General features: G+C 60.3%; 53 protein-coding genes and 2 tRNA genes (2 of these 55 only partly in view). 31 read left to right on the forward strand and 24 right to left on the reverse strand.

Going from position 1 to position 56280, the window contains the following annotated elements; all coding sequences use genetic code 11:
* The 7 genes from I5L79_RS16615 to mutS all read right to left on the reverse strand — a co-directional run.
* Window positions 1-1492 carry the 5' portion of a GMC family oxidoreductase gene (locus I5L79_RS16615; protein WP_196956197.1) on the reverse strand. Its footprint begins 188 nt before the window's first position, so 1492 of the gene's 1680 nt are visible here — the first part of the coding sequence; the start codon lies at window positions 1490-1492; its stop codon lies beyond the left edge, outside the window.
* 28 nt (window positions 1493-1520) lie between these two features.
* Window positions 1521-2120: a gluconate 2-dehydrogenase subunit 3 family protein gene (locus I5L79_RS16620; protein ID WP_196956198.1), complete on the reverse strand. Its 600-nt coding sequence runs from the start codon at window positions 2118-2120 to the stop codon at window positions 1521-1523.
* Between the two features lie 134 nt (window positions 2121-2254).
* On the reverse strand, window positions 2255-3238 hold the full coding sequence (locus I5L79_RS16625; protein ID WP_196956199.1) for an SDR family oxidoreductase: 984 nt from the start codon (window positions 3236-3238) through the stop codon (window positions 2255-2257).
* A 321-nt stretch (window positions 3239-3559) separates the two neighbouring features.
* Complete coding sequence (locus tag I5L79_RS16630) at window positions 3560-4690, reverse strand: alkene reductase (RefSeq protein WP_196956200.1); 1131 nt, start codon at window positions 4688-4690, stop codon at window positions 3560-3562.
* 193 nt (window positions 4691-4883) lie between these two features.
* Window positions 4884-4966: transfer RNA gene (locus I5L79_RS16635), tRNA-Leu, on the reverse strand.
* A gap of 59 nt (window positions 4967-5025) precedes the next feature.
* Window positions 5026-5101, reverse strand: a tRNA-Gly gene (locus tag I5L79_RS16640).
* A gap of 237 nt (window positions 5102-5338) precedes the next feature.
* On the reverse strand, window positions 5339-8044 hold the full coding sequence (gene mutS / locus I5L79_RS16645) for a DNA mismatch repair protein MutS (RefSeq protein WP_231403171.1): 2706 nt from the start codon (window positions 8042-8044) through the stop codon (window positions 5339-5341).
* Window positions 8045-8268: 224 nt separating this feature from the next.
* On the opposite strand from mutS, the gene I5L79_RS16650 reads away from it, so the two are divergent.
* A complete protein-coding gene (locus I5L79_RS16650; protein ID WP_196956202.1) occupies window positions 8269-8814 on the forward strand; it encodes an RNA methyltransferase in 546 nt (181 codons plus the stop codon).
* Between the two features lie 71 nt (window positions 8815-8885).
* On the opposite strand, the gene I5L79_RS16655 is transcribed toward I5L79_RS16650, so the two are convergent.
* Complete coding sequence (locus tag I5L79_RS16655; RefSeq protein WP_196956203.1) at window positions 8886-11372, reverse strand: T9SS type A sorting domain-containing protein; 2487 nt, start codon at window positions 11370-11372, stop codon at window positions 8886-8888.
* Window positions 11373-11567: 195 nt separating this feature from the next.
* Here I5L79_RS16655 and I5L79_RS16660 point away from each other — a divergent pair, with 195 nt between their 5' ends.
* Together I5L79_RS16660 and I5L79_RS16665 are read left to right on the forward strand one after the other, a co-directional pair.
* Window positions 11568-14162, forward strand: coding sequence for a M36 family metallopeptidase (locus I5L79_RS16660; RefSeq protein WP_196956204.1), 2595 nt, complete (start codon window positions 11568-11570; stop codon window positions 14160-14162).
* Between the two features lie 66 nt (window positions 14163-14228).
* Window positions 14229-15017, forward strand: coding sequence for a J domain-containing protein (locus tag I5L79_RS16665; RefSeq protein WP_196956205.1), 789 nt, complete (start codon window positions 14229-14231; stop codon window positions 15015-15017).
* 56 nt (window positions 15018-15073) lie between these two features.
* Here I5L79_RS16665 and I5L79_RS16670 read toward each other — a convergent pair whose 3' ends face one another.
* Together I5L79_RS16670 and I5L79_RS16675 are read right to left on the reverse strand one after the other, a co-directional pair.
* Window positions 15074-15841 carry a TerC family protein gene (locus I5L79_RS16670; protein WP_196956206.1) on the reverse strand — a complete coding sequence of 256 codons (768 nt, stop codon included), beginning with the start codon at window positions 15839-15841 and terminating at the stop codon, window positions 15074-15076.
* Window positions 15842-15941: 100 nt separating this feature from the next.
* Window positions 15942-16433, reverse strand: coding sequence for a YajQ family cyclic di-GMP-binding protein (locus I5L79_RS16675; protein ID WP_196956207.1), 492 nt, complete (start codon window positions 16431-16433; stop codon window positions 15942-15944).
* Between the two features lie 125 nt (window positions 16434-16558).
* On the opposite strand from I5L79_RS16675, the gene I5L79_RS16680 reads away from it, so the two are divergent.
* The gene (locus I5L79_RS16680; protein ID WP_196956208.1) at window positions 16559-16996 is read left to right on the forward strand and encodes a GNAT family N-acetyltransferase; all 438 of its coding nucleotides are present in this window, start codon (window positions 16559-16561) and stop codon (window positions 16994-16996) included.
* Here I5L79_RS16680 and I5L79_RS16685 read toward each other — a convergent pair.
* Window positions 16993-17298, reverse strand: a complete 306-nt coding sequence (locus tag I5L79_RS16685) for a DUF962 domain-containing protein (protein ID WP_196956209.1) — start codon at window positions 17296-17298, stop codon at window positions 16993-16995. The genes I5L79_RS16680 and I5L79_RS16685 overlap by 4 nt on opposite strands.
* A 68-nt stretch (window positions 17299-17366) precedes the next feature.
* Between I5L79_RS16685 and I5L79_RS16690 the strand changes: the two genes are divergently transcribed.
* Window positions 17367-17831 carry a PaaI family thioesterase gene (locus tag I5L79_RS16690; protein ID WP_196956210.1) on the forward strand — a complete coding sequence of 155 codons (465 nt, stop codon included), beginning with the start codon at window positions 17367-17369 and terminating at the stop codon, window positions 17829-17831.
* Between the two features lie 87 nt (window positions 17832-17918).
* Here I5L79_RS16690 and I5L79_RS16695 read toward each other — a convergent pair whose 3' ends face one another.
* The 3 genes from I5L79_RS16695 to I5L79_RS16705 all read right to left on the reverse strand — a co-directional run bounded on the left by I5L79_RS16695 (window position 17919) and on the right by I5L79_RS16705 (window position 20351).
* The gene (locus tag I5L79_RS16695; RefSeq protein WP_196956211.1) at window positions 17919-18920 is read right to left on the reverse strand and encodes an NYN domain-containing protein; all 1002 of its coding nucleotides are present in this window, start codon (window positions 18918-18920) and stop codon (window positions 17919-17921) included.
* A 440-nt stretch (window positions 18921-19360) separates the two neighbouring features.
* Window positions 19361-20101, reverse strand: coding sequence for a metal-dependent hydrolase (locus I5L79_RS16700; protein ID WP_196956212.1), 741 nt, complete (start codon window positions 20099-20101; stop codon window positions 19361-19363).
* 49 nt (window positions 20102-20150) lie between these two features.
* Window positions 20151-20351: a hypothetical protein gene (locus I5L79_RS16705; RefSeq protein ID WP_196956213.1), complete on the reverse strand. Its 201-nt coding sequence runs from the start codon at window positions 20349-20351 to the stop codon at window positions 20151-20153.
* A gap of 208 nt (window positions 20352-20559) precedes the next feature.
* Between I5L79_RS16705 and mfd the strand changes: the two genes are divergently transcribed.
* Window positions 20560-24090 carry a transcription-repair coupling factor gene (gene mfd, locus I5L79_RS16710; RefSeq protein ID WP_196956214.1) on the forward strand — a complete coding sequence of 1177 codons (3531 nt, stop codon included), beginning with the start codon at window positions 20560-20562 and terminating at the stop codon, window positions 24088-24090.
* A 57-nt stretch (window positions 24091-24147) separates the two neighbouring features.
* Here mfd and I5L79_RS16715 read toward each other — a convergent pair whose 3' ends face one another.
* Together I5L79_RS16715 and I5L79_RS16720 are read right to left on the reverse strand one after the other, a co-directional pair.
* On the reverse strand, window positions 24148-24894 hold the full coding sequence (locus I5L79_RS16715; RefSeq protein WP_196956215.1) for an energy transducer TonB: 747 nt from the start codon (window positions 24892-24894) through the stop codon (window positions 24148-24150).
* A gap of 190 nt (window positions 24895-25084) precedes the next feature.
* Window positions 25085-25513 carry an energy transducer TonB gene (locus tag I5L79_RS16720; RefSeq protein WP_231403162.1) on the reverse strand — a complete coding sequence of 143 codons (429 nt, stop codon included), beginning with the start codon at window positions 25511-25513 and terminating at the stop codon, window positions 25085-25087.
* A gap of 129 nt (window positions 25514-25642) precedes the next feature.
* Here I5L79_RS16720 and I5L79_RS16725 point away from each other — a divergent pair, with 129 nt between their 5' ends.
* Entirely contained in the window at window positions 25643-26110 is a 468-nt protein-coding gene (locus I5L79_RS16725; protein ID WP_231403163.1) for a hypothetical protein, read from the forward strand.
* 98 nt (window positions 26111-26208) lie between these two features.
* Window positions 26209-26385, forward strand: a complete 177-nt coding sequence (locus tag I5L79_RS16730; protein ID WP_196956218.1) for a hypothetical protein — start codon at window positions 26209-26211, stop codon at window positions 26383-26385.
* A 100-nt stretch (window positions 26386-26485) separates the two neighbouring features.
* On the opposite strand, the gene I5L79_RS16735 is transcribed toward I5L79_RS16730, so the two are convergent.
* Window positions 26486-28570, reverse strand: a complete 2085-nt coding sequence (locus I5L79_RS16735; protein ID WP_231403164.1) for an NACHT domain-containing protein — start codon at window positions 28568-28570, stop codon at window positions 26486-26488.
* A gap of 402 nt (window positions 28571-28972) precedes the next feature.
* On the opposite strand from I5L79_RS16735, the gene I5L79_RS16740 reads away from it, so the two are divergent.
* The 4 genes from I5L79_RS16740 to I5L79_RS23365 all read left to right on the forward strand — a co-directional run bounded on the left by I5L79_RS16740 (window position 28973) and on the right by I5L79_RS23365 (window position 30913).
* Window positions 28973-29320, forward strand: a complete 348-nt coding sequence (locus tag I5L79_RS16740; protein WP_196956220.1) for a hypothetical protein — start codon at window positions 28973-28975, stop codon at window positions 29318-29320.
* Between the two features lie 13 nt (window positions 29321-29333).
* Window positions 29334-30020 (forward strand): hypothetical protein, encoded by a 687-nt coding sequence (locus I5L79_RS16745; protein WP_196956221.1) that lies wholly within the window; start codon window positions 29334-29336, stop codon window positions 30018-30020.
* 334 nt (window positions 30021-30354) lie between these two features.
* Window positions 30355-30645 carry a hypothetical protein gene (locus I5L79_RS23360; protein ID WP_231403165.1) on the forward strand — a complete coding sequence of 97 codons (291 nt, stop codon included), beginning with the start codon at window positions 30355-30357 and terminating at the stop codon, window positions 30643-30645.
* Window positions 30646-30733: 88 nt separating this feature from the next.
* Window positions 30734-30913 (forward strand): hypothetical protein, encoded by a 180-nt coding sequence (locus I5L79_RS23365; RefSeq protein WP_231403166.1) that lies wholly within the window; start codon window positions 30734-30736, stop codon window positions 30911-30913.
* 63 nt (window positions 30914-30976) lie between these two features.
* On the opposite strand, the gene I5L79_RS16755 is transcribed toward I5L79_RS23365, so the two are convergent.
* Window positions 30977-31657 carry a GAF domain-containing protein gene (locus I5L79_RS16755; protein ID WP_196956222.1) on the reverse strand — a complete coding sequence of 227 codons (681 nt, stop codon included), beginning with the start codon at window positions 31655-31657 and terminating at the stop codon, window positions 30977-30979.
* 178 nt (window positions 31658-31835) lie between these two features.
* On the opposite strand from I5L79_RS16755, the gene I5L79_RS16760 reads away from it, so the two are divergent.
* The 4 genes from I5L79_RS16760 to I5L79_RS16775 all read left to right on the forward strand — a co-directional run bounded on the left by I5L79_RS16760 (window position 31836) and on the right by I5L79_RS16775 (window position 35305).
* Entirely contained in the window at window positions 31836-33353 is a 1518-nt protein-coding gene (locus I5L79_RS16760) for a M61 metallopeptidase family protein (RefSeq protein WP_196956223.1), read from the forward strand.
* Between the two features lie 75 nt (window positions 33354-33428).
* On the forward strand, window positions 33429-33623 hold the full coding sequence (locus I5L79_RS16765) for a hypothetical protein (protein ID WP_196956224.1): 195 nt from the start codon (window positions 33429-33431) through the stop codon (window positions 33621-33623).
* A gap of 214 nt (window positions 33624-33837) precedes the next feature.
* Window positions 33838-34206, forward strand: coding sequence for a hypothetical protein (locus I5L79_RS16770; RefSeq protein WP_196956225.1), 369 nt, complete (start codon window positions 33838-33840; stop codon window positions 34204-34206).
* Window positions 34207-34588: 382 nt separating this feature from the next.
* A complete protein-coding gene (locus I5L79_RS16775; protein ID WP_196956226.1) occupies window positions 34589-35305 on the forward strand; it encodes a DUF6624 domain-containing protein in 717 nt (238 codons plus the stop codon).
* A gap of 6 nt (window positions 35306-35311) precedes the next feature.
* On the opposite strand, the gene I5L79_RS16780 is transcribed toward I5L79_RS16775, so the two are convergent.
* Window positions 35312-36292 (reverse strand): GlxA family transcriptional regulator, encoded by a 981-nt coding sequence (locus I5L79_RS16780; protein ID WP_196956227.1) that lies wholly within the window; start codon window positions 36290-36292, stop codon window positions 35312-35314.
* Window positions 36293-36479: 187 nt separating this feature from the next.
* Between I5L79_RS16780 and I5L79_RS16785 the strand changes: the two genes are divergently transcribed.
* From I5L79_RS16785 to I5L79_RS16795, 3 genes are read left to right on the forward strand one after another with little or no spacing between them, the layout of a single operon-like run.
* Window positions 36480-36899 carry a VOC family protein gene (locus tag I5L79_RS16785; protein WP_196956228.1) on the forward strand — a complete coding sequence of 140 codons (420 nt, stop codon included), beginning with the start codon at window positions 36480-36482 and terminating at the stop codon, window positions 36897-36899.
* A gap of 35 nt (window positions 36900-36934) precedes the next feature.
* Window positions 36935-37324, forward strand: a complete 390-nt coding sequence (locus tag I5L79_RS16790; protein WP_196956229.1) for a DoxX family protein — start codon at window positions 36935-36937, stop codon at window positions 37322-37324.
* Window positions 37325-37352: 28 nt separating this feature from the next.
* Window positions 37353-37898: a dihydrofolate reductase family protein gene (locus I5L79_RS16795; RefSeq protein WP_196956230.1), complete on the forward strand. Its 546-nt coding sequence runs from the start codon at window positions 37353-37355 to the stop codon at window positions 37896-37898.
* 120 nt (window positions 37899-38018) lie between these two features.
* On the opposite strand, the gene I5L79_RS16800 is transcribed toward I5L79_RS16795, so the two are convergent.
* The gene (locus I5L79_RS16800) at window positions 38019-38729 is read right to left on the reverse strand and encodes a DsbA family oxidoreductase (RefSeq protein ID WP_231403167.1); all 711 of its coding nucleotides are present in this window, start codon (window positions 38727-38729) and stop codon (window positions 38019-38021) included.
* A 147-nt stretch (window positions 38730-38876) separates the two neighbouring features.
* Between I5L79_RS16800 and I5L79_RS16805 the strand changes: the two genes are divergently transcribed.
* From I5L79_RS16805 to I5L79_RS16830, 6 genes are all read left to right on the forward strand, one after another.
* Window positions 38877-39431, forward strand: coding sequence for a hypothetical protein (locus I5L79_RS16805; protein WP_196956231.1), 555 nt, complete (start codon window positions 38877-38879; stop codon window positions 39429-39431).
* Window positions 39432-39443: 12 nt separating this feature from the next.
* Window positions 39444-39929: a YdeI/OmpD-associated family protein gene (locus I5L79_RS16810; protein ID WP_196956232.1), complete on the forward strand. Its 486-nt coding sequence runs from the start codon at window positions 39444-39446 to the stop codon at window positions 39927-39929.
* A gap of 87 nt (window positions 39930-40016) precedes the next feature.
* Window positions 40017-40478: an META domain-containing protein gene (locus I5L79_RS16815; protein WP_196956233.1), complete on the forward strand. Its 462-nt coding sequence runs from the start codon at window positions 40017-40019 to the stop codon at window positions 40476-40478.
* A gap of 45 nt (window positions 40479-40523) precedes the next feature.
* Entirely contained in the window at window positions 40524-41573 is a 1050-nt protein-coding gene (locus I5L79_RS16820) for a ferredoxin--NADP reductase (RefSeq protein WP_196956234.1), read from the forward strand.
* Window positions 41574-41633: 60 nt separating this feature from the next.
* Window positions 41634-42290: a peptide-methionine (S)-S-oxide reductase MsrA gene (gene msrA / locus I5L79_RS16825; protein ID WP_196956235.1), complete on the forward strand. Its 657-nt coding sequence runs from the start codon at window positions 41634-41636 to the stop codon at window positions 42288-42290.
* 224 nt (window positions 42291-42514) lie between these two features.
* A complete protein-coding gene (locus tag I5L79_RS16830) occupies window positions 42515-43000 on the forward strand; it encodes an META domain-containing protein (protein WP_196956236.1) in 486 nt (161 codons plus the stop codon).
* 85 nt (window positions 43001-43085) lie between these two features.
* On the opposite strand, the gene I5L79_RS16835 is transcribed toward I5L79_RS16830, so the two are convergent.
* Window positions 43086-46004, reverse strand: a complete 2919-nt coding sequence (locus I5L79_RS16835) for a TolB-like translocation protein (protein WP_196956237.1) — start codon at window positions 46002-46004, stop codon at window positions 43086-43088.
* Window positions 46005-46146: 142 nt separating this feature from the next.
* Here I5L79_RS16835 and I5L79_RS16840 point away from each other — a divergent pair, with 142 nt between their 5' ends.
* On the forward strand, window positions 46147-47304 hold the full coding sequence (locus tag I5L79_RS16840) for a methionine aminotransferase (RefSeq protein WP_196956238.1): 1158 nt from the start codon (window positions 46147-46149) through the stop codon (window positions 47302-47304).
* 300 nt (window positions 47305-47604) lie between these two features.
* Complete coding sequence (locus I5L79_RS16845; protein ID WP_196956239.1) at window positions 47605-48384, forward strand: amidohydrolase; 780 nt, start codon at window positions 47605-47607, stop codon at window positions 48382-48384.
* Between the two features lie 107 nt (window positions 48385-48491).
* On the opposite strand, the gene I5L79_RS16850 is transcribed toward I5L79_RS16845, so the two are convergent.
* Window positions 48492-50753: a T9SS type A sorting domain-containing protein gene (locus tag I5L79_RS16850; protein WP_196956240.1), complete on the reverse strand. Its 2262-nt coding sequence runs from the start codon at window positions 50751-50753 to the stop codon at window positions 48492-48494.
* A gap of 61 nt (window positions 50754-50814) precedes the next feature.
* On the opposite strand from I5L79_RS16850, the gene I5L79_RS16855 reads away from it, so the two are divergent.
* A complete protein-coding gene (locus tag I5L79_RS16855) occupies window positions 50815-52110 on the forward strand; it encodes a UDP-N-acetylmuramoyl-tripeptide--D-alanyl-D-alanine ligase (protein WP_196956241.1) in 1296 nt (431 codons plus the stop codon).
* A gap of 24 nt (window positions 52111-52134) precedes the next feature.
* Here the strand turns inward: I5L79_RS16855 and rfbC are convergent, their stop codons facing one another.
* The gene (rfbC, locus tag I5L79_RS16860) at window positions 52135-52677 is read right to left on the reverse strand and encodes a dTDP-4-dehydrorhamnose 3,5-epimerase (protein ID WP_196956242.1); all 543 of its coding nucleotides are present in this window, start codon (window positions 52675-52677) and stop codon (window positions 52135-52137) included.
* Window positions 52678-52719: 42 nt separating this feature from the next.
* Window positions 52720-53838 (reverse strand): glycosyltransferase family 4 protein, encoded by a 1119-nt coding sequence (locus I5L79_RS16865; protein ID WP_196956243.1) that lies wholly within the window; start codon window positions 53836-53838, stop codon window positions 52720-52722.
* Window positions 53839-53945: 107 nt separating this feature from the next.
* On the opposite strand from I5L79_RS16865, the gene I5L79_RS16870 reads away from it, so the two are divergent.
* The 3 genes from I5L79_RS16870 to I5L79_RS16880 form a co-directional block, all read left to right on the forward strand.
* Window positions 53946-54299 (forward strand): c-type cytochrome, encoded by a 354-nt coding sequence (locus I5L79_RS16870; protein WP_196956244.1) that lies wholly within the window; start codon window positions 53946-53948, stop codon window positions 54297-54299.
* 141 nt (window positions 54300-54440) lie between these two features.
* Entirely contained in the window at window positions 54441-55775 is a 1335-nt protein-coding gene (gene hflX, locus I5L79_RS16875; RefSeq protein ID WP_196956245.1) for a GTPase HflX, read from the forward strand.
* A gap of 249 nt (window positions 55776-56024) precedes the next feature.
* Window positions 56025-56280, forward strand: partial view of a SixA phosphatase family protein gene (locus I5L79_RS16880; RefSeq protein WP_196956246.1) — the 5' portion only. It continues 242 nt past the right edge of the window; only the first 256 of its 498 coding nucleotides appear in the window; its start codon is at window positions 56025-56027; the stop codon falls past the right edge of the window.

Consider the following 56280-nt stretch of genomic DNA (forward strand, 5'->3'; position numbering starts at 1 on the left):
CTATCACGTGGGCGTACCGCTCGAAGGCCCAGATGTCGGTGGCCCCGGCGGCTTCCCAGATCTGGCGCATCAGCTGCTCGGCGTGGCGGTTCATGCGCTGCTCGTTTTCCTGGGCCGTGAAGTGCAGACGTGGCTTGGGCAAGCCGCGCGCATCTTTCTCCTCGCTAAGCTCTAGGAAGTTGGCTTTGTGCGGCAGGCAGTCACCCAGGATGTTGATGCCGGCCACGTGGTTGTAGTTGCGCATGTAGTCGCGCAGGGCCTGCCCCCAGAGCTTGCGCTGGCGCACCATCTGAGTGGCAAACGTGACGGGCATCACGCCGATGCTCTGTAGCAAGTAGCCGCCCGCGAAGTCGGCGTTTTTGGGCCGGTGGGTGTCTTCGGAAATCAAGCCGCCCGGAATGCCTTTATAGGGGCGAATGTCTTCCGGGAACGTGCCCCATACCTGCATGCCTGGGTGGGCCATGAAGTTCTTGCCCACGTGGCCGCTGCTGAGGGCCAGCTCGTTGAGCATGAGCAGGCGGGGCGTTTCTACGGCTCCGGCGCACAAAAACAGGTGGCGGCAAAGCTGGCGTACTGTCTGGCCGTGCTGCTCGTACACCACGCCCGTCACCCGGCCGGCGGCATCTCGCTCAATCTCCGTCACAAAGGCATCGGCCCTGATTTCGGCCCCATAGCTTTCGGCTAGGGGCAGAAAGGTGACGTCCATGCTGGCCTTGGCTCCGCGGTTGCAGCCGGCCTGGCAGAAGCCCCGGTTGGTGCAGGCTTCGCGCCAGCCTATTCCCTCCTGGTAATAGCGCGCCGACAGCGCCGCATTGGCCGCCGGTGAAGTCTGAATTCCTAGTTGTGCACAGGCCCGCTGCATGAGCTGGGCCGCGCCGTTCAGGGGAAGCGGCGCCAATGGGTAGCCTTTGCGGCGGCCCGGGTTCCAGGGGTACGGCGTAGGCCCGCTGATGCCCAGGAAGTGTTCCAGCTCCTCATAGTAAGGCTCCAGTTCCTCGATGCCAAACGGCCAGTCGACGCCCTGGCCGAAGTCGCGGTGCAGGGTGAGGTCGTCGGCGTGGGCGCGGGGCGTGTAGGCAGTATAGTGCAGGGTGGAGCCGCCCACGCCGGTCCCAGAGTTGTTTTTGCCGAAGGCCACCGGGTTCTGTCCTGCCGACAGCCGCTCGTCGTTCCAGAACAGGAAGTTTTGGGCTTTTTCGTCGGTGGCGTAGTCGCGGGTCGGGTCGCGGCGGGGTCCGGCTTCCAGGGCCACCACTTTTAGGCCCGCCATGGCGAGGCGCGCCAGCAGCGGGGCCCCGCCCGCACCCGTGCCAATCACCACGCAGTCTACTATCTCCGTTAACTCAGGCAGCGGCGCGGGCTGTTCCAGTTCAGTTGGAGCTGTGGCTGGGGCGGCTTCGTTTTCGGCCAGAATAGCCTGCAACAGCGGGTCCTGAATTTCCGGCTTCACCGGGTTCAAGACGCCTTCTTCCAGTACTTCTTCGTCGGGCATGAGGGGTTCAATTAGTACGTAGTAAGTATCACTTACTAACTGGTTTCGGCTCCCGATCTTCTCGTTCGTTGAGGCCAATACGCTGCCAGCCCGGCACATCGGCCATGCCCACATAGCCGATTTCTTCCTGGACCAGCGGATGGGCGTAGTAGTTTTCGGTTAGCTCCGCCAGCAAATCCTCGAAAAAACGGTTTTGCGGAACGGTATTCCAGTTGTCGCCCAGCGCGGTGCCAGCGGCCACTTGCTTCAGCACTGCATCTTGCTCAGCCTCACTCAGGTCTATAAACAGCTGCTGAAACTGCGCCTGTGCCGCTTGGTTGATGCCACCTAGCCCCAGCCGGAAGGCTTCCCGGTCGGGCGGCATAGCGTCATAGCGCCAACCGTCGGCCAAGCCTGCGGCCAGTCGTTTGTCAATGCCCGGCGCCAGCGCTATGGGCTCGTCTCGTTCCGGCTGCGGGAAGATGCGGGCCGCCACGGCTTCCAATAAGGCATACGTGGCAGGGTCAAAAAACTGCGGCTCGTAGCCAGTGGTTGAAACCAACCGGGCTTCCAGCGCTGCGCGAGTAGCGGGCGTTACGAGGTCGGTGGAGAGTAGGGCGCGCACGGTGCCTGCGGGATACTGCGGCATAGCAAAGAATAGTCAGCGGTAAGGACGAGCTTCTACAGTACCACCACGCTGGTTTAAAAGTTATTATATGGGCAAAAAGAAGTGCCTTTTCTCTTCGAAAAAGCACTTCTTCTCAAGGCTAGCAAACTCGTAGGCTACTGGTCGCTGCTCAGCTTTCCGCCCGTGACGTGCACCAGGGAGCCGGTCATGAACGAGCCATCCTGGGAGGCCAGTAGCACGTAGGCCGGAGCCAGCTCCTCGGGCTGCCCGGGGCGGGCCAGCGCTACCTCGTAGCCGAACTTTTCGATTTCCTCCTGTGGCATGGTGCCGGGGATGTTGGGCGTCCAGACCGGGCCGGGCACCACGCAGTTCACCCGGATGCCCCGCTCGCCCAGGTGCGTAGCCAGGCTTTTGGTGAAGGCATGAATGGCCGACTTGGTGGCCGTGTAATCAATAAGCAGCGGGTTGCCGGTGAGGCCCACAATGCTGCCGGTGTTGATGATGCAGTCATCCTTGGTGAAGTGCGGCACGGCGGCCTGGGCCATCCAGATATAGCCCAGGATGTTGGTATCGAAGGTGCGGCGAATCTGCTCTTCGGGAATGTCCTCAAACTTCTCCTGCGCCATCTGAAATGCCGCGTTGTTGACCAAGATGTTCAGCCCGCCTAGCTCGGCGCGGGTGCGGCGCACGGCCTGCCGACACTGCTCCGGGTCACGCACATCCAGCTGGAGCAGCAGGCACCGGCGCTGCTGGGCTTCTACCAGGCGCTTGGTTTCTTCGGCATCTACCTGGTTTTCGTTGAAAAGCACGGCCACGTGGGCCCCTTCCATGGCAAAAGCTACGGCCACGGCCCGACCAATTCCGGAGTCAGCCCCGGTGATAAGGGCAATCTTGTCCTGAAGCTTGCCGGCTGCCCGGTAGGTGCTGAAGTTCATGCCTGGTTGCAGCTTCATATCGGCTTGTTTGGCCGGATACGGCAGCTTCTGAGCGTTCTGCTTCATGTCCTTGGCGGTAGGGCGCTTCACGGGCTTGGGCGCTTCGGCCGAAGTCTTAGCGGCTTTTTTAGCGGCGGGCGTAGCGGCCGTTTTCGCGGGGCTGGCCGCGGTGGGCATCTTTGGGGAAGGTTTCTTGGCAGCCATTGGAGCGCAGTCAGAGTGTATAGCTCAACCATACGCAGAAACCGGGCGGGCAGTCGGGCGGGGAAAGGCGGAAAGCCCGCATTTTTTCAGGAGCGCATAGGCCTCGGCCCAAAGGCAAACGCGGGGCGCTCCTACCCCTGCGCTTCTGCCCCCCCGGCCAAGCCTAGGGCGAAACGACATAGGCTTGGCAGGGTGCGTAAAGAGAACTACAGGCACATAGCCCCCCGCACTCCTCAGTGGCTGGCAGCCAGTCATATCAGAAAAAGGCCCCTCCTGCCGGAGCAGAAAGGGCCTTTTGCCGTTGCCTGCCTAGTGCAACTGCTAGTTGCTGTACACATCATTGGCCTGCGAGACTTTCGCCTCTGCCAACGAAGGGTAGTCGATGTAGCCTTTGTCGCCGGGCACGTAGAAGGTGCTGTAATCGGGCGTGTTCAGGGCAGCCCCCTGCTGGAAACGCTCCACCAGATCGGGGTTGGCAATGAAGGGCACCCCGAAGGCAATCAGGTCGGCCTCGTTGCCGGCCAGGGCTTCTTCGGCCGTTTCCTGGGTGTAGCCGCCATTCAGGATAAACGTGCCCTGGAAGATTTTGCGCAGGTGCGCCGCCACGGCAGGTACGCCCGGCGCGGCAGCCATGGGGTGACCGGGGCGGGCTTCCACCACGTGCACGTAGGCCAGCCCGAAGCGGTTGAGCTGCTCGGTCACGTAGCTGAACGTTGCTACCGGGTCGGAGTCCTTGATGCTGCTGCTGCCCTGAGGCGCGAAGCGGATACCTACGCGGGCGGCCCCAAGCTCATCTACCACGGCCTGCACCACTTCCAGCACGAAGCGGGCGCGGTTTTCTACGCTGCCGCCATACTCGTCGGTGCGCTGGTTAGCGCCGTCCTGTAGAAACTGGTCGAGCAGATAGCCGTTGGCACCGTGGATTTCCGCTCCATCGAAGCCGGCACGCTTGGCATTGCGGGCCGCCTGACGGAACTGGTTTACCACTCCCGGAATTTCGTCCAGCTCCAGCGCCCGGGGCGTGGGCACTTCCTCGAACCCCTGGCCGGTAAAGGCTTTTGCCCCTTCAGGTTTAATGGCCGAGGGAGCTACCGGTAGCTCGCCGCCGTGGAAAGCCGGGTGCGAAACGCGGCCCACATGCCAGAGCTGAATAAAAATGCGTCCACCCGCCGCGTGTACGGCGTCGGTTACTTTTTTCCAGGCTGCTACCTGCGCTTCGGTATGAATACCGGGGGTGTTGATGTAGCCCACACCCTGGGCAGATACCTGGGCTCCTTCCGTGATGATGAGGCCCGCAGTAGCGCGCTGCACGTAGTATTCCACCGTCGAGTCGGTAGGTACGTTTTCGGGGTTGGTAGCCCGGCTGCGTGTCATCGGGGCCATTACCATGCGATTGGGCAGTTGGGTGGCACCTAGCTGGAAGGGCGTAAATAATTGGGTTGTCTGGGTCATGAGAAAAGTAGCGTGTATCAAGCCCGAGCGTGCCGGCTTGTTGGTTGGAAAGTCAGTTGCCAGTAACCCGTGTAGCTACACGAATGTTTTCAGGTCAACCGCTTTCTTTTCACTACGACTACTTTTTGCGTCTACCTCTGGTAGTTCTACCAACAAAAAAGCCCTGTATTGCAGCAATACAGGGCTTTTTTTGTACCAGAGACGGGACTCGAACCCGTACGTCCGTGAAGACAAGGGATTTTAAGTCCCTCGTGGCTACCATTACACCACTCTGGCCTGAGCAGCGGCGCTGCACAAAAATAAAAAAGGACGCTGCGTGGGCAACGTCCTTTTTTTGGAGCGGGAGACGAGGTTCGAACTCGCGACCTCGACCTTGGCAAGGTCGCGCTCTACCAACTGAGCTACTCTCGCTTGTCATCTAGGCGCCGTAGTGGCGTTTTGATGTGACAAAGGTACAACGTCTTTTCTTTCTGTCAAGCCTGCGCCCCGAAAAAAGTGCTTATTTCCCGCCATGACCGGCGTTTTTTGCTCATTTTCAGGGAGAAAATTTTCATCGCCTTCACCCATCCGCAACCTGACAGCATCCGGATCAGATCGAAAATCAATAGTAAACGGCTATGAAACCGGCTTCTTTCGGCCAGACGACAACTACTTCCCGCTGGTGGCTAGCTTCAGCTCATTGAGTTTTAGCAAGGCCTCAATTGGGGTGAGTGTGTTCACATCCAGCTTCTGCAGCAGCTCCCGCACGCGCTCCAGGGCCGGGTCGGCGGGCTCGAACATGCTGAGCTGCAAGCTCGGGCGCGGAGCATTGTGGACCGCCGCCGCGGGCTGAGCCTTGGGGCCGCGGTGGGCAGACTCTGGGGCCGCGTGACCGTTCAGCGGCACTACTTTACCCGTGGGCTCATCATCCAGGCCGGCCAGCACTTCGTCGAACTCCGTGGGCTCGTCGGTATCCAGGCCCGTAGAGGTGCGCTCCTGCTCCAGGTGGTGCATGATTTCGTTGGCGCGCAACACCACGGAGGTAGGCATGCCGGCCATGCGGGCTACATGGATGCCGAAGCTGTGCTCCGAGCCCCCTTCGCGCAGCTTGCGCAAAAACAGAATGCGGCCATCGGCTTCCTTCACGGCCACGTTGTAGTTGCGCACCCGCGGGCAGTCGTCGGCCAGCTGGTTGAGCTCGTGGTAGTGGGTGGCGAAGAGCGTTTTAGCGCGGGCCTTGGGTGAGTTGTGCAGGTGCTCCACAATGGCCCAGGCGATGCTGATGCCGTCGTAGGTGCTGGTGCCCCGCCCAATCTCGTCCATCAGTACCAGGCTGCGGTCGGAGAGGTTGTTGAGGATGCTGGCCGTTTCCGTCATCTCCACCATAAAGGTGCTTTCGCCCTTGCTCAGATTGTCGGAAGCGCCTACGCGGGTAAAAATCTTGTCGATGACGCCCACGTGGGCCGCATCGGCGGGCACAAAGGAGCCGATCTGGGCCAAGAGCACAATCAGGGCCGTCTGGCGCAGCAGGGCCGATTTGCCAGCCATGTTGGGGCCGGTTATCACCACAATCTGCTGATCTTCCTGGTCTAGGCGGATGTCGTTGGGAATGTACTGCTCGCCGGGGGGCAGCTGGCGCTCAATCACGGGGTGGCGGCCGGCAGTGATGTCGAGCGTGGTGCTGTCGTCCACTACCGGCTTCACGTAGCGGTGCTGGCGGGCTGTGGCCGCGAATGAGGCCAGGCAGTCGGCCACCCCGATGGCGCGGGCGTTCTGCTGAATCTGGGCCACATATTCGGCCGCAAACAGCACCAGGTCGTTGTAGATGTTCTGCTCGATAACGAACAGGCGCTCCTCGGCGTGCAGGATCTTTTCCTCGTAGGTTTTCAGCTCCTCGGTGATATAGCGCTCCGCATTCACCAGGGTCTGCTTTCGAATCCACGACGCGGGCACCTTGTCTTTGTGCGCGTTCGTCACTTCCAGGTAGTAGCCGAACACTTTGTTGTAGGCCACTTTCAGTGACGAAATGCCGGTTTCCTGCACGGCCCGCTGCTGGAGCTGGAAGAGGTAGTCCTTGCCCGAAAACGCCATGGCCCGTAGCTCATCCAGCTCCTGGTCCACGCCGTCGTTGAGCACGCCGCCCTGGTTGGTAAGGATGGGGGCATCGGGCCGGATCTTGGCCTGGATTTCGTCGCGCAGGGCGGCGCAGGGGTTGAGCTGATCGGCCAGCTTCTGCAGGGCCCGGATGCCCGAGGCGGCCAATTCCGCCCGAATAGGTCCGATAGCGTCGAGGGCGCGGGCCAACTGCGTAAGCTCGCGCGGATTGATGCGGCGCACGGCCACCTTGGAAATAAGCCGCTCCAGGTCGCCGATCTGGCGCAGGTGCTGGAGCAGGTTTTCCAGCAGCTCGGGCGTCTGCAGCAGGGCTTCCACCGTATCGAGGCGGCGCTGAATCTGAGCGGGTTCCTTGAGGGGCAGCACCACCCATTTGCGCAGCAGGCGGGCCCCCATCGGCGTCACCGTCTGGTCGAGAATGTCGATGAGAGGTACGCCGCCGGGGTGCTGGGCCTGCACCAGCTCCAGGTTGCGCACCGTAAACCGGTCGAGCCACACGTACTTGTCTTCCTCCAGGCGCCCGATGCTGCCGATATGGCCCACGTCGGTGTGCTTGGTTTCGGCCAGGTAGTGCAGGATGCAGCCCGCGGCCGTGATGCCCTCGCGCAGCCCGTCGATGCCGAAGCCCTTGAGCGACGTGGTATTGAAGTGACGCGTAAGCTGGTCGTGGCCGTAGTCGAAGCCGAACACCCACTCATCCAGGGCAAAATGGCAGAAGTCGGGGCCGAAGTTTTCCTCGAACTCACGGCGGCTTTTTTTGCAGAACAGCACCTCGGCCGGCTGGAAGTTCTGCAGCAGCTTACCCAGGTAGTCGATGGTGCCCTGGGCCACCAGAAACTCGCCGGTGCTGATATCCAGAAAGCTTATGCCGGCTTCCTGCTTGCCGAAATGCACGGCGCAGAGGTAGTTGTTGCTTTTGCGCTCCAGCACGTTGTCGTGCAGGCTCACGCCGGGCGTGACAAGCTCCGTGATGCCGCGCTTGACGAGGCCTTTGGCCAGTTTAGGGTCTTCGAGCTGGTCGCAGATGGCCACGCGCTGGCCGGCACGCACCAGCTTGGGCAGGTAGTTGTCGAGGGCGTGGTGGGGAAAGCCGGCCAGGGGCGTTTCGGAGGCGGTGCCGGCGCCGCGCTTGGTGAGCGTGATATCGAGGATGCGCGAAGCCGTAACGGCATCCTCCCCGAAGGTTTCGTAGAAGTCGCCCACCCGAAACAACAGCACTGCGCCGGGGTGCGTCTGCTTGAGCTGGTAGTATTGCTTCATCAGCGGCGTATCGGACACGGGGGCGGGCCCTAGTGTGCCGTGCGTGCGGACGGGCTTTTTGTCGGGGTCGGCGGATTTGGTTTTCACTGGAAGCAGAAATACGGAAATGAGGGGCAGTAACGGCCCTAACCTGTCATCCTGGAGGGGAAAAAAAAAGAACAGGTGAAGGGAGCCGCACAGGCCAAACAGCCGCCACCCGGCCCGGCGTTCCTACCTTTGCGGCCATGCGCAAACTCTCGATGGAGGAGCTGAACCGGCTGACGGTGGCAGACTTCAAAAATACGCGAAAATTCCCCCTCACCCTAGTGCTCGACAACGTGCGCAGCCTGCACAACGTGGGCGCGGCCTTCCGCACGGCCGACGCTTTTGCCATCGAAAAAATATGGCTCTGCGGCATCACAGGCCGCCCGCCGCACCGCGAAATCACCAAAACGGCTCTGGGCTCTACCGACTCGGTGGTGTGGGAATACGCGCCCACTACGCTGGAGGCCTTGCAGCAGCTGAAAGCGGCCGGCTACGCGCTGGTAGCCGTGGAGCAGACCACCAACAGCCAGCCGCTGCCCGTGTTTGTGGTGGAGCCGGGCCGGCCCTATGCCCTGGTGATGGGCAACGAAGTATTCGGGGTGGAAGACGAAGTGCTGGCTTTTTGCGACGCGGCGGTGGAGATTCCGCAGTTCGGCACCAAGCACAGCCTGAATGTGAGCGTGGCGGCCGGCGTGGTGCTGTGGGACTTCATCAGCAAGATGGGCTGGGCCCTGAACGAGGCGTAGCCCAACCTTGCCTACATACAAAGGGCCGCCTCCTTCTGGAAGCGGCCCTTTGTAGTAAACAGCCTGATGGGTTACTTCTGCACCATCACGCGCTTGGTCAGCACATCGGCGCCCGTGCCCAGGCTTACCAAGTACAGGCCGTTAGCGAGGCCGCCCAGGTCGATGGTTTCGTGGAGCTGTCCGGGCGTTTCGCGCACGGCCTTGCGTAGCACTTCCTGGCCCAGTACGTTGCGCACCACTACCTGCAGGCCCGGGGTGGCTTTGGCCAGGCGAGCCTGCACCGTGAACCGGCCGGAAGTGGGGTTGGGGAATACACTGAAGCCCCCAGTTGCCTGGAGCTCGTCGGCTACGCCGGTCACGGCATCCTGAATGCGTAGGTTGTCAATGGCCCAGCCCCAGCCGTGGGCACCAGCATCGGCGAAGAGGCGAAAGCGCAGCTGCACCACGTCGCCGCCGGCAAACTGGTTGCGCAGATTCAATAACCGGGACCGAAACAGCGTGGGGGTACCCACGGCAGTAGAGTTGTCGCCGCTTATGCTACTATTGTAGGCCGTGCGCCAGACGGCACTGGCCCGGGAATCGTAACCGTTAGCCAGCGGCACCCACGTGGTGCCATTTTCACTGCCTTCTACTACCACGTAGTCAAAGAAGTCGGGAGAGCCGAAAACGGAGCCGGTTGCCCCGGGTTCCACCAGCACTATCTCATCAAATCTTACCGTGGCTTCGGCCTTTGCTTCGCGAACCTTGATGGGCACCAGCAGTTGATAAATGAAGTTGCTTTCGCTGTTGGGTCCAGCGCCGTCGGGGTAAGGGTGCAGGGAGTGAATGGCCGGGCTGCTAAACCCATCGGGCTGGGTTATGGAAAAACCATTGCCCACAAAATCCAGGGGCGAGTTGCTATCCAGCTGGTTGCTGTACGACACCTGGGCTTCCTTCAGCTTCACGATTGAAAGGGTGTAGGTAGGCGTGCTGGTGGTATTGCGGGCGGCGGCCACATCTTCGGCCACGATACGGTAAGTGACTATATCTCCGGCTTTGATATCCCCCGCCGCACCTAGCAGGCCGGTGTAGGTGAATTCATCGGTTTTGGCGAGTGTAATAGCCGGGCGGGCTACGCCATTCACACTATACTCAACTTCCACTTTGCTGATGCCGATGTTGTCATCGGCAAGCGCTACTATTTGATACGGCAACTCCGACTCGAATAGAAAAGACGGCGCTTCATGGGCTACTTCGGGCACCGTTTTATCGGGGCCTACCCGGAACTCGTAGCGCGGCTCGCCCTCCACGCCGGGGGCTGCTTTGCCCGGGGCCAGGTACGTGCGGCCTGTTTCCTGGTCGGCCACGGATAAGGCGTAGCGCACCGTGGCACCCAGGCCAGGGTTTGGAATGGTGGCGGAGTACTCGTTGGCGTTGCCGTTGGCAGTTAGGCTTACTGTGGCGTTGGTGCCGCCATTGATGGAGTACACCAGCTTAGCAGAACCGGCCTGCACGGTGCCGTCGCTCTTGATGATGGCTTTCACAACGAAGTCCTGCGCGGTTTCCGTGTCGCGTAAAGGAGTATGATGGATAGTAGTGGCAAACCACCCCATTTCATCAAACATCTTCAGCACCAGCGGCCCGGGGCTGTGAATAGCTTCGGCGGCGCCAATCTGAGGCGACATCAGGGAATTTACATTACTGGCCGGGTATAGGTTCTCATCCAGGTGAGCTACGCTGGAGCCGGCCTCAAACGTAGCCGGAGCATACAGTTTAGGCCGGTTGTTGCCATTGACGGCGCGGGCCAGGGGGCTATCGAAAAACAGCTCCTTGCTGGTAATCTGCTGCGCTAGAGCCTCCGAAGGGTTCGGGAAGATGGTTTTATCCACCAGGCGCTGCTCGGCCGCATTTTCCACAAACGTATCATATACCACGGGCAACGAGCTGTAGCCATGGCTGCCCTCCCCTTCCTGCACATCCATGGCATCTACAAAGCCCAAGCCGTGACCCAGCTCGTGCAGCACCACCGTTACCAGATCATACTGGCCGGCCGGCGTTTTGCCATCGGTACCCAGATACCAGTTGAACGTGCTGCTGAAGCGGGCTTCTATATCCGCCTCGCTGGGGGCATTGAGTTGTTCGCCGGACAGCTTCTCGGCCAGGGCCACCGGGTACCACACATTGCTTTGCAGCACTCCATCCACATTGCGGTAATAAGTAGACGGCCCTGCTGAGCCCAACACCCCCTCGGCCAGCGGCGTCCAGTTGGCATTGATGTGTATCGGCACCTCACTTTTCAGCAGCGAAGCCCAAATATCTACTGCATACTGAAAAGCCTCCTTGGCGGCGGGAGTGAACCCCGTGTAAGTGACGGTGACGTTGGCAGCGTCAATACCACGGCCTTTCAGGGCCCGGACCCGCAGGAACTGCTCGGGCGGTGCTACCCGGGTGAACGTGTTTTGCCGGGAGGCATAGCAAACAGTGCGGCGCGCGGGGACAGAAGCTGGCTTTAGGTCCTGGGCATTGCTGCTATAGACGCTGGCCGCAGACAGGCCAGCAAGAAGTAAGAGTGTTTTCATTGAAATTTCCAAAGTGTGTAGCGTCCCTGGATGCCTTAGAAGCATCCCCAACAAGTGAAGCCGCCGCAAAAAACCGCATTTTTCTACAAGGTACAGTTCCTGAGCCCGCTCGGCCAAGCAATTAGTAAGCGCGTCCCTCTAAAATTAACCTTGTATATTTATTTTCTAACCTGTTGCCAACTTTCATTCGTTCCCGTGAAAACACTTTTTACCAGCCTTTGCGCAGCCACGCTTCTGGGCCTGGCAACCCCCGCAGCGCTGTACGCCCAAGCGCCGGCCGCCAAAGCCCAGCAGTACCTCACCGCGCACTACACTCAGCTCGGCCTACAGCCCGCCGACGTACAGGACCCGGCCGTGACGGATGCCTATATAGACGAAGCCACCGGCCTGACCCACGTGTACCTGCGCCAGCAGCACCAGGGCCTGCCGGTGCTGGGCACGGAAATGGGTCTGCATTTCGATGCCCAGGGCAACCTGCTAACCCGCACCGGCCGCTTCGTGGCCGACCTGGCGCACAAGGCTCCGGCAGCCACAGCCAGCCTTTCGGGAATAGAAGCCACGCTGGCGGCAGCTCAAAAGCTGCACCTTACCCCTGCGGCTCTGAAGGTAGTTTCCACCGCTCAAAGCCGCTCGGCCCGCCTTACGCTCCGGGACGAAGCCTTGTCCAAGGAAGACATTCCCGTAACCCTGATGTACTCGCTCGGCGACGACAACCAGGTACACCTACTCTGGGAAGTAACCCTGCACCCGCCGCGCAGCAAGCAGCAGTGGCACATGCTGGTGGATGCGACAACCGGCCGCGTTGTACAGCAACACGACCGGAACAAGCACGAGAAGCTGCTGCCCCCCGCTCCCTCCGCGGTAGATCAGCTGGCTACTCCACCCCCGACGCAGAGCAGCCGCCCCAGCGCCGATAATGCCAGCTACACCGTATTTGCTATTCCCACCGAAGGCCCGTCGTTTGGAGGACGCACCACCGTGCGCAACCCGGCGGATGTGCAGGCCTCACCCTACGGCTGGCACGATACCAATGGCACCGCCGGAGCGGAGTTTACTACCACGCGGGGTAATAATGCCCAGGCATACGTGCTCGATGCCAATAGCCGCCCGGCCTATTTCAGTGGTGGCACCAGTCTGGCATTCAACCCGGCTTACGACATGCAGAAGTCACTCGCCGATAATCGTGATGCGGCCGTGGTGAATCTGTTTTACATGAATAACATCATGCACGATGTTTTCTACCACTATGGGTTCCGGGAGGAAAGCGGCAACTTTCAAATCAAAAACTACACGGGCAAAGGCCGAAGCAACGATGCCATCCGGGCAATAGCACAGGATCCGGAGGATGTTTACAATGCCTATTTCGTGCCCAGCGTAGATGGCACCTCCCCGCAGATGCACATGTTCATGTGGCCGGCTCCCAACCCGACGACGATGAAGGTGACCAGCCCGGCTTCCATTGCCGATACGTACCCGGCTGCTACCAGCGCTATTGGTCCGGCCCTGCCGCCTACCACGCCCTTAACGGGCAAAGTAGTATTGGTAAACGATGGCAGCGCCACGCCCACGCTGGCCTGCAGTGGTATACTTACCAATGCCAGCGCCGTGAAAGGCAACATTGCTCTGCTGGACCGCGGCGACTGTGAGTTCATCGAAAAGGTGCGGACGGCTCAGACTGCCGGCGCCATTGCCGTTATCGTTATCAATAACGTAGCGAATGAGCTCATCACCATGAGCGGAGATGAGCAATTCGACATTCCCAGCCTGAACATCACGCTGGCCGCCGGCGAGCTACTGAAGGCGCGCCTGAAAGCCGGTGAAACTGTTACGGTAGAGCTGCTCAGCCCGCCCAAAAAGTACGTTGACCGAGATGGGTCTTTCGACAACGTGATTGTTTCTCATGAGTACACCCACGGCATCACCACCCGGCTTACCGGTGGCCCGTCTACCGCTGGCTGCCTGGAAAATGATGAGAACATGGGCGAGGGCTGGAGCGACTTTGTTGCCCTGTGGCTTACCACCCGGCCTGGCGACAAGGCCACTACCCCGCGGAGCGTAGGAACTTACGCGGTGGGGGAAGCTACCGATGGCGAGGGGATTCGCCTCAAGCTCTACACCACCGACATCACCGTCAACGATTATACCTACGCCATTATCGGCAACCCGTATGATGAGACGCACGACATCGGCGAGGTGTGGGCCACCGTTCTGTGGGACCTGAACTGGGCCATGATTGAGCGCTACGGCTACGATGCCGACGTATACCGGGGCACCGGCGGCAACAACAAAGCCATGCAACTGGTGATGGAAGCGCTGAAGCTGCAACCCTGCAGCCCTGGCTTCCTCGATGGCCGCGACGCTATTCTGGCCGCCGACAAAGCCCTGTATAAATCAGCCAACGAGGACCTGATATGGCGCGTGTTTGCCCGCCGCGGCATGGGTACCGATGCTGTACAGGGAAGCAGCAAATCGGTGAAAGACAACAAGGCAGGCTTTGCCGTGCCAGCCGCGCTGGCCACCAAGGCTACCCTGAGTGCCGCCTCGGTGGAAGTGTATCCGAACCCGGCCAATGACGTGCTCACGGTCCGGACGTTTGGCCTTAGTGCCGCCCCGGTGCAGGTAGAAGTGCTGTCGGTGGTAGGGTCCCTGCTGCGCACTGTTTCCGTTTCGGCGGCCCAGGCGCAGGCCGGCACTACCCTCGACCTGAGCCAGCTGGCCAATGGCGTATATATGGTGCGCGTCACCACGCCGCAGGGCACGCTCACCAAAAAGGTGATGGTGCGCCACTAACCTGTTCATTACTCTTTTCAAAAACCCGCCTGACTGACTGTTGGGCGGGTTTTTCTATGGCTCCGCATGACAACGCATTACACCGTACTAGAGGTTGGGGAGCAGGCGTCGGCAACTGAAATCCGGCGGGCCTACCTGCGGCTGGTGCAGCTTACCCACCCCGACCGCACCCCGGACCCCGCCGCCCATCAGCGCTATCTGGCCGTCAATGAAGCCTACGAAACGCTTTCGGACCCTATCCGTCGGCAGCGCTATGATCTGGCGTTGCAGCGGGCCCGCCAGCCAACAGCTGCAGCAGCGCCCCCACCTGCCTCCCCCGATCCTCGGGCACAGCGGGCCCCGCCCCCGGTAGCATTTGGGCGCCGGACTAGAATCCGTGTTCGTCAGGCATTCGACTACGGTGCCTATGCCGGTCGTGCCCGGCGCTGGTGCCAGATACTGCTGCTGCTGCCGGTCCTTATCCTGGCCGATTACTTTCTGCTCCGTAGAGACGTGCAGGCAGCCTTCCTCTCGCTCGACGACCGCACAGCCCAGGAGTCTGTCGAGCCGGACAGCCACTTGGTGGGCACCTCCCATGGGCACTTCATCACCCCGACCGACATTCCCCTCACCACTGCATACCTGCAGCTGCGGATTTCGCCGCTTTGCCGTTTCGTATTTGCGGCGCGGCTGCCCGACGGCACGCCCCTGCCGGTACGCAATGGACCCAGTGTTCTGGTTTTTTTCAGCGGCCTGCTGGTACTTCTGGCCGCTGCCGGCTGGGCCGTCCACAGCCCGATGGCGCGTGTGAACCTGGCTATTATTGCTTCGATGGTGGCGCTGCTTGTGGTGCTGATGCTACTCAAACACCTATAAGAAAAGGCCCGCAACACGTTGTTGCGGGCCTTTTCTTTTGCTGAGTTTATTAGCTGCTAATCGAAGCGGGAGTCGCGGAGCTGCACAGGGTCAGCCTTTTTGCGCAGGCGCATGTTCAGCACTTCCACTATCAGGGAGAAGAACATGGCGAAGTAGATATAGCCTTTCTCGATTTCCTTGTGGAAGGCTTCCATCACCAGCATCACCCCAATCATAATCAGGAATGAGAGAGCCAGCATTTTGATGGTGGGGTTGCGGTTTACGAAATCGGCCACGACGCCCGAGAAAATTAGCATTACCCCCATCGAGAGGATAACAGCCAGAATCATGATCAGCACGTTATCAACCAGCCCAACGGCCGTCAGGATAGAGTCAAAGCTGAACACGATGTCGATGAGCACAATCTGCACGATGATGCCGCCCATCGACTTGTAGACGGTGCCACCAGCCTCGGTTTCTTCCTCGCCCTGCAGCTTGGTGTGGATTTCGGTGGTGCTTTTGCCAATCAGGAACAGCCCCCCGATCAGCAGGATAATATCCCGGCCCGTCACGCCAAAGTCGTGGTCGGCCCACGGCACATCCAGGTGGAACAGCGGCGCCTTCAGCCCCACAATCCAGGAAATACTCATCAGCAGCAGGATGCGGATAACCAGCGCCAGCACCAGCCCGATGGTACGTCCGCGCTTTTGCTGGGACGGGTCGAGGCGGTTGACAATGATGGAAATGAAGATGATGTTGTCGATGCCGAGCACGATTTCCATGAACGTGAGCGTCAGCAGGCTCACCCAGGTTTGCGTTTCGGAAAAAACAGAAAGGTCGAACATGTATGGAAAAGATGAGATGACAGGAACCAGGTGATGAATGGAAAGAGGCGGAACGATAGGCAAGCACGGTTACTTCGCTTGGGTGTCGCCTGTCAGCTCATCACGACTTCATATTCACAAACTGCAGGGGCTGGCCTACCTCGGCGCGGCGGACGGCGGCAATAGCTGCCTGCAGATCGTCGATTTTCTTGGCCGTGACGCGCACCTGGTCGTCCTGCATCTGCGCTTCCACCTTCACCTTGGCATCCTTGATGGCCTTGATGATTTTACGCCCCACTTCCTTGTCGACGCCGGCGCGCACTTTCACGGTTTTCTTCACCAGGGCGCCGCTGGGTAGCTCCTCTTCCGAAAAGTCGAGCACGGTTCCATCAATGCCTTGCTTCACAACGCGCGTGAGCAGAATGTGCTCCAGGGCCTGAATACGCATGGAGTTTTCGGAGGAAAGCAGAATGGTGTTGGCCTTTTTATCCAGCTCGATGCCGCCTTTCGTGTCGCGCAGGTCGTAGCGGGTCTGGAGTTCCTTTTTGGCCGTGTTCACGGCATTTTCCAGGGTTTGCGGATCAACTTTGCTGACGATATCGAAGGAGGCCATGGGCAGAAGCAGAGAAAGGAAAGAATATCTTGCGACAGGGAAGCGCCAAAGGTAGGAGTTTGACCGCACGCACGGCCACTTTTGGCGCCCGGTGCGCTTTCCTGTCTTCAACGTGAACTACCCCTATGCGCGTTACTACGCCCCAGCTCCCGGCAGAATGGGCGGCCTACTACCAGCTTCGCTACGAGGTGCTGCGCCAGCCCTGGCAGCAGCCTCCCGGCTCGGAGCGCGCCCCCGACGACGATGCGCCCGGCACCGTGCACGCCGTGGCGCTGGCCGATGACGGCGCGGTCATTGGCGTGGGCCGGCTGCACGCCGCTACGGCTACGCAGGCCCAGGTGCGCTTTATGGCGGTGCACCCGGCCTGGCAGGGAAAGGGTGTGGGCGGGGCAGTGCTGACGTATCTGGAGAAAGAAGGCCGGCAGCGGGGCCTGGCGGAATGTGTGCTGCACGCCCGGGCGGCGGCGGTGCCGTTCTATGAGCGGGCGGGCTACGCGGTAGTGGCGCCTTCGCACACGCTGTTCGGCAGCGTACCGCACTTTCTCATGCGCAAGGAGCTTTAGAACCGCTCCCGCCCGCGCCACAGGTCGAAGTACAGCTTGAAGTCGCCGCGCAGGGAAAACCACGGGTGCTGGAAGGTGGCAGGCCGGTTGTGCTCCACAAAAAAGTGTCCGACCCAGGCCAGCCCGTAGGCTGCTACCACGCCCCACAGCAACAGGACTGGCTTTAGCAGCACCAGCGCCGCCACGGCACCCACCAGAAACAGCGACGTACCCACGAAGTGCAGAACGCGGGTGCCCCGCTGCTGGTGGTCACGCAGATAGCGCGGATAAAACTCGGCGAAGGTGAGGGGCAGGGCGGACATGGCAGAAGTCTTTACCCAAAGAAGCCTAACTTTTCGGTCAAAGTCCAATCTTCTTGCCTCTGCCCTACATGGAATCCCTGCCCGACGTGGCCACGCTGGTGGCCATCTACAACCAAATGAACCAGTACGGCCGCACCAACGGCATGAGCCTGCACCTGCTCAGCCCCGGCCAGGTGGAATATACCATGACCGTGCTGCCCGAGCATCTGTCTTCGCCCGGCACCTGCCACGGCGGCGTGCTGGCCGGCCTGATGGATGCCGCTCTGGGCGCGGCGGCCCTGTCCCTGGCCTTCACGGAAGGCGAGCTGGTTTCTACCGTCGAGTTCAAAATCAATTACCTGCAACCTGTGCGGCTGCACGACCAGCTGGTGGGCCGCGCCCACGTCGTGCACAGCGGCAAAAGCCTGGTAGTAGCCGATGGCGACATCTTCTGCGCCACCCGGGAGGTGGTGGTTGCCCGCGGGCTGGGCACCTTCAACCGCTACCCCGCCACCAAGCGCGACTTCCACGATCTGCTTTTTCCCAGTGAGTGAATCACTCAATAAAAAAACGCCGGCTTGCCTGGTAAACAGGCAGCCGGCGTTTTTTCAGGGCCGAACTACAGAGAAGGGAGCGGAAATTTAGTAGCGCGAATCAGCCGACTCGTGCGTTTCTTCTTCGGAAGAATTCTCTTCTTCTTCGTCGTCAAACTGTGGGGCTTCCACTTTGCGCACGTTGCGGGCACAGTCTTCGTCGCGGTGGTTGCGGCCTACCGTAAACTCCACCCAGTCGCCTTCTTGCAGGTCGTTGAAGTCACCTTCCGCCATATCGGCATAGCTGAAGAACAGGTTGTTGGGCGGCATCACCACGAACCCGAAGCCGTTCTTCAGGTTTTTGATGGTGCTGATGCCTACCGTACCTACCGGGCCAGCGGCCGTGGGGCCCGTGGGGCGCACCGGCTTGGTGGGCGTGTAGGGTGCCGGCTCGGGCGTGCTCACGAACATGTCCTCGATCAGCGGGTCATTTTTGGCCAGACGCTCGTCAATTACCTCGTGCATGAGCACGGGGTAGGTAGCGTGGTCGAGCAGCTGCTGCGAGGGGCGCGTTACGCGGTTTTCACCTTTGAAGTCGGTGTACTTGAAGTCCCAGCTCAGCAGCATCACGCGGGTACCCACGGTGTTGAGCTTTTTTACCAGGGGCAGGTAGTCCGAGTCGCCGGCAATGAGCACAATCACGTCGAAGCTCTTGTGCAGGGCCAGTTCCAGGGCTTCCAGCGACAGCCATACGTCAATCCCTTTTTCCTGCAGACGACCGTCGCGGGTTTTCAGGGCCATGTAGTGCGTGGTAACACCCAGGTTCATCAGGATGTCATCCAGGAGCCGGTCATGGAACAGGCGGTCCTTGTCGCGGGCCTCCGTGGCGCTCAGGCGCCCCCGGAAGAAGTGTGCATCCGTAATCTGACAGAGGCGCACGTCGGTATCTTCGTCTTCGGCAACCTGATGGCGGATAAACTCATGCAGCCCTTCCAGGCTGATACGGGCTTTCCGGTCGTGTTGGAAGTAGTAGTAATCACTGATCTTCAGGAAATAATTGCCGTCGTAGAAGACGCCTATCCGGATCAGTGGGCTATTCATCTGATTCATAAACAAGGAACGCGGGTTAGAGTGAGCGGAAAATGATCAACAAACAGGTGTGTGAGAAAGGGTTGGAGAGCAAAAGGGCGGTAGTTCGGTACCTCCCGAAGAGGCAGGAGGCGGTCAAAGGTACGAAGGAAGCATAAAATACATAATATAAATTTAATATGGTAACTAACTGATTATATGAATGATTACAAAAACACCTTTTCCTGTATAATCCTATTTCACTACTCCGGCAGGCCGTATCGGAGCAGCCAGTTATTGTTGTGCTTGAAATTTTATGGCGACAAGCAAAAGTAAATAATCCAAGTTTTATCCGGCCGCTGAATTCAACCGGGCCCACACTCCACACCCCCAACAAAGACAACACAGCTACCCAGCCAGTTGCACCTGGCGCCCACACAAAGGTAGGCTTCATGGCAGCAAGGCCTGCAACAGTATTTTGGTTAAAAGCCCATTTTCCCGATTACCAGACCCAGCACCAACAGCCCGTACCCCCCGCAAATGGCTACTTCCAGAAAATTGCCGCTTTTGGAGCCCGTTCGGATCAGCGGAATTTTAAGGCTAACGTCCCAGAGCGGCATAAAGTATTTCACGCCGGCCTTGGTGAGCGTGTCGGCCAGCAGGTGCGAAAGGTAGCCGCCGCCCGCAAACAGTGCCACGCCGTGCCAGCCCAGGCTTTGATTGGCCAGGTGCCCGATGTACGTCCAGAGCGCAGCCGCCCAGATGGTGTGCGTCCAGGTGCGGTGCGAGGTATAGGGCGCCACCGCCACAAAGCAGCCCAGCATGCTCAGCCACACGTACTCGGTGTAGAGGCCCGCCACCACCGTGCACAGCCCGGTGAAGAGCAGCGCCAGCTTGCGCGTGGCGTCGCCCTGCATGGCGGCTCCGATAAGCCCAAACGCCAGCGCCGCCGTGAAGCCCATGCGCCGGTCGGGGCCGGGCGGCAGCAGAAAGTGCGTGTACGCCGCCAGCGCCGCCGCCGCCAGCACAAACGCCCAGCGCACGTAGTTCTGGGCAAAGCCCAGCCGTTTGCTGAGCCGGGAGCCGGGATGGTCGAGGTCGGGGGCCAGGGACGAAAAGCCCGCCAGGGCAATACCGGCCGGGGAAAATGGCACGCCCGGCACCAGACCCGCAATGGCCACGCCGGTTATAAGGCCAATGGCCAAATGAGAAGATCCGCGCACGAGGAATACCTAAGCAACCAGGGAAACCACGAAGGTACACCTCAGCCGGCTATGGTTGCGCCGCCGCGCCACGCAGGGCGCAGGCCGCCCAGGGCGTGGCCGTGCCGCGGGTGTAGGGCCGGGGCTTTTGCACGGCGGCCAGGCAGCGCCGCTGGTAGATAGCCAGCCAGGCGTGGCGGGTCTGCTGGCGCATTTCCCAGGCGTTGATGTCGAATTCGGGGTCCTCGGCCGGGTTACGGGTGGGGTCCATGGAGTGTGGGAATTAAGGGGTAGGTAAGCAGAGCAGGCTATGTGGCACCTAATATAGGAATTTAGGAATAAGCTCCACCATATGCGCCACCCTTGGGCTTCGCGGAAACTTTCGGAGCTTGCCGGCGGTATTGTTGCTGCCCAGTGCCCGACCGGCTTTCCGCCCGGCCGGGCTTCTGTTATTTCCGTCTCCGCTAGCTTTTTGTGCTTTGAAGGTCTCCGATTTTCTGAAGTTATACGCCCTCGACCCCACTACCCTCACGGTGGGCGCCCGCCTGAACCCCGCCACCCGCAACACCCTGCGGGCTGCCGAAAGGGCCGCTGATGCGCCCGTGCGCCTGCACCTGCGCGGCCTCATCGGCTCCCAGGATGCCGTGCTGGCCGCGGCCCTGCACCAGGAGTTTCCCGATCAGCACCACCTGTTCATCCTCCACGACCGGGACGAGGCCGCCTACTTCCTGGCCGACCTGCAACACCTAGTGCCCAACGAGGAGCCCCTCCTGTTCCCCACCTCCTACAAGCGCCCCTACTCCTTCGACGAGACGGAAAACGCCAACGTGCTGATGCGAGCCGAGGTGCTCAACAAGCTCAATAGCCACCGCGGACCCAAAACCAGCGCCGAGCAGGCCTCGGAGGATGCCGACGACGCCCTACCCGAAGGCGCAGAAAAAAGCCAGAAGGGCAAGAAGATCAACATAAAGGACACGGCCGGGGCGCTTATTGTCACCTACCCGGAGGCTTTGTTCGAGAAGGTTATCAACAAGAAAAGCCTGGTGGCCAACACCTTTCTGGTAAAGGTGGGCGACAAGCTCGACGTGAACTTCGTGAGTGAGATGCTGGCCGAATACGACTTCGAGCGGAGCGACTTTGTGTACGAGGCCGGCCAGTTTGCCGTGCGCGGGGGCATTGTGGACATTTTCTCCTACGCCAACGAGCTGCCCTACCGCATCGAGCTGTTCGGCGACGAGGTAGAAACCATTCGCACCTTCGACCCCGAAAGCCAGCTGTCGGTGGAAAAGCGCCAGCAGGTGAGCATCATCCCCAACGTGCAAACCAAGCTGCTGCAGGAAACGCGGGAAGCCTTCCTCGACTTCATCCCGCCCAACACCACCGTGTGGGCCAAGGACGTGCGCCAGACCCTGGACGTGGTAGACGAGTACTTCGACAAGGCCGAGCACGGCTTTAAGGAGCTGCTGGCGGCTTCGGGCGGCACCCAGGTAGTGAGCAAGCCCGACGACCTGTTTGAAACGGGCAAGTCGCTGAAGAAGCTGCTCGACGGGTTTACGGTAGTGGAGTTCGGCAAGCGGTTTCACTACAAGACCGGAGCCGAGGAGTTCCAGTTCAGCGCCAAGCCCCAGCCCAGCTTCGGCAAGGACTTCAACCGCATCGTGAAGAACCTGCACGACAACCAGAAGAAGGGCTACACCAACATCATTGCCGCCGAGCAGGTGCGGCAGGCCGACCGCCTCCGCACCATCTTCGACGAGCTGGACAACAACGTGCAGTTTCAGCACCTGCTGCTGGGCCTCCGCGAAGGGTTCATCGACGAGACGCTGAAGCTGGTCGTGTACACCGACCACCAGCTGTTTGAGCGCTACTACCGGGCCCAGGAAACCCGCAAGTTCTCCAAGAAAAAGGCCCTTACCCTCAAGGAGCTGCGCACCCTCGTGCCCGGCGACTACGTGGTGCATCAGGACTACGGCATTGCCCGCTTTGCCGGCCTCACCCAGGTCGAAATCAACGACCGGCTGCAGGAAGCCATCCGGCTGGTGTACCGCGACGACGACGTGCTGACCGTGAGCATCCACGCCCTGCACAAGATTGCCAAGTACTCCGGGGCCGAGGGCACCCCACCCTCCATGAGCAAGCTGGGCTCCCCGGAGTGGGAAAACAAGAAGAAGAGCGTCAAGAAAAAGGTCAAGGATATTGCGGCCGAGCTCATCCGGCTCTACGCCAAGCGCAAAACCGCGCCCGGCCACGCCTTCGCCCAGGACTCTTTTATGCAGGCCGAGCTGGAATCGAGCTTTATCTACGAGGACACCCCCGACCAGGCCAAGGCCACCGAGGACGTGAAGCGCGACATGGAGGTGCCCCACCCCATGGACCGCCTCGTGTGCGGCGACGTGGGCTTCGGCAAAACCGAGGTAGCCATCCGGGCTGCCTTCAAGGCCGTGGCCGATGGCAAGCAGGTAGCCATGCTGGTGCCCACCACTATCCTGGCCATGCAGCACTACAAAACCTTCCGCGAGCGGCTCGGCAACCTGCCCGTCACGGTGGAGTACGTCAACCGCTTCAAAACCACCAAGCAAATCAAGGAAACTCTGGGCCGGGTGGCCGACGGCAAAACCGACATCCTCATCGGCACCCACCGCCTCACCAACAAGGACGTGCAGTTCAAGGACCTGGGCCTCCTGGTGATTGACGAGGAGCAGAAGTTCGGGGTAAAAACCAAAGACAAGCTCAAGGAAATCAAGGTGAACGTAGACACGCTCACCCTCTCGGCCACGCCCATTCCGCGCACCCTGCACTTCTCCCTCATGGGCGCCCGCGACCTGAGCGTGATTGCCACGCCCCCGCCCAACCGCCAGCCCGTGCAAACCGAGCTGCACGTGTTCGACGAGCTATTGATCCGCGACGCCATTGCCCGCGAAATCAAGCGCGGCGGGCAGGTGTTCTTCGTGCACAACCGCATCAAAGACATCGAGGAGCAGGCCAGCATGATCCTGCGCCTCGTGCCCGATGCCCGCGTGACCTACGTGCACGGCCAGATGGACGGCGACCTGCTGGAAAAGCGCATGATGAAGTTCGTGGACGGCGACTACGACGTGCTGGTGAGCACCACCCTCATCGAGTCGGGCCTCGACATTGCCAACGCCAACACCATCCTCATCAACCGCGCCCACATGCACGGCCTCTCCGACCTGCACCAGATGCGGGGCCGCGTGGGCCGCTCCAACAAAAAGGCCTACTGCTACCTGCTCACGCCCCCGGTGGCCGGCCTGCCCTCCGACGCCCGCAAGCGCCTGAGCACCCTCGAAGAATTCTCCGACCTGGGCGCGGGCTTCAACGTGGCCATGCGCGACCTCGACATCCGGGGCGCGGGCAACCTGCTGGGCGGCGAGCAGTCGGGCTTTATCAACGACCTGGGCTTCGAAACCTACCACCAGATTCTCGACGAAGCCGTGCAGGAGCTCAAGGAAACCGAGTTCCGCGACCTGTTCCTCGGCGACCCCACCCAGCGCCTCCAGGAAGCCGCCGGCACCGGTCGCCCCAAGGAGTGCAACATCGAAACCGACCTGCAAGTCCTCATCCCCGACCACTACGTGAGCAGCGTATCGGAGCGCCTGCAGCTGTACAGCAAGCTCGATCGGGCCAAAAACCCCGAGGAGCTGCGCAAGGTGCTCACCGGCATGGTAGACCGCTTCGGCCCCCTGCCCGCCGAGGTAGAGCAGCTCGCCGACATCGTGCGCCTGCGCTGGCAGGCCTGCCAGGTGGGTTTCGAGAAGCTCACCCTCAAGAAGAACCTGCTCAAAGGCTACATCCCGGCCACCAACAACGAGCCCTACTTCCAGGGCGACACCTTCGGCAACATCCTCTCCTACGTGCAAAGCCACACCCGCACGGCCTCCATGAAGGAGCGCAAGGAACAGCTCATCCTCAGCATCGAAGACGTGAAGAACGTGCAAGCCGCCAAGCGCATCCTCAGTGAGCTGGGTAGTGAGGAAGCGGTAGGGGTGTAATTGCTTTCGTAGAAACAGCTGAAAATGCCTGCCTTATAATGGGCAGGCATTTTCATTTCATCGGATGGCATAGCTCACCGGCACCAGGCAATCAGCAGCTACTGGTTTGCCGCCAGCGTAGGCCGGAATCCAGTTGGTGGGAATAAGTTTTACCACGCGCAGAGCCTCTTCATCACAGCCAGAGCCTAAGCCCTGAATGACCCGGTAGTCGGTAGTATTTCCTTTGGTATCAATGGTAAAGGCTACCCAAACCTTTCCCTGTACGTCTTTGCGCAAGGCCTCGGCCGGATAGCGCATATTCCGCCCTATGTAGCTAACCATAGGGTTAAGTTGTTCAACATATACGGGGTCCGTGTCGAGCTTCACCCCTTCTTCTGCCGCCGAAAACACGAGGCCATTCATAAGCATAGTGGGTTTGCTGAACAGCAGTTTCCCTTTGCTATGGTCGTACTGTTGGGCAAGCTTACCGTCACTGCCATAATAGTCCCATACGCCCACCTTCTCATCGTTACGGTAATGCCCCTTCTGGCTAAGCTTTTGACTGTTTTCAGCGTACGTTATCCATAGGCTATCCTTTCGCCCGGCCGTATAGAAGCCACTCGTTAGCAGCGTAGCTCCTTTGCGGCCGCCGTATTGCTGATAGGGGCCCTGTTTAGTTGCAGGCGCGCCTTTCAGCACAAAGTATTCTTCACGACCCAGAGGTTTCTGTTGGCTGACCGTCACCTTCTCAGTGTCTTGCCCAAAACTGGCAAACGAGATTCCCAACGACAGAAATGGCACTAAAAAAGACAAAGACCGGTGCATAGTATTTGAGATAAAGGAAACCTGAGCTAACTGAAACCAGCAGAAAAGCAGCTTAAAGATAATACCTCACCTGCTTAGCCAGCACGAGCTATTGTAAGCAGCATTTTCAGCCAGTTGGGCCGCGAGGAAACAGTTGGTGCATAGACACCAAATGAAAAGCCCAAGCCCTAACACGGCTTGGGCCTTTTACTTAATGCCTAATTGAAAAGGAAACTGGTATCTGGCATTCTGTCCCAACCGCCTTTCCTGCCCTTTGAGCCGGTTGCCAAGTGCCCGGCAGCAGCTTTATCACCCGTAGGGCTTCTTCATCGCAGGCCGGTAAGAATGGCTTTACGATTCGATGATTCGATACCTGTCCCGTACTGTCTATAGTGAAGCCAACCAACGAGCTGCCATCGATGGTCATTCGAAGATAAAGCGGCGGATAGCGCAGATTCTTCCACACATACTGGGAAAGACCAGTCAACCCTTCCGAGTAAACTGGGTTGCTGTCCAATGCAGCTTCGCCAGCTAACGGAGTGAACCTTATATCGAGTGCTGTTGCGCGTGACTTAGCAGATAGCAGTTTGCAGCCGACCAAGGAAACCCCAAGCAATAGCAGCGGCAACAGAAGTTGCAAAGTCCGGTAGATAGGCATGAGTAACTATGAGGATACAAGCTACACTAAAGGTATAGAAGGGGTGAAGCAGTAGGGTATTTTCCGGGTATCTTGCGCCGTAGGTCTATCCTTAATTCTTTCCCTTACGATATGCGTTGCGTAGCCCAATTCCATCGAGTCCTATTGCTGGTAGCTGTTCTGGCCGGATTTGCCGGCTGCGGCAAAAAAGACGATCAGCCCCCCGTCAACAGCATCTCCATTGCCTCCATCACGCCCAAGCCGGGTGCCAAGCTCACTTCTTCCTCCACCATCACGGCCCAGCTAAAGTACACCCTGGCCGATAGCGAAAACTCCGAATACGGGTACCAGGTGGCCATTCTCTTCAAAACCAATGACCCCAATTCCACCTCATCGATCAATCCCAACTCTGTAACCGTCACCGACCGCAAGGGCACCGTCACCATTTCCTACCCCGTGGAGCGCGTCTGGAACTCGCCCGGCTTCTACGCGGCGTCCCACCCCCTCACTTGCTATTTTTACCTGCAACGGCTTACCACCAACGGGGGCGGACAAAGCAGCGTCATCGCCAAAACCGACGCGCAGGTGTACAGCGAATAAGCTCCCTCGGCTTCCCCAGCGCTTCCAAAGGTTACATCCCGGCCACCAACAACGAGCCCTACTTCCAGGGCGACACCTTCGGCAACATCCTCTCCTACGTGCAAAGCCACACCCGCTCGGCCACCCTAAAGGAGCGCAAGGAACAGCTCATCCTCAGCATCGAAGACGTGAAGAATGTGCAAGCCGCCAAGCGCATTCTCAGTGAGCTGGGTAGTGAGGAAGTAGTGGGGGTGCAGATACCAAATAGAAAAGGCCCAAGCCGTGTCAGGGCTTGAGCCTTTATCTTAGTGCGTGTTTGAGTTTTGTAAACCCTTCTTTAAAACATCATGCTTCGATAAGCTCAGCATGATGTTTTTTTAAATTTTGAAGCACGCTTTAAATACCAAATAACAAATCATCTAAATTATTTTTTGATATAGACTGATTAATTTTTAACAATTCTTTATTACACTCATCCAAGTCCATTGATATTCTAACTCTGTCATTCTCTATTAACAACTGTGTAACTTTTTGAAAATTATCTTTACTATTTAGATAATTATTTATTTCCTCAGTAAGCAATACAGGCAACAAACCACCAGCCACACTATTTGGGGAAAGTATCGTATTAAACCCCAACCTTGACTTATATATAAGCTGCCTCATATCTAAAATAGTTTTATGTTTTTTCCTTCCTAATACCTCCATTATAATAATATTATAACTACTCATCACAACCAAAGCACTACCTGATGGATAATGAGTAGAACTTCCTATTACTTCGTTTTCTCTTAGAAGGTTATGATCCAGACAATACCCTCGTATCACCTGGTGAACCTTAACAGAATCATTCCCAATTTCTTCATTAGCTATTTTTGATATAGAAGCCGTATTAAACAGAACATACCTTCTTCCAAAGCATATTAATTTACGAAGAGCAACATCATTTTTATCCACATAAGGATACTTAATTTCATAAGAATTACCACTCATATAATTAACAAAATCTTCAATAAGTCTTTTAGTTAATGCTTTTTGAAATGTATCTGGATCAATATCATAATACAATTCGAATAGATTCATAAATCTCAATTGCTCCTTATTATCTACTAGTTTTTGCAACATTTTATCCGCGCTACCCTTCGCATCAACTGATATAAATAAGGCTGCAAAATATTCTTGAAAAGATTTATGGTTCCATCGATACTCTAATCCATCCTGAACAAATAATGGCACATTTTGAATTAAATCTTTAATGAAATCTGATTCAGAAAAACTTAAACCAGCACATCTTTCTTTAGATTCTTTAACATAAGCAATAAGCTCGTCAGAAGTATATTGAACGCTCCCTGAAATTACTGTCTTTATCGCAAGTGCTCGTAATACCCTAGCAAAATCGTCAATATTAAGACCAGAACTTTTCTGGCGGATAAACGAACCCCCTTTTGATAAATCATGATTTTCGAATAATGCCTCATAGACTTGTCTATAGAACACATCCGCACGCAAAGGAAGTGTTGGCTTAAAATCATAGGCCTTAAACAACAAAGAAACCAGTAATGGATTAGTCAAGAAGCTCTTGAGTGTATCTCTATTATTCTCTTCGAGCTTAGTAATCAATGCCGCAGAAACCTCTCCATTAAAGTCATATTTTTTTAACAAATCATAAGCTTCTTGTTGTCTAAGTGGCTTAATAATAAAACGTTGAAAATCCGCAAAAGCATTAAGAGCAGAGTCTTGTCGTGATGTTATTAAAAACTTATTGTTTGGAACTTTAGCAATAAAATCCTGCAAATGCTGAGTCGCGAATTCTCGATCCTTTATCGGAATTTCATCAAAGCCATCAAATACAAATATAAAATCTCCTCTATTTATCAAATTCAGAAGTAAATTTTTATCAAATGCTTCATTTATGCTATCAATATCGTTTTGTATCAGCTCTAATATGGTGACACCAGTTCTTAATCTTCTAAGCTCGATAAACACTGGAACCCCGTGGTTACCTTCAATTATTTTTAAAAATAGAAATCTACTTATAGTCGACTTACCCATGCCAGCAGTATCAACTAGCAAAACCTTTTCATATGATGGAAGCAGTTTCTTTGGATAAGAATCAATTTTTACAGACTCACTTGTAGTTGTATTAGAAATGGTTAGCGGTATATATAAATCGTTTAAAAGCTTCTTATTGTTCTGGAAAACAACAGTCCGTACATAAGATTGACTTGCATAAGCTCTGTCAAGGTAGCTTTCAAATTTATTTAGTATATCGTGCCCAATCACGCGCTGTTTTTTACCCAGACTCTCTGCCAGCAATTCAAACTTTGGCTTTAAAAACGTATTTACAACAAGTGTTGTGAGAGGAGTGGCCATTACAGCCAGGTTCTTTGCGGTATCAAGGTCCATATGACTTCCATTTAAGTGGCTGGAAGATAGCAATAACTTCATTTGTATTACTTCTACTTGGCCTATCTGTATCATAGCTAACGGATGCTTCCAGTTCGTGCCAATTGTGGTGATGGATTATGTCGCATTTGCTAGATAACAGTAAGCCTCAGCCGGCCCCCCCATCTGGCGCGAGCTTTTAGCTCGTTCCCCCAATGACGATGAGGTTGTACCTCATCTGCCGCCGGGCGGCAATTCGGCCTTGCGCTAGTCGTTCCAACAGGTGAGGCCAAGCCTCACGTCAAGTAAGGCACGAGCTACAAGCTCGCGCCAGGAGTGCAGCACGCTATACAATGCTCCCACCCCGCTTCTCCGGTAGCCAGATGCTGCCGCAGCAACGCGGCCAAGCTCGTCGCACCCGTGACAGAGCCTGCCGCGCCTCCGCGACTCCCTTCCGCGCCCGGTACAGCCAGTCGCGCCACTGATATAGCCTCTCGCATGGCCGACAAAATGCCTCGCACGCTTGTTAACGTCTGTCGCACGCCGGTCAATGCCAGTCGCACGACCGCCACTGCCTATCGCACGGCGGTCAGTGCCTATCGCAAGGCAGTCAGTACCCATCGCAAGGCGGTCAGCAGCCATCGCACGACGGTCAGTGCCTATCGCAGAGCCGCCACGGCCTGTCGCACGCCGGTCAGCGGCCACCGCATGACCGACAGTGCCCTTCGCACGCCCGCCACCGGCCTTCGCAGCCCGGTCAGCGCCCGGCGCGGGGTAGCGCAATATATTTCCGCCGCCGCCTTCACAACCAGTTGTCTATATTCCTATATTCCCCTTACACTTTAACCCTCATCCTCTTATGACCGACAAGCAACGGGCCCGGCTGGCAATGCTGCAAGCCACCCTGGGCGTCCTCACCGACCACGCCCCCCTCTACCTCACCAACAAGGCCCTCACCGCTGCCCGCCTTTCCCTGGCCGCGCTGGTCGCCGACCTCGACCCCACCGCCGCCACCCAGCAGGCCGCCGGCGCCGCTCCCAAGCCCGGGGCCGTCAAGCAGAAAACCAAAGCCCGGCTGGCCAGCCTCACCGCCGAAACCGCCGCGGCCCTCCTCGCCTACGCCGACGAAATCCAGGACATCAGCCTCCACACCGACGCCGACTATACCGAAAAAGGCCTCCTGCGCGCCACCGACAACGACCTGCCGCGCATCGCCAAAAACATTCACACCCGCGCCACCGAGCTGCTCACGCCCCTCAAGGAGCAGGGCGTCACCCAGCAGGAGCTCACCGATCTGGCCGCCGCCCTGGCCGCCTTCAAGGCCGAGCAAGCCGCCCCCCGCGTCAGCACCGCCGATACCAAGGCCCAGAACGCCGCCCTGGCCGCCGATCTGCGCACGGCCACCGCCCTGCTGCGCAACCGCGTCGATAAGTACCTGGTGCGCTACCGGCGGCCCCAGCCCGGGTTTCACACCGCCTACCAGTCGGCCCGCCAGATCATCAACACGGCCGCCCGCAAGGAAAAGCCCACCGAAGCGCCCGCCTAGCCCGCCCCACGTCCGCCCGTTGCCCGTCGTCCCCTATCCTTTCGCACTATCTATTGTAACAGCCGCGCCCGGCTTCCCACCAGGGAGGCCGGGCGTTGTGCTTTCTCGTGGGCAGAAAAGCCCCGCGGAAGGACGTACCCGGAAGTCTATAAACGTGAGCCGATAAACGTCTCCGCTCAGCCAGACAAGTGCCCAGGATGCTCTACGTTCTACGCATAGAGCTGGCCAGTTGCTTTTCTCTTGCACGAAGGCGACTGGCCTGTTTTAGAGTATGGGAGAGTTGGGAATACGGCTAGCGGGTGGTTAGCTTCCTGCTCCTCACTACCTGCCTGCTATGCTGCGCGCCCTCTACTCCGACGGTATCACCCTGCACCTCCTCAGCGAGGACAACCTGACCGGCATATTCACCCTATTCCAGGGACACCCCGATTCGCGGGAAATGCAGGAGGAGTTGTTTCGCAACTACCTGCCCCGCTACGGGCAGGGCCGGCGCACCAACTTCGGCTTCTGCTCCCGCCTGGGGCGGAGCTGGCGGGCATGCCCCTGCTCACCGTCGACAGCTGGGAGGAGCGCACCGGCTCCACCGGCGCGGCCGTTTTCCAGCACACGCGCGGCCGTGGCGTGACGCCGCGCAGCAAGCCCCACCTGTTCTACCTGGCCTTCGAGGTGCTGGGCCTCAACCGTGTAGCCACCGCGCCGCTACGGGCTGCCGCGTGTCCAACCGCTCCTCGAAACGCTCCTTGGAAAAGACGCCAGGCCGGCAGCTCGAAGGCATCATGCGCAAGTCAGGCGTGAACGACCAGGGCGAGTTTGAGGACGAATACCTCTACGCCATCCGCCGCCGCGACTGGCCACAGCGCTACAACAAGACCCTGGTAACCGTGCTGGTATAGCATACGCAACGTGTATTTCCCCAACCTGCCCGGCCAGCTCCACCAGCGCCAGCCACGCTGGGTTTACGGCACCGAGGGCAGGCCCGCCTTGAGCACCTGGGCTACTTCCGCCAGGCGCCTGGCAATGGGGTCCAGCAGCTCGGCGGGTACGGGCACCTGGCCTTCACTGCGGGCTTTGAGGTAGCGCACCACCGCCATCTGGTTGTGCAGCGTGTCCTCGGCCTCTTCGCGCAGCTGCTGCCACGCCTCGGTCTGGTCCCGCGTCAGCAGTTGGCGGCGGGCTTCCAGGGCCAGCATCACCAGGTCGGCCAGCTGGGTGAGCAGGCCCTGCTCGGGTTCAGTCAGCTCGCGCGGCTCGTACCCGGCCAGGCACACCGTCCCAATCTTGAAGCCCCGGGGCGTGCGCACCGGCACCCCGGCATAAAACCGGATGTTCCGCTCCCGGGCCGTAGCCGTGTCCTGCGCGGGCTCGGCGGACAGATCGGCGTACACCAGCACCGGCTCGTCGGCCACAATGGCGCGGGTGCAGAGGGTTTGCTCCAGCGTCAGGGCCTCCTGGGCCGGCATTCCCACGCTGGCTTTGTGCCACACTTCCCGCTCGTGCACGAAGGCAATGCGCGCCACCGGCACGCTGAAGATGTAAGCCGCCAGCTCCACGAGGTTGTCGAACAGCTTTTCCTGCGCCGAATACAGAATATCATAAGACTCCAGCTCCGCCAGGCGGGCACGTTCATCGGTAGTCATAAGGCATAGTCATATAGGCACGAAAGGCGGGAACCCAGGCAAGCTACGCATCGGCAGGCACATATGCAGTGGGCGGGGCGTAATAGAATTCCGGCCCAGGTTTTCACATCATCATGTGAAAAACCCTGACTTTCAGCCCACCTATCTTTGGCTGCCGGCTTATCCGTGCCCGTTACTCATGAAACTGCTGCTGATTTTCTGCTGCCTGCTGCCCCTGCTGGCCGGGGCCCAACCCCGCATCGGGTACGAGGTGCACTATGCGCCCCACCTGAGCACGGAGGGCCTGCGCGTGCAGGTGCAGGTGCGTACCCCACGGGCCGAGGACTCCACCTACTTCCACTTCGCCAACGAGGTGTGGGGCGAGCCGGACCTGCTGCGCTGCCTCGGTGGCTTCGCGGGCGAGGGCGCCGGCTACCGATTCCGGGTAGTGCCCGACAGCAACCGCGTGGTAGTATACCATCCGCGCACCCGCGTCGTGCGCTTTTCCTACCGCGTGCGGCAGGACGCCGCCGAGTATACCCGCGACCAGGTAAACCGCCCCCGCGTGACCGACGCCTACTTTCACGTGCTGGGCGAGTCGCTGTTTATGGTGCCCGATTTTATAGTAAGCTCCCCGGTGGAGCCCCGCCTTACGGCTACCATTCGGTGGGTGGGCTTCCCGCCGGGCTACGTGCTGCACAACACGTTTGCCTCGCAGGTCACGGAACAAACCTTCCGGGGCAGGCTCTGGACGGAGTTCTACCGCTCCCTCTACGTGGGCGGCGACTACCGCCTGCACCAGTTCCGGTACCAGAACCGCCCGGTGTACGTGGCCCTGCGCGGCGAGTGGCACCACTACGACGAGCCAGGCTTCCTCCTTTCCCTGCAGCAGGCCCTTACCGCTCAGCGCGACTTCTGGCAGGATGCCGGCCCCACCCGCTACACCGTGTTCATGAGCCCCACCGTAACGACTACCGACACCACCTGGCGCGGGCAGAGCATCCGGGGTGAGGGGCTGTACCAGGGCTTCAAGCTGCAGTCGACCAACAACCCCTTCAACAGCTGGGACCTGCTGCGCTACATGTTCAACCACGAGATGCTGCACGACTGGATTGGCGGGCAGATCCGGGGCGCCCACGGGGAGCTTACCAACTGGTTTACGGAGGGCTTCACGGACTACTATGCCTACAAAAACCGCCTCCGCAGCGGCGACCTGACCCTGGAAGCGTGGGTGAAGGCCTTCAACGAGGATGTCATTCAGCAGCTCTACAAAAACCCGGAGCGCAACCAGCCCAACTACCTCATCAAGGACAACTACTGGAAAAGCCGCGCCTTTGGCAAGCTGCCCTACCGGCGCGGGGCCCTGTTCGCCTTCTGGCTCGATAATCAGATTCTGAAACGCTCCGGCTACACCCGCTCCCTCGACGACCTGATGCGGGAGCTGCGCCAGGCCTGCCTGCTGCCCGGCCAGTCTTTCACCGATGAGCGTTTCCTGGCTTTGGCCCAAACTTACCTGCACGAAGACATCAGCTACGAGTTCCAGAAGTATATCCTGCACGGCACCGACATTCCCTGGACCACCCCCGAGCTGGCCGAAGGTTTTACGATGGACACCACCCAGCCCATACCCGTGCTGAAAGCCGCCGGCCCCGCCTCCGCCCTGCGCGAGCGGTACCTGAACACCAAGGGCAGCGCCAAACCCGTAGCCCGGCAGTAGCTTTTGGCCGCCTAAGCAGCTGAACCCCAGATTTGGTGTAAGCGTATTTCCGGGCTCACCATCCCAGCTAATCCCATGAAGACGTCCTTTGTAATGGCGGCCATTTTCGCCCTGAGCTTAACTTCCTGCGGCGAGCATAAAACCGAAGACGCCGACACCACGACTACTACCTCCGATACGCCCGGTGCCGCTCCCATTGCTCCGGAAGATGCCTACGCCGGCGTAGATACCACCGCTGCCGCCGCTGCTGATACGGCCGCAGCCCAGTAAAACCAGGGCCACCGCGCACAAGCCCGGCCCGTAACTGCCGGCAAGGGTTCGAACCAGGGCAGGCCCACGTAGCGGGCCTGGTTCCGCCGATTCAGCTCCGGACAACTGTAGAGAAGGCGCCGAAAACTCGACCTTATCCTTTTGGCGTTTCGGGCCGTTGCAAAGCGTAAGGCGGCCGGTTGGCCGCCTGTTTCCCATATAGCCTACGTTCGTTATGCAGCAGCCCATTTCCCGTCGGCAGCACGTCATTGCCGATTACACCTTTGTCGCCTCTGCCGCCTCCGCTCCTTCAGCCGCCGGCTTTGCGCAGGACGCTACTCCGACCACCCTTTCCTACGTTCTCAGCGGCACGGCCCTGGCCTCGAGCCTGCTTACCCGGGCTGAGTGGGGCGCCCTGCGGGTAATGCCCTACAAGATGCACCTGGCGCTTGATGCCGTCAGCAGCCTCACCGCCTTGTCGGCGCCCTGGGTGTTTGGCTTTGCCCGCAACACCCGCGCCCGCAATGCCTTTCTGGCTATGGGCGTGTTTGGCCTGATAGCCACGGTACTTTCCCGCCCCGAGGAAATGCCCAAATACCGCTGAGTACTACTTACCAGTACCAAAAAAGGCAGCCTGCGCAGGCTGCCTTTTTTGGTACTACTGCAGGTGATTGTAAGCCGGACTGCACGGGTTACACGTGGGGGCGACGCCGTAATCCACTCGGCAGCTTCGCGCCCAACCAGGGCCCGGAAGGCCTCCATATCGGCGGGCTTCAGCTTTTCGTCGGAAGCCTTACGCCGAGGCGGGGTATTGCGGCTAATCCTACTCTTATCCGGAAGTAACCTCAGGCCGAAACCAGCCTGATTGGAATCCTCTCCGCTTAGCCGACGGGCCCGGGCATTTTCGCAGCCATCAGCTAAGCGCCAAACGCAGCGACCGGCTGCTTCTTCGTAAGTTGAGGCCGATATATTTTACTTACATAAGTATGCCTTTGCTCCGTTCCGCGCTGCTGTTGCTGGTTTCTCTGTCGGCGGCCTGCCAAGCGCAGAAGCTACCCAAACTCAACCTTACCCTTAAGCAGGAGCTGGATCAGATGGAAGCCGTAGATCAGCAGTATCGCCGGCTTTTCGGGAGTGGGCCAGGTATGGAAGCAAAATTTGACTCGGTAGCCAAGGCCGCGGGCATTTCGCCGGAGCAGGTGGGGTCTTACCTTAGTCAGCGTATGGTGGCGCAGGATTCCATCAACATTCAGCGCGTGGGCCAGATCATTGCGCAATATGGCTACCCTGGCAAAACGCTGGTAGGTGAGCCGACCAATGAGGTGACTTTGCTCGTAATTCAGCACTCCACCCGCATTCCGCGCTACCTGAAGCTGGTTGAACGGGAGGCTGCTAAGGGCGAAGTGCCGTTCTACCTCTACGCCCGCATGCTCGACCGGCACCTGATGTATCAGAACAAGGCCCAGCTCTACGGCACCCAGGGCTGCAGTTACGGCGTACCCAACCCCGCCACCAGCCAGCGCGAAACCGTGTCCTTTATCTGGCCCATCGAAGATGCCGCCCGCGTGAACGAGCGGCGCAAGCAAGCCGGCTTCGACTCTACGGTGGAAGAAAATTCCCTGCGCCTGGGCATTCCCTACAAACCGATGACGCTGGCCGAAGCACTGCGGATCAAACAAGCTTCCCAAACGCCGGCCAGGTAGCTACCGCTAGACTGCTGCCAGGGCGCGGCTGTACTTGGCGCGGTATTGCTTGGGCGAGAGACCGGTGATGCGCCGGAAGGCCACCCGAAAGGCCTTAGGGTCGGAGTAGCCCACGCGGTACATCACCTCGTTTACGTTGTCGCGCGAGGATTCCAGGCTGTTTTTGGCCGCTTCAATCTTCACCCGCTGAATGTACTCGACCACGGAGTTGGTGGTGGCTTTCTTGAAGCGCCGCTCCAGGTTGCGGCGGCCCAGGGCCAGCATATCCGCCAGCTGCTCCACGGTTATCTTCTCCTGATAGTTTTCCTCGATGTAGTCCTGGGCCTTGCGGATGGGCTCGTCGTCGTGCGCTTTCTGACCATTGAACACGATAAACGCCGACTGGCTCACGCGCTCCATATCAATCTGAAACACCTTGGCGCAGAGCACGGCCATGTCGTGGCCGGCGTACTTCTCAATGAGGTACAGCACCAGGTTGAGGTAGGAAAATGCCCCGCCGCTGGAATACAGCCCCCGCTCATCGGTGATAAGCTTGTGCTCAATGAGCTCCACGGCCGGGAACATGCGGCGGAAATCCTGGGCGGCGGCCCAGTGGGTGGTGCACTGGCGGCCGTCGAGCAGGCCGGTGGCAGCCAGCAGAAACGCGCCCACGCACAGGCTGGCTACCTCGGCACCCTGTTGGTACTGCCGCACAATCCAGGGCAGAAACTCCTTGTTGGCTTCCAGCGCCACTCCCAGGTCGCCATCCATGGCCGGAATAATCACCAGATCAGTAGTGGGTACATCGGCCAGCAAAAGCGGGGTGGCAATGGTATAGAGGCCGCCGCACACCGGCGTTTCGGGCTTCAGGCCCACCAGCTGTACCGCAAACAGTGGTGGCTGGCCCAGGCGTGCCAGCAGAGCATTCACTTCCGAGAAAACCAGGCGTGGGCCCTCAATACTGCCCAGAATAGCGCCCTGCGGCACCAGGATGGATATACGTTTCATGGCAATAAAGCTGTGGTGGACAGATGTCGGAATCAACCCCAAATTAGTCGGAATAGCCCCGTTCCAAGGACGAGGGTCTTGCTAATTTTGTTGGCTTTCAAAGATTAAATGTAGCAAATATTACTACATTACTTAGCAAGCACCGCGCCTGATCTTTCTTTTCTTTCACTTCATACCTTTCTCAGCCATGCAAACGCCCCGCCTCACTCCTTACCTCATCTTCAACGGTAATTGCCGCCAGGCCATGACCTTCTATCAGCAGTGCCTGGGCGGTGAGCTGATGGTGCAAACGTACGAAGGCACACCTGCCGCCGAGCAGGTGGGGCCCGAAGTACTCCAGAACGTGCTGCACTCCTCCCTGACCACAGCCGATATGGTACTACTAGCCTCCGACTCCGGGCTGGGCCCCGCAGCCAAGGGCGACATGGTTTCCCTCTCCCTCAACTGCCAGAGCCCGGAGGAAATTCAGCGCCTGTTTGAGCAACTCTCCGTCGGAGGCACCGTCACGATGCCGTTGCAGGACACGTTCTGGGGTGCCACGTTCGGCATGTTTGCCGACCAGTTCGGCATCGACTGGATGCTCAACTACGATAAGCCTCAGCAGTAAGCCCGGCCATTTTCTACCGCCAAATTCATTTAGCTATGAATAAGCTCAACCTGCTGTACTGGATTGTCACGGGGCTGCTGGCCCTGCTGATGACGCTGTCGTCCGTGCCTAACGTGCTGAGCTCCCCGGAGTCGGTGGAGTTTTTCCGGCACCTGGGCTACCCCGCCTACCTCGTGCCTTTTCTGGGCGTAGCCAAGCTGCTGGGCGTGCTGGCTATTCTGGTGCCCGGCTTTCCGCGCCTGCGGGAGTGGGCCTACGCCGGCTTTGCGTTTGATTTGACCGGGGCGCTGTACTCTTTTATTTCCGTGGGCGACCCACCGGGTATGTGGTTTCCGCTGCTGATTGGCCTGGCTTTGATTGCGGCCTCGCACTACCTCAACCGCCGCCGCACGGAAGCAGCTGCGCCCGCACTCAGCGTGGCCTAGCGCTTTCTTTCCGCCTGAAAAAATACCGATGAGAAAAGTAGTGGTATCTGAGTTTGTGTCGCTGGACGGGGTGATGGAAAAACCGGAGCGGCTGATGCCCTTTTTCGGCGAAGAGCAGAAACGCTACAAGCTTGAGGAGCTGCTGAACGCCGACACGCTGCTGCTGGGCCGCGTTACCTACGAAAGCTTCGCCGCCGTGTGGCCCACGCAAACCGACGAGCAGGGTTTTGCCCGCCGGATGAACTGCCTGCCCAAATACGTAGTCTCCGGCACGCTGCAAACCGCCAGCTGGCACAACACCGCCATCATCGGGAAAAACGTAGTGGCGGAAGTGCAGCGCCTGAAAGCGCAGCGCGGCGAGGATATTCTGGTGTATGGCAGCGGCCAGCTGGTGCAGGCGCTGCTGCGGCACCACCTCGTGGACGAATACCGGCTGATGACGTTTCCGATGATGCTGGGCGGCGGCAAGCGGTTTTTCCCGGAAGACGGCCTACCCGCCACGCTGAAATTGGTAGATACCACGCTGTTCTCTACCGGCACTATTCTGCTAGTCTATCATCCCGTCTGGAGCTAGGCTAACTCAGTACCCATCAAAAAGCCCCGGCTGCAACGCGGCAGCCGGGGCTTCGGGGTGTAAGTTGTTCGTCGTTTATTTTCAAGTTACTGACAACGAACAACTACGAGCAAATCAAGCTTAGCAGTTGCCGCTTTCCAGGTCGCAGGCAGCGCCGGCGGAGCCGGCCAGCTGTACGGGCTGCGGGCGAGCTTCTTCCCACACTTTCTGCAGAACCTCTTCAAACAGCTCGGCCGGCTGCGCGCCCGACACGGCGTACTTGTCGTCGAACACGAAGTAAGGCACCCCGCGTACCCCGATCTGGTGGGCCTGGTACTCGTCGTGGCGCACTTCGTCGGTGAAGTCGTCGGAAGCCAGCAGGTGGGTTACCTCGGCGGCAGGCAGCGCCAGGTCGGCGCCCAGGCGGGTGAGCGTGGCCGGGTCATTCACATCCAGGCCCTCTTCGAGGTAGGCTTTAAACAGCCGCTCCTTGGCCGCATCCTGCAGCCCATGTTTAGCCGCCAGGTGCACCAGGCGGTGCGCCCGCAGGGAGTTGGCGGGCACCAGCCGGTCGAAGTCGAAGGCCAGGCCTTCCTGGGCGGCCATCTGCGTCATATTGGCGCTCATCTCGCGGGCCCAGGTTTCCGGCTTGCCGTATTTGGCGGCCAGGCGCACGTACTGGTTTACGCCCGGCTCGGGGTTGGCCTGCGGGTCCAGCTCAAAGCTGCGCCACTGCAGGTCTATCTGGTCGGCGTGCGGAAAGCGGGCCAGGGCCGTTTCCAGGCGCCGCTTGCCGATGTAGCAAAAGGGGCACAGGATATCGGACCAGATTTCAACTTGTATCTTTTTCATGGCAGGAAAAGTCGGTTTGGGATGCTGTATAAGCCGGCCGGCGGCCAAAAGGTTTCCTGGAAGTCCCCGAGCAGCTGGTGGGTCGAGCCAGAATTATGCGTATTCTTACAGGCTGAGTCCAGTGTTCCTTTTTCTCTGCTTTCTTCGATGAAACGCCTTTTCCTGCCCGTGCTGGCGGCCATAGTGCTGGCCGGCTGCAACCAAACCAGCCAGCCGGCCGAGCAGCCCGCCGCTACCACCACCGACCAGACCGCCCTGGATACCGCCGCGGCCGATGGCACAGCTACCGCGCCCGCCGCCAAGGAGGCACCCCAGCTGAAAACCGCACCCGGCCCCGAGGCTGTAACGGCTTCCCTGCGCTTCAAGCCTGTGGCCGGGGCCCTGCGCACCGAGGCGTTCCTGAAGCTGGCTGGCAAGGAAACCAAGGAAATCAACCTCGGCACCTTTCCCGGCAAGCCTGATGTGGTAGATGCCGCCAAGGCCGAGCGCGCGGGTTACCCCCAGGGCTGGATAGTAGGCTTCCGCAGCTATGAGCCCGGCTCCGGCACCGGCGCCGATGTGGCCGTGCTGCCCGGCGACGACCTTTCGCACCTGCGCATCATGCAGCGCCGTATTGATGAGTCGGCCTCCGAGCCCTTCACGTTCCAGATTGCCCGGGAGCTGTCCTTGGCCGGCCCCAGCAAGCTCACGCCAGCCAAGTAACTCCGGCTACATATGGCGGTGGTTCAGGTGTTTGAGGCGCGGCTGGAGCACGGCGGCCCCAGCTTTATGCCCACCCAGATTGTGGTAGTGCCTCCGCTGGTGTTGGCGGCGCTGGGCCAGCCCCTGCCCCGCCGCGTGGTGGGCACGCTCAACGGCTGCGCCATCCGGCGCGGGCTGCTGCCGCTGCCGGGCGGGGGCCGCTACCTCATGCTCAACAAGGATATGTGCCGGGAGGCCGGGGTGCAGGTGGGCCAACTGGTTTCGCTCACACTGGCCCCCGACCCCGAGCCGGACCGCGTGGATTTGCCCGAGGAGCTGGCCGAGGCGTTTGAGGCCTGGCCCGAAGCATTAGCGGGCTTTCAGCAACTCAGCGGTAGCATGCAGCGGGCTATTGCGGCACATGTGGCCACGGCCAAGCAGCCCGAAACCCGCGCCCGCCGGGCAGTGGAGTTTACCGAGCGGCTGGCGCGGGGCGCCCACCCGTTTCGTAAGCTGTAAAGCGCAGAAAGGCCTGGCGGAGACTGGCATGCAACTTTTCGGGCCGGGCAAGTATCCTAATCAGGCTTGATTTAACGCTGCCGTAGTATGCGCCTTCCTTTCTATTCTGCTTCTGCCGCCCTGTGTCTGCTGACTGCCAGCCTCCTGCCCGGCTGCATCCATCCCGTGGAAGATGAGCCCCGGCCCGCCGAGCCCCCTTTGCTCGATACCCGCTGGCAGCTGACAATTCTGGGTACGACGCCCGTGAGCGAAATGCCCAACTTTTTTGCGAAGCCCGATTTTCAGCTCTCCACCGGCACCGGGCGGCTGATGGCCCACGCCTACTGCAACGGCATTGGCGGAGCCTTCACCACCGCCGCCGAAAACAAGCTCAGCTTCGACCAGCTGACCGTTACGCTGGCAACGTGCGAGGATGATGCCACCGGCTTTGAAAACAACTATTTCATGGCGCTGCGGGCCACCCGGCGTTTTCTAGTGCTCGACAGCACCCTCCGCCTGTTCGATGACACAAACCCCGAGCCCGTAGCGTATTTCCGGGTGGCCCGGTAACGGCCGGTTTGAATCCTGCAACCGCCCGCGTACGTTGCGGGCGCTATGGCTGATCTGCTTTCTGCTATTATTCCCCTGCGTATTGAGGCTATCCGGGAAGAAGTGCCCGGGGTGAAAAGCTTTGTGCTGGCGCCAGTGGCTCCGGCCTCGCTGCCTTACCGGGCCGGGCAATACCTCACGCTCCTCTTTCGGCGGTACGGCCGCGAGGTACGCCGCTCCTACTCCATCAGCTCCGCCCCGGCCCTAGGTGAGCCGCTGACCATCACCGTCAAGCGCATCGATAACGGGCTGATTTCGCGGTGGCTGATAGATGAAGCCCGCCCCGGCGAGCAGCTCCAGACCATTGGCGCGGCCGGGTTCTTTACCTTGCCCGAGGAGCCCGCCGCCTTCCGGCAACTGGTGCTGGTAGCGGCCGGCAGCGGCATTGCACCCATGCTGGGGCTGCTGAAAACGGCGCTGCACACGCACCCCACTGCCCGCGTCCTGCTGGTGTACAGCAACCGCACGCCAAGCCACACCTTGTTTCGGGAGGAGCTGTTGGCCCTGCAGGCCCGGTTTCCTCAGCGGCTGCACCTGGAGCTGCTTTATAGCGTAGATGCCAACCTGGGGCGGGCCCGCCTGCACAAGCCGCTACTGGAAGACCTGGTACACCGCTTCAGCCCCGGACCAGTGGCTGGCACGCTGGCCTACGTGTGCGGCCCGCTCGACTTTATGCGCATGGCTACCTACGCCCTGCACGCGGCAGGGCTGCCCTTGTCCGATATCCGCCGGGAGCTATTTACCCCTATTGCTGTTCCCGCCACCCACGTGCCGCCCGATATGGCTGCGTACCCCGTCAGTATTCGCTGGCGCGGGCAGGAATACGTAGTGCCGGTGCAGTATCCGAGCACCATTCTGCGGGCGGCCCGGCAGCAGGGGCTGGCCTTGCCCTACAGCTGCGAGGCTGGCCAGTGCGGCAACTGCGTGGCCCGCTGCACCGCCGGCCGCGTATGGATGAGCCTGAACGAGGTCCTGACGGATAAGGAAACCGAGCGGGGCCTCGTACTCACCTGCACCGGCTACCCTATCGGCGGGCCTGTGCGCCTGGAATTCTGATGATATGCAGTGTCTGGCTACGACCGAACTCCCGGGCGGCTGCGTATGTTGAGCATGCACATGAAAAAACTTCTGTTTCTCCTGCTGGCGGTGCTGGGCACGGCCAGCTGCGAGGCGGCCCCCGGCAGCCAGCCCACCCAGGACGACCACCGCTTTGCCGAGCTGCCCAAGCCCCAGGCGGGCGAGGCCGTGGCCACCTTTGCCAGCGGCTGCTACTGGTGTGCCGAGCACGTGTTTGAAAGCCTGAAAGGGGTGCGCACCGTTATTTCGGGGCACTCGGGCGGCACCGCGGTTTCACCTACTTACGAGCAGGTAGGCCGGGGCGGCACCGGCCACGCCGAAGCCATCCAGGTGTATTACGACCCCAAAGTCATCAGCTTTGAAACCCTGCTGAAGGTGTTTTTTGTGCAGCATGACCCTACCACCCTAAACCGCCAGGGCCCCGACGCGGGTGAGGAATACCGCTCCATTGCCTTCTACCGCACGCCCCAGGAAAAAGCGCAGATTGAGGCCGAAATCAAGCGGGTTAATGCCTCCAAGCGCTACTCCAGCCTCATCGTGACGCAGGTAGTGCCGTTCAAGGTCTTTTACCCAGCGGAGCGCTACCACCAGGATTACTTCGTGCACCACCCCGAAAACCCGTACATCCAGACGGTATCTACCCCGCGCTACCAGCACTTTGCCCGGGAATTCCCACAGCTGCTGCAAACCAAGTAGATGTATCTGCCGTGCCCTGGGAGCCAGTCCCTGCCCACTAACTGCCGGGCAGGGACTGGCTTTTTTGTATGCTGCTGACCATCCACGGGGGTCTTGCGCCCTTCTGCCTTGTCCGGCCGACACCAAAGTTTCTGCGCTCATGCAACCTTTGGGCCCGGCAATAGGGTCTTATCCCAGCAGATTCATTGAATATTCCAGCAAGCTCAACTGCCCGCCTGCTTTTTATGACTACGCGCCACGCTATATTATTCAGTGGGTTAGCTACCGGTTTACTGGTAGCCAGTATTGCGTATGCTCTGCCCACATCTGCGGGCTCTCCGCCCTGGCTCCTGTGCTCCCTCGACGGCAAAAAGCTCCCACCAACTCATGCCACCCGCCCTTCCGATACCGGATTTTCTTCGGCGGCCGCCTGGTCGCTGAGTGCCCTGCCGCAGCCGCTGGCCGGTAGTGGTACCTTCTCCTGCCCGCTGTCGTTGCGGGTGCGCTCCTGGGTGCACGTCATTGCCACCATGCTGCACTGCGATGATGCCACCGCGAAGTTTGAGCTGCGCTACCTGAACCTGCTCGGCCAGGTTTCTTACTACGAAACCAGCGGCCGTCACCTCTACCTTTACGACGACGCACACCAGCAGCCCCGTCTGGCTTTCGAGCTGCAGGCCAACCACGCTCCCCTGGCCGCGTCGGTAGCCCCGGCTTCTCCTACGCTTTAGGGTAGTTGCTTTTGTTTATTATTAGTTGTCATTAGTTGTCTGTAATCTGACACCGACAAACAACTCCTGACAAACAACCCGCAATTTAAAAGCCGATATCCAGCACAAGCGGCTGCACAAGCCACTCGCCCGACCGCACGTTGTAGATGGTGCGCACGCCCAGTTCAAACGGCGTGCGCAGCCGCAGGGCATTGAACACAAACGACACATCGGCGCCAATGGTGTGGTAGGTTTCCTGTACTGTTGCCGTGCGGCCATCGGTGGTGCGCCCGGGCAGGTCGCCGAGGGCAGCATCGTAGAATACGCCGCCCACCACGCGCTGCACGTACAGCCAGCGGCCCAACGTCCAGTCGGGGTCGGCCAGGGGCAGGCGGTATTCGGCGCTGCCAGTCAGCAGCTGAGTGAAGTTGTCGTAGCTCTGCCCACGAGGAAAAAACACGGCCCCGGACAGCGGAAAGGCATCTACTTTCTGTCGCTGATAGCCGGCCCGCATCCGTACCGCGTGGTGGCGCCCAATACCCGGGAAGTACCCGTTGGCCTGCGCCGCCAGTTGCCAAGTGGAAAGTCCGAGGCCAAAAGGCGTGGTACGAGCCGAAAGCAGCAGCGTCTGGCCCCAGCGCGGCGCCACATCCCGCTGGCTTTGCTTGAGCAGGCGGTAGTACGACAGGGACGTGGACAGCAGATGCAGAGAGTTGCGGCCCACTTGGTTCAGGGAACGGTAAGGCAAATCGTAGCCCTGGCTTTGTTGAGCGGTGTAGTAAGCGCCCACGGTGAGTGCCTGCCGGAAGCGGTTGTGGGTGAGTTGCAGCGGCACGCGGGCTCCCACCGTCAGGCTGGTGTACTGCCACTGGTCGCGGCGCAGGCTGTCCAGGGTTTCATCTTGATCAATAAATAGCGTAGTGCGGCGCTGGCCTCGCTCCAGGGTGGCATCGAGCACCGGAAACAAGCCTTGGTAGCTGGCCGTGGCAAACACACGGCCAGTGCGTTCCGTCTGATCGTAGCCTATGCCAGCCACCGTTTGCAAGGTACTCAGCACATCCTGCGACCGGACACCCACGCTCAGCCCGCTGCCCGAGGGCGACTGAATGAGGCCCCAACTGAACACGTTGAACAGGTGGGCGGCCGGGCGGTAGCGCCGCACGCTTAGCGGCTGGTCCGGGACAGCTACCAAGGAGTCGCCGGGAAGTACGGGGCCTACCTGCCGGGCGCCGGCATCAGTTTGCACCACGGGCTCTATGTAGGCGGCTGGGTCGTGGCCGGGGGCGGCGGGCGTCCAAAGCGCGGGGTTCAGCGGCAGTTCGGCCACCCGGCTGCCGGTGCTCCGGAATACGTGAAACGCCAGGCGCTGCCCGTTTGGTGCTACGGCCCCGTGGTAGGCCCCCAGGGAGTCGTGGGTGACCTGCAGGCGCTGACCGGTGCCGGTATGCACGGCGTACACCTGGTCCTGGCCCGACTGCGGGGAGTTAAACAGCACGTAGTCGCCCCAGGGCTGGGGGTGGCTGATGTTGAGTTCAGCGGCCGGCAGCAGCTCCCGGCGCTGGCCCGTCGTCAGGTCAATTTCTTCCAACGCCTTGCCAGCGGGCTTGAGTGTAACGACCACAGCCCGGCGCTGATCGGCGCTCCAACGAGGCTGCTGCAGCTGGTGGTTGTCGGGGTTGGGCATCACCTGCAGCTCCTGGCCGGTGCGGGCATCCAGCACTACCAGCTCGGTGCGGTAGGCAGCGTCGGTGCGCACGGCCAGCAGGCGCGTGCCATCCGGCGAAAGCGCGGCGGCGGTGTAGCGACCCCGGGGCGTAAGGCGCGTAACCTTGCCCGTAGCCACATCCAGCACCCGCAGCTCGGAATACACGCGCTGCAGCCAGCGGGCATCGTAGCGGTACTCGGGCCAGCACACCTTGCCCCCGCCTACCGACAGCATTTCGGGCAGATTGAGCAGGCCCGGCATGTGCAGCGGCTGCTCCCGACCACTTTGGTGCAGCAGCACCAGCTGGGCCGCGTCGCCGAGGCCGCTTTTCAGGGCTACCACGGTGCTGTCGTTGAGGTACTGTGGATATTGATACTGGGTGAAAACGCGGCGCTCTGGCTGGGTGGCGAAGTACGCCGGGGCCAGACCGGCTGGCGCAGGCATGGCTGCGGCGGTCTGGCGTCGCCAGGTGGAATCCAGCTCGGCGAGGGTGCGGCGGTACAAGTCTTCTACCCGCAGGCCAGTGGTACGGCGCAGGCTGTTGGAAAACGAGAACGGGTAAGCCGGGAACCGGTAGTAGCGGTCCAGTACGGGGCCCCACACGTCGGGGCCGTAGTGGTGCTTGGCATAGGAAGTCAGAAAGTAGCCCAGCACGTAGTGGTTGGGCACGTTGTCGCGGTAAGAGCCGGCCACGGCCTTGGCGTAGGTGTAGCGCCGCGCCGCCAGCAGATTGGCCCGCAGGTCCACGTCGAAAGCCGGAATGCGGCCCCGGCCGCTGCGCGTGAGAATGGTTTCGGTACCCACGGCGTCGCCCTCGGCAAACCAGTCGGGCACGCCGATGGTGGTAGTGCCCAGCCCGCCGTAGCCAAACAGCCAGTACGCCAGCCGCGACGCGCCTTGCCGGGGCTTTTCGTACTGCACCACGTGGCGGTACTCGTGGATGGCCAGCTGGTCGAGCCAGTCGATGGTGCCCGACAGAAACGGGTCCTGGGGCGGCGTGGTGAAGAACTCGGAGCGGCGCGGCAGCACCGTCACGAAGCCATTGCCGATGGTGTTCTGGGTTTGCAGCACCACCGTCACGGGCCGGGGCCGCACGCCCAGGGAGGCACCTACCGGCTCGTACACCTGCTCCAGCCGCTGGGCCGTGCGCTGGGCCCGCTGCTCGAAGCCGGCCGGATACAGCACCCGGAAGTGGGCCGTGCGCACCTCAAACCAGCGCAACGAAGGCGGATTCTGGTTGAGCACCGGAAACTGCTGGGCCACGGCCGGAGCCGCCATCAGCACACCACTAAGGAAAGCAAGCCAGAACCACACGCGCATAGGTGGCAAGGTAGCGCGTTGACGGCATTTCCGGCGAGGCAGCCCAAGGTTTTGACTTTGTAGCGCGGGCGTTTTCAGGAGGCGTCGGGGTAAATTCTTCGGCGTAGATTACGGCCTCTATCCGACCTTCTTTCCGGCCCGCATGCCCACTCCTGCCCTTCTCTCCAAGCTGCCCGACGTAGGCACCAGCATTTTCTCCGTGATGTCGCAGCTGGCCCAGGAGCACAGCGCCATCAACCTGGCCCAGGGCTTCCCCGACTACGACCCGCCGCAGGAGCTGCTGGAGGACCTGGCCCGGCACGCCACCACGCCCGGTCATCAGCAGTACGCGCCCATGCCCGGCCTGCCCCGTCTGCGCGAGGCCATCAGCCACAAAACCGCCCTGCTTTACGGGGTACCCGCTCCCGACCCGGCCACCGAAATTACCATCACAAGCGGAGCTACGGAGGCCCTGTACGCGGTGCTGGCAGCCGTGGTGCATCCGGGCGACGACGTGTTGGTGCTGGAGCCCGCCTACGATTTGTACGGTCCCGCCATCCGGCTGCAGGGCGGCCGACCCGTGTACGTGCCCCTGCGCCCCACCGACTTCCGGCCCGACTGGGACCAGGTAGCAGCGGCCCTTACGCCGCGCACCCGGCTTATCATGCTCAACACCCCGCACAACCCCAGTGGCGCGGTACTCACGGCCGAGGACTGGAACACGCTGGCGGCGCTGCTCGAAAACACGGATACACTAGTGCTGTCGGATGAGGTATATGAGCACATGGTGTTTGACGGGCAGCCGCACCGCAGCGCCCTGCAGCATCCGCAGCTGGCCGAGCGAAGCTTTGTGCTGTCGTCGTTTGGCAAAACCTACCACGCCACCGGCTGGAAGGTGGGCTACTGCGTGGCTCCGCCGGCCCTCACGGCCGAGGTGCGGCGGGTGCACCAGTTCCTCACGTTTGCCGTGCACACGCCCACCCAACACGCCTTAGCCGATGTTCTTTCCCACGCCGACCACTTCCGGGAACTGCCCGGCTTCTACCAGCACAAGCGCGACCTGTTTGCGGAGTTGCTGACCGATACCGGCTTCGAGCTGCTGCCGGTGGCCGGCGCCTACTTTCAGCTGGCCCGCTACCGGCAGCTTTCGAGCTTACCCGACGTAGAGTTTGCCCGCCGCCTCACCGCCGAAACCAGGGTGGCAGTGGTGCCGGTGTCGGCCTTCTACCACGATGGACACGACGACGGCCTTATCCGCTTCTGCTTTGCCAAGCGCGACGAAACCCTGCAGGCAGCAGCTGAGCGGCTAAGCCGGTTATGAGCTGTCAGTTGCTGGTTTTTAGTTGTCTGTTGTTGGAGCAGCCTCATGGGCACTGCACAGTTCCACGTCCGGCTCCCCGGCTCCTTTTCGAAAGAGGGAGCTGGGGCTTGGGTCGGCTACTGTCAACTGGCAACCGGAAACTGACAACAAGCAACTGCTTTGTTATCTTCTGAATCGCACGTACCTTAATCCAAGAATTCCGCACTTATCTCCTATTGCATTGCCTGCTGGCTTTTCAGGTCATCAGTGAACAGCCCGCCCGCTTCCTCTCCATATTCGTCTCTGCTCAACTTCCTTACCGTGTCGGATTTAACCGTTTCTTTCGTGCAGGCTGCCCTGCAATGGCATCAGCCTGAGGCCAACCGTGCCGAGCTTACCCGCCTGCTTAGCCAGCTGTCGTTTTCCTCGGACATTATCGTGCTGCCCGAAATGTTCAGCACGGGCTTCAGCATGGAAGCCGAGGCGCTGGCTGAGCCGGTGGAAGGCCCTAGCCTGGCCTGGATGCGGGAGGTGGCTGCCCGACATGACTCGGTGGTGACGGGCAGTCTGATGGTGCGGGACGACGGGCGCTTCTACAACCGCCTGTTCTGGGTGCGCCCCGACGGCACGTACAGCCACTACGACAAGCACCACCTGTTCACGTTTGCCCGGGAGCAGGACACCTACACGCCCGGCACCGCCCTGCTGCTGGAGGAGTGGCGCGGCTGGCGCATTCGGCCCCTTATCTGCTACGATCTGCGCTTTCCGGTGTGGAGCCGCAACTCGGCCGAGCAGCCCTACGACCTGCTGATTTACATGGCCAACTGGCCGGCCATTCGCCGCACCGCCTGGATGACGCTGCTCCGCGCCCGTGCCATCGAAAACCTAGCGTACACGCTCGGGGTCAACTGCGTGGGCATGGACAGCCAAGGCCAGCACTACGCCGGCGACTCGGCTCTGCTGGATATGAAGGGTGAGTATCTGGTAGAAGTCGGCAACCACGAAACCAGCATCACGCGCACCCTGCGTCGCAACGAGCTGGATGCGTACCGCCGACGCTTCCCTGCCCTGCAGGACGCTGACCCGTTCACCCTGCTGTAAGTGTAAGTGAGGAGTAGTAACAAATCCGTTAAAGCCCTACAGCCCGTCATGCTTCGGCTTCGCTCAGCATGACGGGCTTCATAATTTCTCTCCTCCTCATAGCCCTCTCACCGCACTACCAGGCGGCGGGTAGCCAGCTGCCCATTCGCAGCTTCGGCACGCACCACATAAACACCCTTGGCCAGCCCCTGAAGTTCCAGCTGATGCACGCGCCGCAGCGCCACCACCGTGCGCACCGTTCGGCCGGTGAGGTCCAGCACGGTGAGGCGGGTGGGCACAGGCGTTTCTACGGTAGCCTGGTGGTCGGTAGCGGGCACGGGGTACACCTGAAAGCTGAACGTTGTTTTGGCGGGCCGGGTGGCCGTTTCTACGTCGCGGCGGAGGCGGAAGCTTTGCAAGCCCCCTTCCTCCAACCCAATCAGCAGTTCCGGCTGCTGGTCGCCGGTGAGGTCGGCGGCGGCCAGGCCCAGGCGCAGGCTGGTGGAGCTGCCCAGGCGGGCCGAGCCATACTGCCCGGTGAGAGGCTGGTAAAACAAATCCGTGCGCCCGGTGAAGGCGCCGGTCTGGGCGGCCACATCGGCGAAAAAGCGGACAGCACCCGAGTTATCGGAAGTCAGCAAGTCCATCTTACCGTCGCCATCCAGATCGACCAGCAGCGGCTGCAGGTTCGTAGGCACATAGTCATCGGCGGTGCGCACCTGCCCAAAATCGTCCGTCACTAATGTAAATTGCAGCTCGGCGCCGGGCACCTGCCGGTAGTAGCGCAGGGCCCCGGTACCACTGATTTCGTTGGTACCCACCACCAGATCGGGGTACTGGTCGCCGTTGAGGTCGGCGAAGGCTGGGGCCAGGCCAATGAGGTTACCAAGGCCAGCCGCTTCTTTGAGTTGGGTGAGTTCGAAACGGGCAGGCTGGCCGGCCGCGGCCTGGTTAAGCAGATACCACAGGCGAGAAGTGCCGTTCAGCGAAGCCCCGAAGGCCAGGTCCACGGCACCATCTTTATTGAGGTCGGCGAAAGTCGGTTTCAGGTTAGTGAAGCCCTTGGCCGCCAGCCCAAGATAGTCTTCCGACACACGCTTGAAGACTGGTTCCTGCGCCGTGCCTTCGTTGCGGTAGTAGTGCAGGGCGGCGTGGTAGGTGCCGCCGCTGGGTACGTCGCCGGCGCTGGCCACGAGCAAATCCAGCCGGCCGTCCCCGTCCATGTCGGCCAGGGCGGGCGTGGCGGCCTCGCTCACGTCCACCATCTGGCCCTGCAGAAAATCGGGCTGGCGGTAGGTGAAGGCGGGCACCGCGGCCGTGCCGGTGTTGGCGTAAAGCCAGGTGCTCTGGCGCAGGGCCACCTGGTCGGCATTGTTGATGAGCGTGGGTGTCACCAGCAAATCGGGGCGGCCATCGAAGGTCACGTCGGCGAAGTAGGCACCGGGAAAGTTTGGCAGCCGCACGGGCGTGGTGCCCGCCGGAAACTGCGCGTTCTGGCCAGCGCTTTTCATCAGGGCCTGCGCGGAGGTACCATCGTTGCGGAGGCTCACCAGCTCGGGGCACTGGTCGCGGCCCGTGAGCAGGTCCCGGTCGCCGTCCCCGTCCAGGTCAAAGGAAGTCAGCACGAAGCCGCCGGTGTGCTGAGGCGCGGCGGCGCGGCACTGTGCCTCAAACACGAAGCTGGTGCAGGAAGCCAGGCAGGAGTTGAAGCGGCCCCAGTAGTTGGTTTCGAGCCGGAAGCTGAGGCCGCCGCAGGCCGCACTCACGTTGCGGTACCAGCTCACGGTGGAAGTCGACACGAAATCCACGAGCAGCAAATCGAGTTTGCCGTCTCCGTCCACGTCATCAATGGAAGGCACGTCGTAGGCTCCGGCAAAGATATTGCCGCTGTTGGTAGCCGAGTTGAAAAACTGCAGCTGACTGCTGACCAGGGTAAATTTCAGCTGCCCCTGCGCATCTACGTCCTGGCGGTAGACTCGAATATCCCCACCGTTGGCGTGAGTGAAGAGGTCGGGGCGCCCGTCGCAGTTGTAGTCGCGCAGCAGGGCCCAGTTGCGCATGTCGGCCGGGAACAGGGCTTCATACTGCGGAGCGTACTGCCAGCTGTGCTGACCGGCCGCGTCGGTTACATTCAGGTAGGTGGTGGCCCGGTTGCTCATGCGGTCGAAGGCAAACAGGTCGTTCTGGCCGTCCTGGTTGAGGTCGATGGAGGAGAACTGCGGAGCGTTGAAGCCACCGGCCCAGGCCAGGGGCAACGTCTCGGAGCCGTGTGCTACTTTTGCCAGCGGTTGGTACTCCAGGCCCCAGCTAACTGCCTGCTGCGCCCGCGCCCCGAGCGTGCCGGCGGCCAGCAGCCCGGCAAGTAGTCCTAGTCTTACGCGTCGAATCATTCGGAAGGCGGTTTTAGCAGCCAACACCGCTGCCCCGCCGGAAGTTACACCCTTGCTTTTTATGGCCGCGCCTTCTGCTCTCTATTCCCGCTTCCTGGCCAGTTCCGGCGTCAGCACCGATTCGCGCCAGCCCCAGAATGGCACCTTGTTCGTAGCTCTGAATGGCCCCAGCTTCCGGGGCCTCGACTTTGCTCCGCAGGCCCTAGCCAAGGGGGCGCGGTTTGCGGTGGTAGACGATGCCGAGCTGGCCGCCCAGTCCCCGGACCGTTACACCTACGCCCCCGACCCTTTGGTGGCTTTGCAGGAGCTGGCCCGGGAGCACCGCCGCCAGTTTACTGGCCCCGTGCTGGCCGTGACGGGCTCCAACGGCAAAACCACTACCAAGGAGCTGTTGCACGCCGTGCTCAGCCGGCGCTACCGGGTGCAGTACACGCGCGGCAACCTCAACAACCACATTGGCGTGCCGCTCACGCTGCTCAGCATCCAGCCGCAGGAGCACGAGGTGGCCATTGTAGAAATGGGGGCCAACCACCAGGGCGAAATTGCCTTGCTCTGCGGCATTGCCGAACCCACTCACGGGCTCATCACCAACATTGGAAAGGCTCACCTCGAAGGATTTGGCGGCACTGAGGGCGTAGCGCGGGGCAAAGGCGAGCTGTGGCAGTACTTAGCGGCGCACGAAGGAACGGCCTTCGTAAATACGGCCGATGCGAAGGTGATGGAACGTGCCCAGGTTGTGGCGCAACAGATTACCTACCCCGGCCTGGCCGACACCTATCCGGCCGAGCTGCTTAGCGCGGCGCCGCATGTGGTGCTGCGCCTGTTTGATGGTACTCCAGTTGAAGCTCAGATAAACGGGGGCTACAACTTCCTGAACCTGGCCGCCGCCGCTGCCGTGGGCGCCCATTTCGGCGTACCGGCGGATGATATTGCGGCCGCTCTGGCCGGCTACGCGCCCACCAATAACCGCTCCCAGCTGGTGCGCACTGAGCACAACGAGCTAGTGCTGGATGCCTATAACGCCAACCCCAGCAGCATGGCAGCGGCCCTGGCCAGCTTTGCTGGCCGCCCCGGCGCGCTCAGCAGCAAAATGGTGATACTGGGGGACATGTTTGAGCTGGGCCCGGAAAGTGCGGCCGAGCACCACGCGCTGGGTGAGCAGCTAGCCAGCTACGGGTTTGGCTCGGTGGTGCTGTGTGGCGCCGAAATAGCCGCCGCCCGCCGCCCCGGCTTCCACCACTTCCCTACCAAAGCCGAAGCCGCTGCTTGGCTGGCACACAACACGCCTCAGAGTCAGCAGATCCTAGTGAAAGGCTCCCGTGGCATGGGTCTGGAAACGCTGGTAGAGTTGCTTTAAACCACGGATCCGCGCAATCTGTGGTTAAAACGGGCTGTCCAGATCGGCCAGCAGGGGAAGTACTTGGTCTTTGGCGGAAATGGTAGCATTTTCTACGCCCCACTGGATGCCCAGAGCAGGGTCGTTCCAGAGCAGGCCGCCTTCGGCCTGGGGGGCGTAGTAGTTGGTACACTTGTAGAGAAAAAGCGTGTTGTCTTCCAGGGCCGCGAAGCCGTGGGCAAAGCCTACGGGCACATACAGCATGTTGTAGCGGGTGGCATCCAGCTCCACGGCCACGTGCTGCCCGTAGGTGGGCGAGTCGCGGCGAATATCCACGATAACGTCGAGGGCGCGGCCGGCGGCTACGCGCACCAGCTTGGCCTGGGCGTGGGGCGGCTTCTGAAAGTGCAGGCCCCGCACTACGCCCCGGTCGGAACGCGACTGGTTGTCCTGCACCCACTCGCCCACGATGCCGGCCTCGCGCATACGCTGCTCACTGAACGATTCGAAGAAGGCCCCGCGGACGTCGCCAAACACACGCGGCAGCACTTCTACCACGCCAGGAATATCAAAATACCGAAACTCCATACCAGCCAGTAAGAGAAAACTATCAAACAGAAAAGTTAAAAATCAGGGGCGCCGGCCTACTTCCTGCACCACGCGCAGGTACTTATCGAGCACAATCTGCTCATCAAACTTCTCCACGGCCAACTGGCGGCTGGCGCGGCCCATTTCGGCTAGCCCGGCATCAGGGATGCGCTGTACCTGCAGCATTTTTTCGGCCAGGTCGGGGCCACTGCGCACCTGGCAGAGCAGGCCGTTTACACCGTTTACCACGGTTTCGCGGCAGCCGGGCACGTCCGTCGTTACAATGGGTTTGCCCATGGCGGCGGCTTCCAGCAGGGTTTTGGGCGTGCCTTCGCGGTAGCTGGGCAACACCACGCAATCGGCCTGGGCAATGTGGGCCGCCACGTTGTCGGAAGTGCCGAGGTACTCCACGTGGCCGGCCTGCAGCCACTGCTCAAATACGGCCCGCTTCACGCCTACGCCCCCGCTTTCATCAATGCCGCCCAGCAGCTGAACCCGGGTGCCGGGCATGGCTTCGCGCACCAGACGGGCAGCTTCAAAGTACTCTTCCACGCCTTTTTCGTAGAGCACGCGCGCAATCATCAGGAAGGTGAAAGGCTGGTGACGCTGAAAGGTGGTGGCGGGCTGAAAGGCAGCGGTGTCGATACCGGAGCCGGGCAACAAGTCGGTAATGCTTTTCTGCACCAGGCCATGATCCAGAAACAGCTGCCGGTCGTCGTCGTTCTGGAAAAACACGCGGCGCGGAAACTTGAATGCAAAGCGGTACAACCCAAGGGCGACCTTGCTCACCAGGTTTTTCACGATGAACACCGTACCCAGGCCCGATACGTTGTTGACGCTGGGAATACCGGCCAGCTTGGCGGCCAGCGTGCCGTAGATGTTGGGCTTGATGGTGTACTGCAGCACCACATCGGGCCGCTCGCGCCGGTAGATCTGGTAGAACCGGCGCGTGAGCAGGGCGTCTTTGGCCGGGTTGGTGCCCTTGTTTTCCATCAGAATAGGCACGTAGCGGCAGCCCAGCTCGGTTTCCAGCCGCTCAGAGTAGGCATCGGGCGGGGCTATGGCCAGCACTTCATGGCCGGCGGCCTGCAGGGCTTTCACCAGGCTGCGGCGGAAGTTCCAGATGTTCCAGGAGGTATTGATGACAATGGCGACGCGCATGCAGCAGAGAGAGTTCGGAGCGCAAAGGTAGGCGTTGCGGGCGGCTCGGCCGGCCTTGCGGCGTAGTTTCGGTTATTTTGCGCCGCGTTACGTTGTTTGCTGCCAATATGATGTCTTCTCTGCGTACTCCCCGCTCTTTTCTGCTCACTGGCTTGCTCGGCGCGGCTTTGCTGGCTGGCTGCCAGGGTCAGGAGCCCGGCCGGCAGCCCAATGCCACGGTGGCCGCCGGCCAGGTGCTGGCCCCCGGCCAGGCCCTGTATGAGCAGAACTGCACGCCCTGCCATGGCTCCGACGACAAACGCGGCCTCAACGGCGCCCACGACCTCACCAAGAGCAACCTCAACCAGGCCGGCCGGGTGTACATGGTCACGAACGGCCTGGGCAACATGCCCGGCTTCAAAAACCAGCTCAGCCCCGAGCAGATAGAGCAGGTAACTGCCTATTCACTGTCGCTGAAGTAAGCCGTGATGAGGTGACGCGTACTTAATATCAGTTGATGGAGACAGAGCGGCCGTTGCCTATGCCCTCATTATCTCTTTGCTGTTTTCCCCGTAAGAAGTTTGCTGCCTGACAGGCTTCTTTTCTTTTCCCGCTTCTGCATTATGGCCAACAAACCCGCCTCCAAACGTCGCCAAAACAGTACCCGCCATCCCGGCGCCGTGGATACGGCCAAGGGCCGCGCCGGCCGCATTCTGGCCCAGGGCAACAAAGACGCTACTTACGAAACCGCCCGGCAGCAGGAAACGGCCGTGCTGGTGGCCGTGCCCGACAAGCGCCAGGCCGATGCCCTCACCCAGGAATACCTCGATGAGCTGGCCTTCCTCACCGAAACCGCCGGCGCGGTGGTGACGCGTCGCTTTGTGCAGCGCCTCGAAAAGCCCGATATCCGCACGTTTGTGGGGGAGGGCAAGCTCGAGGAAATCAAGGCCTACGTGCAACACAGCGGTACCAGCATGGTCATTTTTGATGATGACCTCTCGCCCTCGCAGCTGCGCAACCTGGAAGCCGAGCTGCAGGTGAAAATCGTGGACCGCTCCCTGCTCATCATTGACATTTTCGCCAGCCGGGCCAAATCGGCTACGGCCCGCACCCAGGTGGAGCTGGCCCAGTACCAGTACCTGCTGCCCCGCCTCACCGGCCTCTGGACTCACCTGGACAAGCAGCGTGGGGGCGGCGTAAGCCAGCGCGGACCGGGGGAAACCGAAATTGAAACCGACCGCCGCGTGGTGCGGGAACGAATTGACTTCCTGAAAGAGCGCCTCAAAGAGCTCGACAAGCAAAGCCACACCCAGCGCAAGTCGCGCACGGGCATTGTGCGGGTAGCACTGGTGGGCTATACCAACGTGGGCAAAAGCACCATTATGAACCTGCTGAGCCGAGCCGACGTGTTTGCCGAAAACAAGCTCTTCGCCACCGTGGATTCTACCGTGCGCAAAGTGGTGCTCGAGGCCACGCCCTTCCTGCTGTCCGATACCGTCGGATTTATCCGCAAGCTGCCCACCCGCCTGATCGAAAGCTTTAAAAGCACGCTGGATGAAATCCGGGAGGCCGATCTGCTGGTGCACGTAGTGGATATTGCCCACCCCGCCTTCGAAGACCACATTGCCGTGGTGAACGATACGCTCAAGGATATCGGGGCAGCCGACAAGCCCATGCTGCTCGTTTTCAACAAGATTGACCAGTACGATGCCGCCGCGGCCGACACGCCCCACGACTTCGAAGGCATGAATCCCGACGAAGACCACGTGCCCCGGCCCACGCTGGAGCAGCTCCAGGCCACCTACATGGCTAAGCTCCACGACCCGGTAATTTTCATTTCGGCCACGGAGCGCACCAACATCGACGAGCTGCGGGCCCTGCTGGTGCGGCATGTATCGGCTTTGCACGCGCAGCGCTTTCCCGGCCAGAGTGCCGAAGGCTGGAACGAAACGCAATAGTTGACCTACCGTTGCGGGCTGAGCCGCGCTTTTTCCCGCTACGCGGTAGTGGAATCACCAATTAATTGCGTTCTTAGCGCCCCCGTTGTTGCAGCACGGGAATGCACCCTCCCTATTCCACAGCTCACTCACCCAGAAAAGGCCCGCTCCGCAGCGGGCCTTTTTATTTACCGGTTAATCTTGAGTTGATACAGAACCATTTGCCAAGGTCGGCAGTAAAGAAGCGCGCTACGCTTTCCTGCCCTGCTTATGAAGACCCTGTACCTGATGCGCCATGCCAAATCCAGCTGGAGCTTCGAAGACCTTTCCGACCACGACCGGCCTCTCAACGACCGGGGCCGCGACGATGTTCCCGCTATGGGCCGCGCCCTGGCCGAGCGCCAGATTCAGCTGGATTTGCTGGTGAGCAGCACGGCCGTGCGTGCCCTCAGCACGGCGGCGCTGGTAGCCAAGGAGCTACAATACCCGCACGAGCAGATCAAAGTAGAGGAGCGTATTTACCGCG

Source organism: Hymenobacter guriensis, assembly GCF_015773195.1.
Lineage (GTDB): Bacteria > Bacteroidota > Bacteroidia > Cytophagales > Hymenobacteraceae > Hymenobacter > Hymenobacter guriensis.

Bases quoted from the DNA above. Each gene is read 5' to 3' on its own strand.
- I5L79_RS16665 (WP_196956205.1), top strand. From the start codon at position 14,229: ATGACAACGCATTACACCGTACTAGAGGTTGGGGAGCAGGCGTCGGCA.
- I5L79_RS16855 (WP_196956241.1), top strand. From the start codon at position 50,815: ATGGCCGCGCCTTCTGCTCTCTATTCCCGCTTCCTGGCCAGTTCCGGC.
- I5L79_RS16850 (WP_196956240.1), bottom strand. From the start codon at position 50,753: ATGATTCGACGCGTAAGACTAGGACTACTTGCCGGGCTGCTGGCCGCC.
- I5L79_RS16840 (WP_196956238.1), top strand. From the start codon at position 46,147: ATGCCCACTCCTGCCCTTCTCTCCAAGCTGCCCGACGTAGGCACCAGC.
- I5L79_RS16830 (WP_196956236.1), top strand. From the start codon at position 42,515: ATGACTACGCGCCACGCTATATTATTCAGTGGGTTAGCTACCGGTTTA.
- I5L79_RS16800 (WP_231403167.1), bottom strand. From the start codon at position 38,729: ATGAAAAAGATACAAGTTGAAATCTGGTCCGATATCCTGTGCCCCTTT.
- I5L79_RS16680 (WP_196956208.1), top strand. From the start codon at position 16,559: ATGCGCGTTACTACGCCCCAGCTCCCGGCAGAATGGGCGGCCTACTAC.
- I5L79_RS16815 (WP_196956233.1), top strand. From the start codon at position 40,017: ATGCGCCTTCCTTTCTATTCTGCTTCTGCCGCCCTGTGTCTGCTGACT.
- I5L79_RS16675 (WP_196956207.1), bottom strand. From the start codon at position 16,433: ATGGCCTCCTTCGATATCGTCAGCAAAGTTGATCCGCAAACCCTGGAA.
- I5L79_RS16620 (WP_196956198.1), bottom strand. From the start codon at position 2,120: ATGCCGCAGTATCCCGCAGGCACCGTGCGCGCCCTACTCTCCACCGAC.
- I5L79_RS16765 (WP_196956224.1), top strand. From the start codon at position 33,429: ATGAAGACGTCCTTTGTAATGGCGGCCATTTTCGCCCTGAGCTTAACT.
- I5L79_RS16745 (WP_196956221.1), top strand. From the start codon at position 29,334: ATGACCGACAAGCAACGGGCCCGGCTGGCAATGCTGCAAGCCACCCTG.
- hflX (WP_196956245.1), top strand. From the start codon at position 54,441: ATGGCCAACAAACCCGCCTCCAAACGTCGCCAAAACAGTACCCGCCAT.
- I5L79_RS16870 (WP_196956244.1), top strand. From the start codon at position 53,946: ATGATGTCTTCTCTGCGTACTCCCCGCTCTTTTCTGCTCACTGGCTTG.
- msrA (WP_196956235.1), top strand. From the start codon at position 41,634: ATGAAAAAACTTCTGTTTCTCCTGCTGGCGGTGCTGGGCACGGCCAGC.
- I5L79_RS16625 (WP_196956199.1), bottom strand. From the start codon at position 3,238: ATGGCTGCCAAGAAACCTTCCCCAAAGATGCCCACCGCGGCCAGCCCC.
- I5L79_RS16690 (WP_196956210.1), top strand. From the start codon at position 17,367: ATGGAATCCCTGCCCGACGTGGCCACGCTGGTGGCCATCTACAACCAA.
- I5L79_RS16740 (WP_196956220.1), top strand. From the start codon at position 28,973: ATGGCCGACAAAATGCCTCGCACGCTTGTTAACGTCTGTCGCACGCCG.
- I5L79_RS16670 (WP_196956206.1), bottom strand. From the start codon at position 15,841: ATGTTCGACCTTTCTGTTTTTTCCGAAACGCAAACCTGGGTGAGCCTG.
- mutS (WP_231403171.1), bottom strand. From the start codon at position 8,044: ATGAAGCAATACTACCAGCTCAAGCAGACGCACCCCGGCGCAGTGCTG.
- I5L79_RS16630 (WP_196956200.1), bottom strand. From the start codon at position 4,690: ATGACCCAGACAACCCAATTATTTACGCCCTTCCAGCTAGGTGCCACC.
- I5L79_RS16780 (WP_196956227.1), bottom strand. From the start codon at position 36,292: ATGAAACGTATATCCATCCTGGTGCCGCAGGGCGCTATTCTGGGCAGT.
- I5L79_RS23360 (WP_231403165.1), top strand. From the start codon at position 30,355: ATGCTGCGCGCCCTCTACTCCGACGGTATCACCCTGCACCTCCTCAGC.
- I5L79_RS16715 (WP_196956215.1), bottom strand. From the start codon at position 24,894: ATGCACCGGTCTTTGTCTTTTTTAGTGCCATTTCTGTCGTTGGGAATC.
- I5L79_RS16790 (WP_196956229.1), top strand. From the start codon at position 36,935: ATGAATAAGCTCAACCTGCTGTACTGGATTGTCACGGGGCTGCTGGCC.
- I5L79_RS16835 (WP_196956237.1), bottom strand. From the start codon at position 46,004: ATGCGCGTGTGGTTCTGGCTTGCTTTCCTTAGTGGTGTGCTGATGGCG.
- I5L79_RS16805 (WP_196956231.1), top strand. From the start codon at position 38,877: ATGAAACGCCTTTTCCTGCCCGTGCTGGCGGCCATAGTGCTGGCCGGC.
- I5L79_RS16770 (WP_196956225.1), top strand. From the start codon at position 33,838: ATGCAGCAGCCCATTTCCCGTCGGCAGCACGTCATTGCCGATTACACC.
- I5L79_RS16655 (WP_196956203.1), bottom strand. From the start codon at position 11,372: ATGAAAACACTCTTACTTCTTGCTGGCCTGTCTGCGGCCAGCGTCTAT.
- I5L79_RS16760 (WP_196956223.1), top strand. From the start codon at position 31,836: ATGAAACTGCTGCTGATTTTCTGCTGCCTGCTGCCCCTGCTGGCCGGG.
- I5L79_RS16725 (WP_231403163.1), top strand. From the start codon at position 25,643: ATGCGTTGCGTAGCCCAATTCCATCGAGTCCTATTGCTGGTAGCTGTT.
- I5L79_RS16755 (WP_196956222.1), bottom strand. From the start codon at position 31,657: ATGACTACCGATGAACGTGCCCGCCTGGCGGAGCTGGAGTCTTATGAT.
- I5L79_RS16735 (WP_231403164.1), bottom strand. From the start codon at position 28,570: ATGATACAGATAGGCCAAGTAGAAGTAATACAAATGAAGTTATTGCTA.
- I5L79_RS16705 (WP_196956213.1), bottom strand. From the start codon at position 20,351: ATGGACCCCACCCGTAACCCGGCCGAGGACCCCGAATTCGACATCAAC.
- I5L79_RS16785 (WP_196956228.1), top strand. From the start codon at position 36,480: ATGCAAACGCCCCGCCTCACTCCTTACCTCATCTTCAACGGTAATTGC.
- I5L79_RS16795 (WP_196956230.1), top strand. From the start codon at position 37,353: ATGAGAAAAGTAGTGGTATCTGAGTTTGTGTCGCTGGACGGGGTGATG.
- I5L79_RS16865 (WP_196956243.1), bottom strand. From the start codon at position 53,838: ATGCGCGTCGCCATTGTCATCAATACCTCCTGGAACATCTGGAACTTC.
- I5L79_RS16650 (WP_196956202.1), top strand. From the start codon at position 8,269: ATGCGCAAACTCTCGATGGAGGAGCTGAACCGGCTGACGGTGGCAGAC.
- I5L79_RS16695 (WP_196956211.1), bottom strand. From the start codon at position 18,920: ATGAATCAGATGAATAGCCCACTGATCCGGATAGGCGTCTTCTACGAC.
- rfbC (WP_196956242.1), bottom strand. From the start codon at position 52,677: ATGGAGTTTCGGTATTTTGATATTCCTGGCGTGGTAGAAGTGCTGCCG.
- I5L79_RS16810 (WP_196956232.1), top strand. From the start codon at position 39,444: ATGGCGGTGGTTCAGGTGTTTGAGGCGCGGCTGGAGCACGGCGGCCCC.
- I5L79_RS16685 (WP_196956209.1), bottom strand. From the start codon at position 17,298: ATGTCCGCCCTGCCCCTCACCTTCGCCGAGTTTTATCCGCGCTATCTG.
- I5L79_RS16775 (WP_196956226.1), top strand. From the start codon at position 34,589: ATGCCTTTGCTCCGTTCCGCGCTGCTGTTGCTGGTTTCTCTGTCGGCG.
- I5L79_RS16820 (WP_196956234.1), top strand. From the start codon at position 40,524: ATGGCTGATCTGCTTTCTGCTATTATTCCCCTGCGTATTGAGGCTATC.